The organism is Erwinia persicina NBRC 102418 (assembly GCF_001571305.1).
GTDB classification, from domain to species: Bacteria; Pseudomonadota; Gammaproteobacteria; order Enterobacterales; family Enterobacteriaceae; genus Erwinia; species Erwinia persicina.
In genome coordinates, this window is sequence record NZ_BCTN01000027.1 from 1 (window position 1) to 46,117 (window position 46,117).

General features: G+C 49.3%; 64 protein-coding genes and 1 pseudogene. 54 read left to right on the forward strand and 11 right to left on the reverse strand.

From position 1 onward, the window contains the following. Positions 1-121: isocitrate dehydrogenase (locus EPE01S_RS23995; RefSeq protein ID WP_072277414.1), on the forward strand; the 121-nt coding region annotated here is incomplete at its 5' end. Positions 122-244: 123 nt separating this feature from the next. On the opposite strand, the gene EPE01S_RS20485 is transcribed toward EPE01S_RS23995, so the two are convergent. Genes EPE01S_RS20485 through EPE01S_RS20505 form a run of 5 tightly spaced genes read right to left on the reverse strand, consistent with a single transcriptional unit; the run spans position 245 to position 3,404 of the window. Then, entirely contained in the window at positions 245-1,369 is a 1,125-nt protein-coding gene (locus EPE01S_RS20485; RefSeq protein ID WP_062748884.1) for a phage integrase Arm DNA-binding domain-containing protein, read from the reverse strand. Then, positions 1,353-1,595 carry an excisionase gene (locus EPE01S_RS20490; RefSeq protein WP_062748889.1) on the reverse strand — a complete coding sequence of 81 codons (243 nt, stop codon included), beginning with the start codon at positions 1,593-1,595 and terminating at the stop codon, positions 1,353-1,355. The genes EPE01S_RS20485 and EPE01S_RS20490 overlap by 17 nt, the downstream gene beginning before the upstream one ends. A gap of 48 nt (positions 1,596-1,643) precedes the next feature. Next, complete coding sequence (locus tag EPE01S_RS20495) at positions 1,644-1,982, reverse strand: hypothetical protein (RefSeq protein WP_062748892.1); 339 nt, start codon at positions 1,980-1,982, stop codon at positions 1,644-1,646. Between the two features lie 22 nt (positions 1,983-2,004). After that, positions 2,005-2,895, reverse strand: coding sequence for a tyrosine-type recombinase/integrase (locus EPE01S_RS20500; RefSeq protein ID WP_062748894.1), 891 nt, complete (start codon positions 2,893-2,895; stop codon positions 2,005-2,007). Between the two features lie 56 nt (positions 2,896-2,951). Continuing rightward, on the reverse strand, positions 2,952-3,404 hold the full coding sequence (locus EPE01S_RS20505; protein WP_157076042.1) for a hypothetical protein: 453 nt from the start codon (positions 3,402-3,404) through the stop codon (positions 2,952-2,954). A gap of 463 nt (positions 3,405-3,867) precedes the next feature. On the opposite strand from EPE01S_RS20505, the gene EPE01S_RS20510 reads away from it, so the two are divergent. Beyond that, the gene (locus tag EPE01S_RS20510; RefSeq protein WP_062748898.1) at positions 3,868-4,314 is read left to right on the forward strand and encodes an ECs1072 family phage-associated protein; all 447 of its coding nucleotides are present in this window, start codon (positions 3,868-3,870) and stop codon (positions 4,312-4,314) included. Positions 4,315-4,621: 307 nt separating this feature from the next. Here the strand turns inward: EPE01S_RS20510 and EPE01S_RS20515 are convergent, their stop codons facing one another. Further along, a complete protein-coding gene (locus tag EPE01S_RS20515) occupies positions 4,622-5,281 on the reverse strand; it encodes a LexA family protein (protein WP_062748992.1) in 660 nt (219 codons plus the stop codon). Positions 5,282-5,369: 88 nt separating this feature from the next. On the opposite strand from EPE01S_RS20515, the gene EPE01S_RS20520 reads away from it, so the two are divergent. The 14 genes from EPE01S_RS20520 to EPE01S_RS20580 all read left to right on the forward strand — a co-directional run bounded on the left by EPE01S_RS20520 (position 5,370) and on the right by EPE01S_RS20580 (position 14,321). Beyond that, on the forward strand, positions 5,370-5,609 hold the full coding sequence (locus EPE01S_RS20520) for a helix-turn-helix domain-containing protein (protein WP_062748989.1): 240 nt from the start codon (positions 5,370-5,372) through the stop codon (positions 5,607-5,609). A gap of 1 nt (position 5,610) precedes the next feature. Next, positions 5,611-6,144, forward strand: coding sequence for a YmfL family putative regulatory protein (locus EPE01S_RS20525; protein WP_062748900.1), 534 nt, complete (start codon positions 5,611-5,613; stop codon positions 6,142-6,144). 15 nt (positions 6,145-6,159) lie between these two features. After that, positions 6,160-6,369: a hypothetical protein gene (locus tag EPE01S_RS20530; RefSeq protein WP_062748902.1), complete on the forward strand. Its 210-nt coding sequence runs from the start codon at positions 6,160-6,162 to the stop codon at positions 6,367-6,369. Then, positions 6,362-6,538: a DUF4222 domain-containing protein gene (locus EPE01S_RS23075; RefSeq protein ID WP_072277500.1), complete on the forward strand. Its 177-nt coding sequence runs from the start codon at positions 6,362-6,364 to the stop codon at positions 6,536-6,538. The genes EPE01S_RS20530 and EPE01S_RS23075 overlap by 8 nt, the downstream gene beginning before the upstream one ends. Then, positions 6,535-7,554, forward strand: a complete 1,020-nt coding sequence (locus EPE01S_RS20535; RefSeq protein ID WP_062748904.1) for a conserved phage C-terminal domain-containing protein — start codon at positions 6,535-6,537, stop codon at positions 7,552-7,554. The genes EPE01S_RS23075 and EPE01S_RS20535 overlap by 4 nt, the downstream gene beginning before the upstream one ends. Then, positions 7,551-7,997, forward strand: a complete 447-nt coding sequence (locus EPE01S_RS20540; protein WP_062748906.1) for a PerC family transcriptional regulator — start codon at positions 7,551-7,553, stop codon at positions 7,995-7,997. Before EPE01S_RS20535 ends, EPE01S_RS20540 begins: the two co-directional genes overlap by 4 nt. Further along, entirely contained in the window at positions 7,957-9,399 is a 1,443-nt protein-coding gene (locus EPE01S_RS20545) for a ParB/RepB/Spo0J family partition protein (RefSeq protein ID WP_306304616.1), read from the forward strand. Before EPE01S_RS20540 ends, EPE01S_RS20545 begins: the two co-directional genes overlap by 41 nt. Then, positions 9,396-10,022 carry an MT-A70 family methyltransferase gene (locus EPE01S_RS20550; protein ID WP_062748911.1) on the forward strand — a complete coding sequence of 209 codons (627 nt, stop codon included), beginning with the start codon at positions 9,396-9,398 and terminating at the stop codon, positions 10,020-10,022. The genes EPE01S_RS20545 and EPE01S_RS20550 overlap by 4 nt, the downstream gene beginning before the upstream one ends. Then, positions 10,019-10,777 (forward strand): hypothetical protein, encoded by a 759-nt coding sequence (locus EPE01S_RS20555; protein ID WP_062748913.1) that lies wholly within the window; start codon positions 10,019-10,021, stop codon positions 10,775-10,777. The genes EPE01S_RS20550 and EPE01S_RS20555 overlap by 4 nt, the downstream gene beginning before the upstream one ends. 1 nt (position 10,778) lies before the next feature. Beyond that, on the forward strand, positions 10,779-11,147 hold the full coding sequence (locus tag EPE01S_RS20560; protein ID WP_062748915.1) for a RusA family crossover junction endodeoxyribonuclease: 369 nt from the start codon (positions 10,779-10,781) through the stop codon (positions 11,145-11,147). 24 nt (positions 11,148-11,171) lie between these two features. Next, positions 11,172-12,011: a putative phage abortive infection protein gene (locus EPE01S_RS20565; protein WP_062748917.1), complete on the forward strand. Its 840-nt coding sequence runs from the start codon at positions 11,172-11,174 to the stop codon at positions 12,009-12,011. 108 nt (positions 12,012-12,119) lie between these two features. Beyond that, positions 12,120-12,932 (forward strand): KilA-N domain-containing protein, encoded by an 813-nt coding sequence (locus EPE01S_RS20570; RefSeq protein WP_062748919.1) that lies wholly within the window; start codon positions 12,120-12,122, stop codon positions 12,930-12,932. Continuing rightward, the gene (locus EPE01S_RS20575; RefSeq protein WP_062748921.1) at positions 12,932-13,960 is read left to right on the forward strand and encodes a DUF968 domain-containing protein; all 1,029 of its coding nucleotides are present in this window, start codon (positions 12,932-12,934) and stop codon (positions 13,958-13,960) included. The genes EPE01S_RS20570 and EPE01S_RS20575 overlap by 1 nt, the downstream gene beginning before the upstream one ends. Then, the gene (locus EPE01S_RS20580) at positions 13,953-14,321 is read left to right on the forward strand and encodes an antiterminator Q family protein (protein WP_062748923.1); all 369 of its coding nucleotides are present in this window, start codon (positions 13,953-13,955) and stop codon (positions 14,319-14,321) included. The genes EPE01S_RS20575 and EPE01S_RS20580 overlap by 8 nt, the downstream gene beginning before the upstream one ends. Here the strand turns inward: EPE01S_RS20580 and EPE01S_RS23515 are convergent. Genes EPE01S_RS23515 through EPE01S_RS20590 form a run of 3 tightly spaced genes read right to left on the reverse strand, consistent with a single transcriptional unit; the run spans position 14,318 to position 15,873 of the window. Next, positions 14,318-14,731, reverse strand: a complete 414-nt coding sequence (locus EPE01S_RS23515; RefSeq protein WP_137268438.1) for a hypothetical protein — start codon at positions 14,729-14,731, stop codon at positions 14,318-14,320. The two genes, EPE01S_RS20580 and EPE01S_RS23515, sit on opposite strands and share 4 nt — an antisense overlap. After that, positions 14,728-14,979 (reverse strand): hypothetical protein, encoded by a 252-nt coding sequence (locus EPE01S_RS20585; protein ID WP_062748925.1) that lies wholly within the window; start codon positions 14,977-14,979, stop codon positions 14,728-14,730. Before EPE01S_RS20585 ends, EPE01S_RS23515 begins: the two co-directional genes overlap by 4 nt. After that, positions 14,980-15,873, reverse strand: coding sequence for an LAPAL motif-containing putative phage structural protein (locus EPE01S_RS20590; protein WP_062748927.1), 894 nt, complete (start codon positions 15,871-15,873; stop codon positions 14,980-14,982). A 273-nt stretch (positions 15,874-16,146) separates the two neighbouring features. Between EPE01S_RS20590 and EPE01S_RS20595 the strand changes: the two genes are divergently transcribed. From EPE01S_RS20595 to lysC, 4 genes are read left to right on the forward strand one after another with little or no spacing between them, the layout of a single operon-like run. Beyond that, positions 16,147-16,395 (forward strand): phage holin, encoded by a 249-nt coding sequence (locus EPE01S_RS20595; RefSeq protein WP_062748929.1) that lies wholly within the window; start codon positions 16,147-16,149, stop codon positions 16,393-16,395. A 2-nt stretch (positions 16,396-16,397) separates the two neighbouring features. Continuing rightward, positions 16,398-16,910, forward strand: a complete 513-nt coding sequence (locus EPE01S_RS20600; protein WP_062748930.1) for a lysozyme — start codon at positions 16,398-16,400, stop codon at positions 16,908-16,910. Continuing rightward, on the forward strand, positions 16,891-17,259 hold the full coding sequence (locus EPE01S_RS23520) for a DUF2570 domain-containing protein (protein WP_157076043.1): 369 nt from the start codon (positions 16,891-16,893) through the stop codon (positions 17,257-17,259). The genes EPE01S_RS20600 and EPE01S_RS23520 overlap by 20 nt, the downstream gene beginning before the upstream one ends. Further along, the gene (gene lysC / locus EPE01S_RS24200) at positions 17,198-17,407 is read left to right on the forward strand and encodes an Rz1-like lysis system protein LysC (RefSeq protein ID WP_062748994.1); all 210 of its coding nucleotides are present in this window, start codon (positions 17,198-17,200) and stop codon (positions 17,405-17,407) included. Before EPE01S_RS23520 ends, lysC begins: the two co-directional genes overlap by 62 nt. A 37-nt stretch (positions 17,408-17,444) precedes the next feature. Here lysC and EPE01S_RS20610 read toward each other — a convergent pair whose 3' ends face one another. Then, positions 17,445-17,885: a hypothetical protein gene (locus EPE01S_RS20610; RefSeq protein ID WP_062748931.1), complete on the reverse strand. Its 441-nt coding sequence runs from the start codon at positions 17,883-17,885 to the stop codon at positions 17,445-17,447. Between the two features lie 123 nt (positions 17,886-18,008). Here EPE01S_RS20610 and EPE01S_RS24245 point away from each other — a divergent pair. From EPE01S_RS24245 to EPE01S_RS20745, 32 genes and pseudogenes are all read left to right on the forward strand, one after another. After that, positions 18,009-18,122, forward strand: a pseudogene (locus EPE01S_RS24245) (hypothetical protein); the annotation flags it as partial. Positions 18,123-18,241: 119 nt separating this feature from the next. After that, the gene (locus EPE01S_RS20615; protein ID WP_062748933.1) at positions 18,242-18,553 is read left to right on the forward strand and encodes a hypothetical protein; all 312 of its coding nucleotides are present in this window, start codon (positions 18,242-18,244) and stop codon (positions 18,551-18,553) included. Positions 18,554-18,651: 98 nt separating this feature from the next. Then, positions 18,652-18,861 (forward strand): hypothetical protein, encoded by a 210-nt coding sequence (locus EPE01S_RS23525; RefSeq protein WP_157076044.1) that lies wholly within the window; start codon positions 18,652-18,654, stop codon positions 18,859-18,861. A 99-nt stretch (positions 18,862-18,960) separates the two neighbouring features. Continuing rightward, positions 18,961-20,418, forward strand: a complete 1,458-nt coding sequence (locus EPE01S_RS20620; RefSeq protein ID WP_062748935.1) for a glycosyltransferase family 2 protein — start codon at positions 18,961-18,963, stop codon at positions 20,416-20,418. Further along, the gene (locus tag EPE01S_RS20625; RefSeq protein WP_062748937.1) at positions 20,400-20,996 is read left to right on the forward strand and encodes a hypothetical protein; all 597 of its coding nucleotides are present in this window, start codon (positions 20,400-20,402) and stop codon (positions 20,994-20,996) included. The genes EPE01S_RS20620 and EPE01S_RS20625 overlap by 19 nt, the downstream gene beginning before the upstream one ends. Then, positions 20,989-21,186 carry a hypothetical protein gene (locus tag EPE01S_RS20630; RefSeq protein ID WP_062748939.1) on the forward strand — a complete coding sequence of 66 codons (198 nt, stop codon included), beginning with the start codon at positions 20,989-20,991 and terminating at the stop codon, positions 21,184-21,186. The genes EPE01S_RS20625 and EPE01S_RS20630 overlap by 8 nt, the downstream gene beginning before the upstream one ends. 93 nt (positions 21,187-21,279) lie before the next feature. After that, a complete protein-coding gene (locus EPE01S_RS20635) occupies positions 21,280-21,549 on the forward strand; it encodes an HNH endonuclease (protein WP_255210170.1) in 270 nt (89 codons plus the stop codon). A 171-nt stretch (positions 21,550-21,720) separates the two neighbouring features. Continuing rightward, positions 21,721-22,221: a terminase small subunit gene (locus EPE01S_RS20640; protein WP_062748943.1), complete on the forward strand. Its 501-nt coding sequence runs from the start codon at positions 21,721-21,723 to the stop codon at positions 22,219-22,221. A 2-nt stretch (positions 22,222-22,223) separates the two neighbouring features. Further along, positions 22,224-23,885, forward strand: a complete 1,662-nt coding sequence (locus tag EPE01S_RS20645; RefSeq protein ID WP_062748945.1) for a terminase large subunit — start codon at positions 22,224-22,226, stop codon at positions 23,883-23,885. 57 nt (positions 23,886-23,942) lie between these two features. Further along, entirely contained in the window at positions 23,943-25,880 is a 1,938-nt protein-coding gene (locus tag EPE01S_RS20650) for a phage major capsid protein (RefSeq protein WP_062748947.1), read from the forward strand. A gap of 209 nt (positions 25,881-26,089) precedes the next feature. Beyond that, complete coding sequence (locus tag EPE01S_RS20655; RefSeq protein ID WP_062748949.1) at positions 26,090-27,448, forward strand: phage portal protein; 1,359 nt, start codon at positions 26,090-26,092, stop codon at positions 27,446-27,448. Next, complete coding sequence (locus tag EPE01S_RS20660) at positions 27,441-28,430, forward strand: hypothetical protein (protein WP_062748951.1); 990 nt, start codon at positions 27,441-27,443, stop codon at positions 28,428-28,430. Before EPE01S_RS20655 ends, EPE01S_RS20660 begins: the two co-directional genes overlap by 8 nt. Next, complete coding sequence (locus tag EPE01S_RS20665) at positions 28,427-28,753, forward strand: head-tail connector protein (RefSeq protein WP_062748953.1); 327 nt, start codon at positions 28,427-28,429, stop codon at positions 28,751-28,753. Before EPE01S_RS20660 ends, EPE01S_RS20665 begins: the two co-directional genes overlap by 4 nt. A gap of 73 nt (positions 28,754-28,826) precedes the next feature. Continuing rightward, positions 28,827-29,033 carry a hypothetical protein gene (locus EPE01S_RS20670; protein ID WP_062748955.1) on the forward strand — a complete coding sequence of 69 codons (207 nt, stop codon included), beginning with the start codon at positions 28,827-28,829 and terminating at the stop codon, positions 29,031-29,033. 3 nt (positions 29,034-29,036) lie between these two features. Further along, positions 29,037-29,369, forward strand: a complete 333-nt coding sequence (locus EPE01S_RS20675) for a phage head closure protein (protein ID WP_062748956.1) — start codon at positions 29,037-29,039, stop codon at positions 29,367-29,369. Next, positions 29,362-29,847 carry an HK97-gp10 family putative phage morphogenesis protein gene (locus EPE01S_RS20680; protein ID WP_062748996.1) on the forward strand — a complete coding sequence of 162 codons (486 nt, stop codon included), beginning with the start codon at positions 29,362-29,364 and terminating at the stop codon, positions 29,845-29,847. The genes EPE01S_RS20675 and EPE01S_RS20680 overlap by 8 nt, the downstream gene beginning before the upstream one ends. Then, positions 29,844-30,209 (forward strand): DUF3168 domain-containing protein, encoded by a 366-nt coding sequence (locus tag EPE01S_RS20685; RefSeq protein ID WP_062748957.1) that lies wholly within the window; start codon positions 29,844-29,846, stop codon positions 30,207-30,209. The genes EPE01S_RS20680 and EPE01S_RS20685 overlap by 4 nt, the downstream gene beginning before the upstream one ends. A 56-nt stretch (positions 30,210-30,265) precedes the next feature. Next, positions 30,266-30,763 carry a phage tail tube protein gene (locus tag EPE01S_RS20690; protein ID WP_062748958.1) on the forward strand — a complete coding sequence of 166 codons (498 nt, stop codon included), beginning with the start codon at positions 30,266-30,268 and terminating at the stop codon, positions 30,761-30,763. 54 nt (positions 30,764-30,817) lie between these two features. Then, on the forward strand, positions 30,818-31,249 hold the full coding sequence (locus EPE01S_RS20695; protein ID WP_062748961.1) for a phage tail assembly chaperone family protein, TAC: 432 nt from the start codon (positions 30,818-30,820) through the stop codon (positions 31,247-31,249). Next, positions 31,246-31,464 carry a phage tail assembly protein T gene (locus tag EPE01S_RS24205; RefSeq protein ID WP_444542311.1) on the forward strand — a complete coding sequence of 73 codons (219 nt, stop codon included), beginning with the start codon at positions 31,246-31,248 and terminating at the stop codon, positions 31,462-31,464. Before EPE01S_RS20695 ends, EPE01S_RS24205 begins: the two co-directional genes overlap by 4 nt. 152 nt (positions 31,465-31,616) lie before the next feature. Continuing rightward, a complete protein-coding gene (locus tag EPE01S_RS20700; protein ID WP_306304617.1) occupies positions 31,617-32,747 on the forward strand; it encodes a hypothetical protein in 1,131 nt (376 codons plus the stop codon). A 54-nt stretch (positions 32,748-32,801) separates the two neighbouring features. Then, a complete protein-coding gene (locus EPE01S_RS20705; protein ID WP_072277503.1) occupies positions 32,802-35,312 on the forward strand; it encodes a phage tail tape measure protein in 2,511 nt (836 codons plus the stop codon). 21 nt (positions 35,313-35,333) lie between these two features. Continuing rightward, entirely contained in the window at positions 35,334-35,675 is a 342-nt protein-coding gene (locus tag EPE01S_RS20710) for a phage tail protein (protein WP_062748966.1), read from the forward strand. Between the two features lie 52 nt (positions 35,676-35,727). Next, positions 35,728-36,465, forward strand: a complete 738-nt coding sequence (locus tag EPE01S_RS20715; protein WP_062748968.1) for a phage minor tail protein L — start codon at positions 35,728-35,730, stop codon at positions 36,463-36,465. Between the two features lie 2 nt (positions 36,466-36,467). Next, on the forward strand, positions 36,468-37,187 hold the full coding sequence (locus tag EPE01S_RS20720) for a C40 family peptidase (RefSeq protein WP_062748970.1): 720 nt from the start codon (positions 36,468-36,470) through the stop codon (positions 37,185-37,187). Beyond that, entirely contained in the window at positions 37,180-37,785 is a 606-nt protein-coding gene (locus EPE01S_RS20725) for a tail assembly protein (RefSeq protein ID WP_062748972.1), read from the forward strand. The genes EPE01S_RS20720 and EPE01S_RS20725 overlap by 8 nt, the downstream gene beginning before the upstream one ends. 52 nt (positions 37,786-37,837) lie before the next feature. Next, positions 37,838-41,059: a TipJ family phage tail tip protein gene (locus EPE01S_RS20730; RefSeq protein WP_062748974.1), complete on the forward strand. Its 3,222-nt coding sequence runs from the start codon at positions 37,838-37,840 to the stop codon at positions 41,057-41,059. Then, the gene (locus EPE01S_RS23085) at positions 41,059-41,370 is read left to right on the forward strand and encodes a hypothetical protein (protein ID WP_072277504.1); all 312 of its coding nucleotides are present in this window, start codon (positions 41,059-41,061) and stop codon (positions 41,368-41,370) included. Before EPE01S_RS20730 ends, EPE01S_RS23085 begins: the two co-directional genes overlap by 1 nt. Then, on the forward strand, positions 41,370-42,035 hold the full coding sequence (locus tag EPE01S_RS20735; protein ID WP_062748976.1) for a hypothetical protein: 666 nt from the start codon (positions 41,370-41,372) through the stop codon (positions 42,033-42,035). Before EPE01S_RS23085 ends, EPE01S_RS20735 begins: the two co-directional genes overlap by 1 nt. 83 nt (positions 42,036-42,118) lie before the next feature. Further along, positions 42,119-42,352, forward strand: a complete 234-nt coding sequence (cor, locus tag EPE01S_RS23090) for a phage exclusion lipoprotein Cor (RefSeq protein WP_072277505.1) — start codon at positions 42,119-42,121, stop codon at positions 42,350-42,352. 60 nt (positions 42,353-42,412) lie between these two features. Continuing rightward, complete coding sequence (locus EPE01S_RS23740) at positions 42,413-43,645, forward strand: phage tail fiber protein (RefSeq protein WP_062748978.1); 1,233 nt, start codon at positions 42,413-42,415, stop codon at positions 43,643-43,645. An 88-nt stretch (positions 43,646-43,733) separates the two neighbouring features. After that, positions 43,734-44,123 carry a hypothetical protein gene (locus tag EPE01S_RS20745; RefSeq protein WP_062748980.1) on the forward strand — a complete coding sequence of 130 codons (390 nt, stop codon included), beginning with the start codon at positions 43,734-43,736 and terminating at the stop codon, positions 44,121-44,123. A 36-nt stretch (positions 44,124-44,159) separates the two neighbouring features. Here the strand turns inward: EPE01S_RS20745 and EPE01S_RS20750 are convergent, their stop codons facing one another. Beyond that, entirely contained in the window at positions 44,160-45,059 is a 900-nt protein-coding gene (locus EPE01S_RS20750; protein ID WP_062748982.1) for a P63C domain-containing protein, read from the reverse strand. 302 nt (positions 45,060-45,361) lie between these two features. On the opposite strand from EPE01S_RS20750, the gene EPE01S_RS20755 reads away from it, so the two are divergent. Then, positions 45,362-45,601, forward strand: coding sequence for a hypothetical protein (locus tag EPE01S_RS20755; protein ID WP_062748985.1), 240 nt, complete (start codon positions 45,362-45,364; stop codon positions 45,599-45,601). A gap of 1 nt (position 45,602) precedes the next feature. Further along, positions 45,603-45,926, forward strand: coding sequence for a S24/S26 family peptidase (locus EPE01S_RS20760; protein ID WP_062748987.1), 324 nt, complete (start codon positions 45,603-45,605; stop codon positions 45,924-45,926). Positions 45,927-46,117: the final 191 nt, after the last annotated feature.

Sequence of the window (46,117 nt, forward strand, 5' to 3'; positions counted from 1 at the left end):
GAAAGGCATGGAAGGCGCGATTGCTGCCAAAACCGTGACCTATGACTTTGAACGTCAGATGGACGGCGCTAAGTTGCTGAAAGCTTCAGAGTTTGGCGATGCGATGATCAAACATATGTAATCGCGTTAAGCGATAATAAAGCCAACACAGTTGTTAAAATTGTGTTGGCTTTCTGCTCTATCATTTTCTTCTGCAAAACCTCTGCAAAACTCTTCTGCAAAACTGTACGAATTACAATCAACTTTATACCGCGATAACTATCCACTCCTTCCCTCTGTCATCGTTATATTTATCTGTTTGAACCTGATTTTTGTGACCCAGCAACTGCTGTGTGTTAACCCCTTGCTCCCGGTAAATACGTTCAGCCAATGAGCGTTGTTCGTGAAATGTTGGTGCCGCCCCTGATTCCCATGTGATACCGCATTTTTTTCGTGCGTCACTGAAACCCGTGGTGATCGTATTGCTTTTTACAGCCTCACCGCGTTTGGCCTGCGCAGTTGTGTGGTGGTGATGGATAATATGCTTACTCAGTATCCTGTCACGGCATCGGGTTATAACTTGCTCTAACGTCATATCTAAAGCCTGGCAATAAAGCGCCATAGGAATAGCGACTTTTGCCCCTGTCTTTTCTTGCTGAACATGCAGGTATCCGTCCCAAACGTCTGAAAACTGCATTCTTGCTATGTCACCGAGCCGCTGTCCGGTTACCAGGGCAAGGAGCATTGAATTTTGTATATAGTTGGGCATGCTCGCGGCTGTGTCGTAAATTTGAGACCATTCATCAAAACTCAGCCTTTCACGCTGGACTTTATTTCGGGGCTGCTTCGTAGCCAGTGCCGGGTTGTATCCGGGAGGAACTTCCCCAGCATGCTGGGCTTCCTTATAAATATCGATGATGACCATGCGCACAACCTGTGCCATTCTGTTCTGGCCCCGCTCTTTATAACCATCCAGAAGCTCTGCAATATCGCGTACAGTGACCTCGCTTATTATTTTTAAGCCGCATGATGCGTTAAAGATACTGATCGGCGCTGATTTCTGTTTGAACGTGTTCAGCTTTATTTCACCTGCATTCAGGCGTTCTCTCTGTAACGTTTCATATATTTTCACCCACCCAGATACTGTAATTCCTTTCCCCGCCTTACGGCCGATCTCGTCTCTTGCCTTCAACAACTGATTCATCTGCTGCTCTGCTAACCTGGTATTGGCTTCAATAGCTATTGCCTTTGCAGCAACCTCGTCAGTTCCCAGCCCGTGAAACTTACCTGTCACCGGATGCTTGTAACGCCAGTACACTTTATTTGTTCTGGCGTCAGTGAAGCACGAAAGCCCTGGAGTATTGACGTTGTACTTACGTGGTCGTGCCATCTTCAAGTATCCTTTTCAGGCGCTCATCATCATTCTTTTTGATAACTGGTTGAACGGACATTCCGATAAATCGCGCCGTTCTGTCGACACGCCAGCACCTTCCCGCTTTAAAAGGCTGGGGATATATCATTCCATTTTTCACGTACTTTAAAAGTGAGGGCATGCTTGGGATTGGATCATCGAACTCCTCTTTCGCCCAATCATTTAACTTTATTGTTCTACTCATTAATGTCTCCGCAACCCGCTGCATCGGGTAGTTAAAGGCCGTGACATGTCACGGTGTTAATTTCAATTCATTCCAACCAAACCTAACCCAGCAGGCGACTTCTCCCTGTAGTATGCAACTCTGCACCGGTAGTTGATCACCACAGCGGCCACACCGTTTCTTACTGAGAGATTTAAACCGCGCCTTTGCCCTGGCATCGTCTTGGCGAATGAGAAGTGCGACATACTCAGTGAGTTCGTAAGGGTCACGACCAGGGCGACGGGCAACGCGGTTACGTTCCAGCATCGCCAGTTCCTGCGCATCCAGTACCAGTTCAACCTTCTGCTCACCGCTTGCAGTCTGCCGCGCCCGCTGCGCAGCTTTGCGCTCGGATGGTGTCTTTGCCAATTAACCTCCTCAACATAGCTGGCTACAGGATTAGCCGCTGGAATTCTCTACCACGGTCATCATTGTATTTGTCTGTCATTTTGGCCGACTTATGGCCCAGCAGGCGCTGAGTATTTATGGCCTGGTCGCGGTACAACCGTTCAGACAACGACCGTTGCTCATGAAACGACGGTGGAACCGTCCAGCGTTCGCGTGGAAATGCAATGTCGCGCGCGGTGCAGAATCCGTAACTCAGTGACCAGGGATTAATCCGCTTATTTCCCAGCAGGTAATCGTTGCCTGGGCACTGATCAAGTACATCACCCAGTGACATGCCGACCGCTTCGTTGTATAGATTGAGTGGCAGGGCAATTTTCATGCCTGTCTTTTGCTGCACCAGGAATAGATGATTGTCCTGCACATCGCTCCGGCGAAATGCTGATATATCTCCGCGACGCTGCGCTGAAACAAGCGCGAGCAGCATGGACAAATGCACGTATCGGCGGCAGTGTTCCTGTGCAGCTTTGTAAATAATCCGCCACTCTTCAAGAATAAGACGATCGCGCTGTACAGGAGTTGATGGTGTGCGCAGGTACATTGCCGGATTACTCTCTATCCAGTTGTTTAATATTGCTTCCCGGAAAATATCTTTAAGCAAAATACACACGCTTTTCGCAGCGCATGGCGTGCCGCGCTCGATGTATTGCTGCACGATACTCTGCAGATGATATGGCGTTATCGACCGGAGAGGTTGATCACCGAGGGTGAGGGATAACCTGCGTATCAATGCTATTTTGTTGCGCAGAGTTTTTGGCGCAAGCCTCCGGCCCTCCAGCCTCGACTGATAGACAGTCAGCCATGCAGATAACGGACGCCAGGAAGGGCGAGCCCAACCTACCAGAACTGAGGTCACACCAATTGCGAAATCCCTCACTTAGAATCTCCCTGCGTTGGCACTGTTTCGATTATTGATAAAGCGGATAAGAGTGCTCATTGGATGGTTTTTCCAATCATTTCAATATCCTTTCCGGCCACACGTTCGATCACTTCGGCAGAGAAATTACGCTGACCTCGAAGATTAAGAGCCAGAGAGATAGTTGTCTGAAGCAGATGAAGGTGGGCGTTCTGCTCAATCAGGTCAGCAAGCACATCAAACTGCACGTAACGCCCAGCAGGGCATTCACGCATGAAAGCCAGCTCATGATTCATCTGCATCTGATAATCCGGCTCATAGCGCGTTACGCTGCTCTTACATACGGCTGTGGCCAGAACGTTGCGAACGTCAAGACGAGTGGCCAGAGCACGAAGCAGCTGGCTGATATCAGGGAATGAGTGTTCAAGTTCACGTGCTTTGCTGTATGCCTCTTTAACGAGTTCCGGCGTTGTCAGAGTTCCAACTGTATGAGTCATCGAAATAACCTCTTCGCTGAATTCAGGTTGCACGAATCCCTAACCGTGATCGGTTATGTTTCGTTAGCCTGATGACTTTTATTAAATGGCTGGTGGATCACTGCATTGATCCACAGCCGTCTCCGCTGAGTGAGTGGTGACCGGTGCTGATCTCCGGCATAGGTGCGAAACGGCACTGCTTTACGTACTGGCCTCGCTGCATTTTGATAGCGCATCAGCCTGCACATTCACCACATCGGAAAGAGCATCGAACCATTTACATCTGGCGTCACAGTAAGAAAGTCGCTGTTCTTTGTGCGAGTCGCTATCGTCAAATGCTCTTTCCTGATGTGAAAAAGGACGGTCATACAAGGCGGGAACTTCTACCCTGGATGAGTAACCCTGCTGACCGTCAAGACTACACACAGCAATACTGACTACAGTGCCTAGGTAACTTCACCACTTCAGGCGGCGGTGGTATCTTGGTAGTTCTCACACAGCCAAGAAAGGTAAACTCATGTCAAACAAGCAAATTGGAGCGCTGTATCAAGCTCATAAACATCAAATCAGCAAACAAAGAAGCATTCCTGAAACAGGGATGGTAGATAGTGACGATCTGGACAAGGTCTCAAACAGAGCGGCCTTAATGGCCCTGCTCGACATTACCCTTGAAGAACACCGTGTAAAATATTCATCTACGCTAAACCCATTAAGAGGCAGGAAAGCTCTGACTCACTTAATTCTCACCAAATACAAATGGCCGATTGATACCATCAGTAAAATGAGTCTCTCTGATTCAATCCTTGCCATTCAAGACGAACTTTTTTCTCCAAATTCATCAGAATTATCTAAAGAGCACCTGAAAAATATTAATGCTCAATATTTTTGCCAGGTCTTTGAGGATATGCCAGAATCGGACTGGGACCCTGTCATTCACGAGTCATATCTATCGCTGCGCGATTAGTCAGGACCTCTATATGTGCATCTAACCCTGCGAGCGCTTGCTGCATGTTTTCCCGGTCTGCAAGCGCAGTTTTAAGAGAGCATGCCGCATCTACCTTGCCTTTCATCCAATGAAGAATCTCAGACTCCGAATACCCCTCAACAACTAGTCTGGGTTCGGGGGCGGACTTCGTATTCTCTGCCATCACAACCTCCCATCATTAAGTACTATACATTGCACCTGTTCCTTGTGGGTACATTATGTATCTTCAAGGTACATTGTCAAGCAAAAAAAATCCCGCCGAAGCGGGAATTTTCTCTAGTTGCAGTTATCTTCTTGGCTTACCTGAAAAAACCACAGTGCCGATTATGCTGCAATTGCCATTGATGCGAATGTATTGCTCGGGCCAGTCAGGATTGAGGGCTTTTAAATATTTCTGACTACCATCCTCTACAAGCCTCTTAAAGGTCGTCTCACCCGAGTCAGTCATAAGGGCTATCACATCATCGCCGTGAACAGGAGGGACCTCCGGATCAACGAAAATCATATCGCCGGGTTTGTACTCATGGATCATCGAATCACCTACGACCCTGAGTATGTATGTAAGTGGCCCACATGGTACGGGGCAGGGGAAATTTTCCAACAAACTTAAATCCGTCTCTGTGTAAGCCATCTCTGCCCAAGCACCGGCCTGAACCCATGATATGACTGGCACCCAACGAATTTCATGTTCAGGGGAATACACTTCCTTTCGGGTGTTGATAGAAGAACTATCGTGCTCTTGATCAAGCCAACCAGTAGGAAGCGAAAAACACTTTTCCATATGACGTGCCAGGTCATCACCGATATTTTTGGTAGGGTTTTTACCAATAATCCGGCTTATCTGGGTCGCCTCACGATCCATCAACGCAGCGAAAGAACTATTCCCGCCAGCGCCATCTCGCAGCTTCCGTGCATTGTCACGTCTGATTTCTTGAATTGTTTTCATACCCGAGATTAAAAAACATGTACCCAATCGGTACAAGTATCTTGCAGGTACATTTAATAAGTGCATAATGTATCTCGGAGGTACAAATATGAAAACTTACTGGGATACTTTATCCAAAAGCGAAAGGGCGACTCTCGCCAACAAAGTTAAAAGCACCACGGGCTATTTGCGCCTGGTCTTCAAAGGGCACAAGAAGGCCAGCTTCATCCTTGCTCAACGCATTGAGGAGGTAACCTGCGGGAGCGTCACCAAATCAGAGTTGCGGCCAGATATTTACGGAAAGTTTAGCGGTGATACTTCAGCCGCGTTACTACCAAATGGAGAGTGAAATGGTGGAATTACAGCAGATCGTGATTCAGGCATGTAAGGGCTACGAAGGTACGAACGCTCAGATAGCTGAACTAATGGGGTTGAAATACAGCGAGTTTAACAACCGTTTGCATATGAAGAACGGCACACGCTTCTTCGACATGGACCAGTTGGCGTACATGCAACACGTGGTGGGTTATCCGTTCCTGGCTGATTACTTCGCGTCACAGTTCGGAATGCTGGTGGTTGATAACCCGGTACCGGAAGAGATGGACAACGTTGAGCTTTTCACTATCCAGATGCGTGCAGAGATGGCCCGGGGTCATGTAGCGCAGTCGAAGCTGGAAGCAGAAGCAGACGGAATAATAGATAAACACGAACTGAAGAGCGTGGCAAAAAACGTTCTTAAATCAGTACGCTATACGATGCATGGGTTTATAGCCTGGGCAGCGTTGCATGGGATGCAGGTGGAAGCAGCGGATTTGATGATAAGTCGGAAGGTTGATGGCCAGGGGATTGCAGCCCCTGACCATCGGCGCTCAAGTCACTTTTAGCGGAGACATAAGCACATGAACACTTTACTAAAAAAAGCGGGTATACCGCAAATGCGTTGTAAGGCGATGACGGGAGGTAAGTCCCCGGCCTCGTTCTCGTATGAAGCAAGATTACCTGGCCAGATGGATTTCAACAACTACCAATACGTTCTGCCACGGGTAGACGTTGTGGCGTTCTGGCAGAAGTTGAACGATCTGGCACATACCGGAGGGGCTCGTGGATGAAGACAGCCAGAACCTCAAACGCAAATACCGTGATCACCGTGGCGTTATCGTCAGGGTTATTCGCTGGGACAAAGTTAACCAGCAGGTCATATACCTGCGCGAAGGCTATCAGCATGAGTGCATGCAGCCACTTGAGCGCTTCATTCAGAAATTCACGAGGGTGCTATGAGCGTTAAGTTATCCGCATACGTCTGGGATGGCTGCGCACTGTCCGGCATGAAGCTGACAGAGGTGGTCATCATGGCCCGTCTGGCTGACTGGTGCAACGACGAGGGAATTTGCTGGCCGAGCGTAGGGACTATTGCCCGTCAGATCGGCGCGGGTGAAAGCACTGTCCGTACGGCTATTGGCAAGCTTCAGAAAGAGGGCTGGTTAAGCCGCCGCCAGCGCCGTCAGGGGAACCGTAACGCATCCAATGTTTATCATCTGAACGTGGCAAAACTGCGTGAAGCGGCCAACAAAGTTCATGCGCCAGAATCTGACACCTCAAAATCTGACGCGTCGAAATCTGAGGCCTCAAATTCTGACCCATCGAATAACTGGCGTGAAACAGGTTTTCACCCGCCAGCATCTGGGGGCGATCCGTCAGTAAATTCAAAACAAGATCCATCAGATAAAAACACTTCTGTCCAACCGCCTTCAGCGGCAGGACGGGATGACAAATTTTCTGAAGAAATACACGTAACAGACCAGGCGATTCTGGTGCTGAAGCATCTGAATCAGGTGACCGGTGCAAAATACACAACGGCTAAAACCACTCTGGAGAATATCAGGGCGCGTCTGGTTGATGGTCACACCGTCGAAGAGCTGAAAACCGTTGTTGAGTTCATGGCTAATCGCTGGCTGGGCACTGAGTGGTCAAAGCACCTGACGCCACCAACGATTTTCCATCCGGCTAAATTCCCGGCGAACCTCCTTGGAGCGCAGGCATGGGAGAAATCAGGACGGGCAGCTGTGGCACAACGAGCGGATGCAGTGAACACGGTCGAACGTGACGATGCTTTCAAGCGGCTTGTGGCCAACCCTGGAAAACCCCGTAACCGCATCGAGGAACTTGCTAAACGCGCAGCTGGCAAGGCTGGTCTGGGGCGGATTAACGAATCGATCGCTCGTAATTCGTGGAAAAGCATCTGGACAGAAGCGGTGAAGAACGCGGCAGAAGAAAACCAGCAGGAGTCAGCATGAATATTCGGGAGATGGCTATCGAGTTTGTTCGCAATAACCCTGGCTGCACTTCAACGCAGATCGCTAACGGCGCAGGCATACCGAAACGCCTGATTCAGCCGCTGATGTCGGAACTGTACGTGGAAGAAATCGTTACACGCTATGCACTGAAAGCGCACCCGTTTTACTACCGCATGCCGCTGGAATCCGAGCGCGTCAGCCTGGGTGTGAAATACGACATGCATCGCGGTAGAGCCATTGAGCTTGAGGAAAGAGGCCTTTGGCGGCGTGCGGCACGCGAATGGTTGCTTGCTATGGATGCCACTAAAAACGATGAGGCCCGAGATAAAGCAGCAGCGCGACGTGAGCACTGCATAAGTCACGGTCAGGTTGGCATTTCATACGACACACCGGGCATCGGCGTTGTATCGGTACCTGAAATCGATCACTGGAGGGACTGGTGATGAAGAAATTGCGGGAACACTTCACCCGGCACGAAATTTTCTATCACAGCATTCAACTCGCAAGCGTAATGATTTTTCTTCTCTGTTTGGCCCTGGTATTGGAGATGGCAAGCAAATGACTTCACTTTCAGTAGTACACAAAAACCGCGATGAATCTGCAACTGATATCGTCCCACGCAAAACCTACTTCGCAGGGCTGAAAGAGTTCTATGTAGAGCCCGGCTATAACGTTCGCGACATCGATCAGGCGCATGTTGAAGAGTTCCGTGATGCTTTCATTCTTGGTGAAGAAGTCCCGGCACTGGTGGTTCAGGTCACAGAGCAGGGCTTAAAAATCATCGACGGCCACCATCGTTACTACGGTGCATTGCTGGCGACTGAAGCAGGCACTGAAGTGGCTCGTCTGGAATGCAAAGACGCCAAAGGCACAGAAGCTGATCGCATTGCACTGATGGTCACCAGTTCCCAAGGACGATCACTGCTGCCGTTGGAGCGTGCAGGTGCATATCAGCGCCTGATGAATCAGGGCTGGACCGAAGCCGAAATTGCGAAAAAAGTAAAACGTTCTGTGGCCGACATTGAGCATCACCTCCAGTTACTTGAAGTAGGCGATACGCTGATCGGTATGGTGCGTTCCGGGGAAGTGGCAGCAACAACGGCAGTATCATTGTCACGTGAACACGGTACTAAAGCTGGGGCAGTAGCAGAGGAGAAGATGGCTGAGGCTAAAGCCGCTGGCAAAAAGAAACTGACCAAAGCCGCTGCTATACCGCAGTTTAACGCAGCTAAGGCCCGCCGCCTGGTGGAACTGATGGCCGCATTCGAATTCAGTGATGATGGCTACATGGCACCGGATGAAATTTATCTGGAGGCAATGGGCATTCTGGCTGAGTACCGCGAGAAGCATGGTGTACCGGCACAGGCCAGCGCAGAGGGCGAAACGCTGGAAACAAAACTGCCACTTCTGAAAGAAGACATCATCAGCCATAGCGGTGTTGAGGCCTGGGCATGTGCTGCGGCCGCTTTCGGCGACAAAGCAGAGTTCACCTTCAGCGAATCGAAGTACGCGCACAGCTGGGCGTCGGACTCACTTGAGCAACCAGAGTTTGTTGTTGTCCCCGCTGACACTATCCGCAAGGCCGTTGAGCTGGTGGCCGCGTATTCCTCGACTGATGAACTGCGGACATTTGTTGATAAGCATTATGCAGATGAAGCGACACGGGAAGACATGTTCCAGCGCTTAAGTCAGGTATACGAAGAAAACCGCAACTTCGCCCCAACAGCGTCAGATTTCCTGAGATTGCTGAATTGCACGCTGAGTTCTACCTGGGCAAATGTCAGAGAGTTACGCGCAGCAGTAAAGTCGGCCATCAAAGAGCTATCACCAGAGGTGGCCGGATGAAGTACGGACTTATTTACGCTGATCCGCCGTGGCAGTACGGGAACACTATCAGTCGCGGCGCAGCTGGTAATCACTATGACACCATGACCATCACAGACCTGAAGAGGCTCCCCGTGTGGGAGCTGTCAGCCGATAATGCTGTTCTGGTGATGTGGTACACGGGGACGCATGACGAAGAGGCCAGGCAGCTTGCTGAGGCGTGGGGCTTTGACGTTCGCCAGATGTTCCTCTTCACCTGGGTTAAGTTCAATGGCAGGGCAGAGCAGCGCTTCAACGCGGCATTGGAAGAGCAGTCCATTCATGACTTCACCGACCTGCTGGACATGCTCAACGCTGAAACCCGCATGAACCCCGGGAATTACACCCGGGGCAACCAAGAATCAGCGCTGGTGGCTGTCCGGGGAACGGGACTGGAACGCGCCAGCAGATCGGTGAAGCAGGTGATCTATTCTTGCCAGGGTGAGCACAGCACTAAGCCGGCAGAGGCACGCTACCGACTGGAGCAGCTTTATGGTGATATACCGCGCATAGAGCTGTTCGCCCGCCGCCCGTCTGAGGGATGGGATATATGGGGCAACGAGTGTGACAGCAGCATTCACCTGGTACCGGGGAGGGTTGCATGATCCATTACCACGGCGGTCCTATCTATCCTGAGCAGTGCGCGGTAAGAGCCTGGTCAGCCCGGCACGCATTTATTTCTTATGCAAGACCCGAACAGATTGAACTGGCATCAGAACTAAGCCAGTCATTTTCACTGGATAACGGGGCATTCAGCACCTGGAAAAAAGCAGGGAAAAACTGTATCGACTGGTCCGGCTATTACGAATTCGTAGATAAGTGGAAGAATCATCCAGGAATGGATTTTGCCATTATCCCAGATGTTATTGATGGCGGCGAAGCTGAGAATGATTTCCTGTTGCATCAGTGGCCGCACGGCAAATTTTGTGGTGTCCCGGTATGGCACATGAACGAATCAGAGGATCGTTTTATTCGTCTCTGTAACGAATATCCACGGGTAGCAATTGGTTCCTGTGGTGAGTATGACGTTAAAAAGCCCCGAATGGCTGTAGCCCGTTTGAAAGACATTATGCGGCATGTTCTGGATGCGTACGGGCGGCCGATATGCAAACTTCACGGCTTACGTATGCTTAACCCTGATATTTTCACAAAAATTCCACTGGCATCAGCTGACAGCACGAACATCGCTCAGAACGTGGGTAAGGACAATAACTGGGCTAAAGGGAATTACCTCCCCGCGACTAAGGAAACCAGAGCTTATGTGATGGCTGAGCGCATCGAGTCCAATAACAGCACTGGCACGCTTCAATACGACCCTGTGAAAGATCGGGTGAGCATTCAACTGGCGATGGAGATTTAACTTGAAACTGACATTGCCTTTCCCACCAAGCGTAAATGGCTACTGGCGTTCTACATCTCGCGGCACGCTGATCAGTGAGCGAGGTCGCAAGTACCGGGTCAATGCTATAGCTGCCGTATATGAGCAACTGCGCCGCCGCCCGCAAGCGATCAAACACGATATTGATATCCACGTCATCTTGTACCCCCCAAACCGTGCCAGGCGCGATTTAGATAACTTCCAGAAGGCGCTATTCGATGCTGTGACGCATGCTGGCGTGTGGGCTGATGACAGTCAGATTAAACGGATGCTGGTGGAGTGGGGTGATGTCACATGTCACGGTAAAGTTGAGATATTTTTAAAGCACTACGATAAAATGCCGATTGTATAAAAAAGGGCTAAAAAGGGGGTTTGAGTGGGGACTGGCTTTAGAGTTTTACTAGTTAGTATTGGTATATGCATTTGCATTTTTTATTTTGATGCCGCTTATTTCTTAACATGGCCTTTTAAAGGCTGGCAACCTGACCGACTCGGTCAATTTGGAGATGCTTGGGGAGTACTCACATCTGTTTTTTCTGTTCTTGCTTTTTTTGGTGTGCTTTTTTCATTGAAGTCTCAAATGGAATCAGCCAAGCAAGCAGAAAAGTCAATGGAAAAACAGATCAGGAGCCTTGCCCTTCAAAACTTTGAAAGTAACTTGTTTCAGATGTTGAAAATGCATAGCAATATAATTAATGAAATAGATATAAGTCGATTCGATTCTTCTTCGGCCACTACGAGAAAAGTAGAGAGAGGTCGTGATGGTCTTCATGTTATCTATTTAAAGTTTAAGTCTAAGTATAGACTTTTATTGGCGAGCGATTATAAAAAAGAAGAGGATGTAAAAAAATTCATATCAAGGACATTTGAAGAAGTTTACAATGATCATCAGCAAGATTTAGGTCATTACTTTAGGTTTCTCTATAATATTTTCAGGTACTTGGATGAGGCTGATGTTGATGAAGATAAGAAGATTCTTTATTCTAAAATAATAAGAGCGCAAATTTCTAATTTTGAACTAATGCTTCTTTTTTACAGTTCTTTCTTCCCTCCTGGGGGTGGCTTTGTCAAGTATATTGTCAAGTATAGTTTGCTCGACAACATGCCATACAATGAGTTGGTTTACAAAAAACATGTGTGTTTGTTTAACTCGAAAGCCTTTGGGAATAGTGAGAGGTATGATGAGTTGATAAAAGAATGCGGTGTATATAATTAATATTTAATTGTTTTTATTGTTGATTTAAAATAAGGTAAATTGTATATTTGAATAGTCACTTGCTTACTCGAATTGCAGTCGGGTAAGCAATAATAAGCGGAGACAAGTATGAATCAGTTACTCGTAATTGATGGCGTTTCTGTACGCCAGGATAACTCAGGCCGCTATTGCCTGAACGATTTACACCGCGCATCTGGTGGAGAGGACAAGCATAAACCGGCTAACTTCTTCCGCCAGGACAACATCAAAGCGTTATGTGCGGAAATTGACCGTTGCTCAGATGTGAGCATCGGGTGTATTGAGTCCATTCGCGGTGGCCCTAATCAGGGGACATACGTCAGCAAAGAGCTGGTGTACGCATATGCGATGTGGATCAGCGCTATGTTCAACCTGAAAGTCATCAGAACCTTCGATGCTGCGATGACCGGACAAAGTAATATCCAGCGTTCTGACCAGGTACAGGCCGGGGTAATACTTCTTGAGTCAGCGGCGCGCACGCTAAACTTCTCAAATTCATCCAAGCTTGGCGCATATCAGAAGCTCCAGGAGTTCGCAGGTCTCCCAAACATGATGCCGTCATACGCGATTGATGCGCCCTCAGATAGCGTTGATGGATCCAGCCGACCGACACTCTCACTCACAGCTCTTATTCAGCAGAACCGCGTACAGCTCAGCGTCATTGAAGCATTCAGCCGCCTGGCAGCAGCTGGCATCGTAGAAAAGATATCCCGAGCAAGCAACTCACGCCGCGCGCGCAACGGCAGGAAAGAATTCTGGTCAGTAACGTCAAAAGGCCTGCTGTTCGGTAAGAACATCACCAGCCCTAACAGCCCACGCGAGACACAGCCTCACTTTTACATCACCAAATCCCAGGAACTGATTCGCATAATGGTTTCGGCCAGCAGTACAGCGGGGTGCTAATGAGAGCATTACTAAAGCCCTGCATCCAGCCCGACCTGGGCATTGTCCTGTTGCGCCCTGGCAGTGAGCTGATGTCGCTGTTCCGTTCGCGCCGGGTGCTCATCTGTACCGAGCCACATTACATGCACAGCCTGCCATCGGGGCAACTTGCAGAAGCAGAGCAACCACTACTTGATCACCCTGGCATGCTGACGTTCTTCACACATGAACGCGTTATCAGGGCTGCCGGTGGCATTAACGTACTGGAAGAACACCTGATGCGTGTTGCTGGTGGCTGTCAGTGGAGTGGGGACTGGCATTCATCAGATCATACAACTCTGCGTACGGGGAACGGTGCAGTACGGCTTTGCTATCACTGCGATAACAAACTAAGGGAAGTTGAACCCTCACCACCGATGCTGAATTTAGCGGCGCGTAATACCGCCCTGTGGGTAATCGACAGGGCGTGTTCTGCGTTCATGCTGCCGGAAGCACATCAGTTAACGTTACCTGAGCTGTGCTGGTGGGCCGCAACAAAGAGCGTCACCGATCTTATGCCCGAGAATGCAGCACGGCAGGTGCTGAAACTACCGGAAGAACAGCCTTTAGCCGGTACGCTCAAGGAGTCAAGAATCAAGCCAGAGCCATCAGCAGTTCGCATTCTGGAAGAGCAGGCAAAGCAGGTGCTGGAGATGGCAATCGACCCTGAAACGCCCGAGACATTCCTGCTGCGGCCAAAGCGACGCCGCTGGAGCAATGAAAAGTATACACAGTGGGTTAAGCAGCAGCCGTGCCTGTGCTGCGGGAAACAGGCAGACGACCCGCACCACCTGATCGGATACGGCCAGGGCGGTATGGGTACTAAAGCGCATGATCTATTCGTGTTGCCGCTATGCAGAGCGCATCACGATGAACTTCATGCGGATGCACGTGCGTTTGAGGCTAAGTACGGCACACAGCCGGAGCTGATCATTCGCACTCTCGACAGAGCCCTTTCACTCGGCGTCATTGCCACGGGCAAGAAAAATAGCGGAGACAAGAATGCGTGATATGAAATATATCCTGGAGTGCTGGGGAGGCTGGGCTGCGTCAGAAGGTGCTGGCGTTGACTATTCATCAATAGCCGCCGGGTTTAAAGGCTTGCTGCCAGCTGATTCAAATCAGCGGCCATCACTGACGGATCACGATGGCATCATCATCGACAGTTGCATAGCGAAGCTGAAGAAATTTAAGCCTGAAGAGTATGAGCTGGTGGTTGCCCACTATCGCTACAACATCTCACTTAGGACCATCGCACGCCGCCGTAATTGTTCAGACGGCACGGTCAGAAAAGAGATGCAGACAGCAGAAGGCTTTGTCGGTGGAGTGCTCTGCATGTTGGATATTGCTCTAGAAATGGAAGGCTATTAAACAGACCCGTTACTATTACTCTGCGGGGCTATGCTGTATTTGCCTGAGGCGTAGTCCTGTCGTAATGTTGCTAATTGCATTTTAGTAGCAGAGTATATTTTACGGGCTTTAGTTTTCGTATCGTCATCAGCGTAATCATCATCTATAACTGATTTTTGCTCTTTAAGATCACGGTTTAGGCCTGCTCGTAGACTTACCAGCGCATGAGGTTCCATCCATCTACAGTAGCAATATAATCCGATAAAAGAGAGTATTGAGCTGGCTATAGGAACACAAAGCGCTGCAACTTCTTGCATGTCACCATCAAGAAATCTTGTTAAACCCATCATAAGTGAGCCTAAACCGGCGGTGCTCACCACTCCATTTCTAATACTGGTCGATGAACTCTCTGAAACACCAGCATTACTCATTTGAACTCACCGCCAGCGTTTTCAAGCTGCTTAATGATTGGTGATTTTAGAGACAGATTTATAGTTTTTTCACTAACAAGCCGTCCTTCATGAAAGTGACGGATAATAAAAATCTGCTCTTTTTTGAATCTTCCAGCGATGTAAAAACCCAAAGCATAAAAAAACTTCCACGCGAAAGGTAGAAGGATAAAAACTCCTACCCACATCGCGAAAGTATAAATTGTACCCAATGCTTCGGATTCGCTCACTCAGAGAATTTTCCTATCTGCTGTAACACGATGCCTAACTACTCGTGAGATTACGTACTCTGTGCGCTGAGAGCGCGCAGTCGTTTTAGTTATGATTGACAGAGACACCTCAAACATATCCCCTTTGGTGAAACTCTTCTCGCTATCTCTTACGCGAGCCATAAATCCTTCATCCTCCATTTTCACAGAGCATTCCTTGCCATCGTATACCATTTTCCAACCGCGATTAGAATCAAAATTTATCTGATTGAGAATAACGTTAGTGATTTTGGTTTCAACTTTTTCATCCGATAAAGATGCTCTTGGAAGTGGGGTAAACTCTTGTACTTCATCACCTTCTACGCTAAACACTGGTTCGTTCATTCCTTCAATTTCTATCTGGAAAGAAGGAGCCCGCTCGTCATTTAATGGTTGTGTGATGACTTCATTCATTGCTTTACGTATCACTGGATCAGACACGAGTCGTGCCACAGTGGTGTCCACTACAACCTGTTCATCTTCAAGCACAATCGTCGACTGGCCTGATCCTGCGACAGTATTGATATTCAATATGCGCTTATCTTTAAGTCTACGCGCAATACCTAATGCTGTACCTCCGACGACAGTTGCTGATGCGGCACTAATGCCTAGATATTTCATTACTTCCAGCGCACCTGAACTTTTAATCAACAAAGCGAACTCTATCACTAAAGAACCCGCTTTAGCGGGGGCGGTCACTTCGAGTTCAAGTGTGCTCTCTCTGTTAATAATGTCGTCCGCACGATTTACCATTTTGGCAAACTCAACGATTGACATGCCTAAGTCATAAGCATTCATCTTATGATTATCAATGTCAGAACCTTCAGCTGCACCATAGTGAACCGAAAACTTTGTATACTCTTGCTGGTCAGTCAATTTAACATTCCTTTGGAAAAGTTATTGATTTTAATCGATTAATTTAATTTTCTGAAAAGTGCGGTGCTGACGCTCTGGTTGAAGATATTTTTTTATTAATTCTTCTGAAGAATACAAAAATGTTTATGCGTACGCAATGAACTTGTTAACGTGATAAGAGTGGTCACTTCGACATAACGCTTACATCATAAGATTCCATCCTCGGCACCCGCCGGGGCTTTTTTTATCCATTTATTCCTCACACACAGCACCACGGCGCAGCCGGAGGTGAGCATGAGTATCGATATGAGCAAAGTAGCCAGTGGCGTCGTTTATGGCGCATCAGCGGGGACGGTTGCCAACAGCATCCTTACTCGTTACAGCCCTGACGAATGGAGCGCCATTGGCATCATAGGCGGTCTGGTTATCGCTGCTCTGGGTTTAGTGGTGACAGCCTTTTTCAAATGGCGAGATCACAAAGCTTTAAAGCGGGCGCTCGAAACGAAAGGGTATGCAGCAGCACTTAACTTCAATAAGGAGTAATCATGGCTATCTCAACTGCACTGCGTAACAAGCTCATTGCTGCCGCAGGCGGTGGAGCGATGATGATTGCAACAGTATTCCTTGGAGGCAGAGACGGTGTAGAGGGAAGGGTATACACCCCGTATAAGGACATTGTTGGCGTCTGGACTGTCTGCGACGGCCACACGGGGTTAGATATTGTGAAGGGTAAAACCTACACATACCGGGAATGTGACCAACTGCTTTGGAAGGACCTTCAGCCAGTAAAGAAAGTGGTTGATGGAAAAGTTAAAGTCCCACTCAGCGAGTTTAAGCGGGCAGCGCTTTACAGCTTCACGTTTAACGTTGGGACCGATGCTTTCTCAAAGTCCACTTTGCTTAAAAAGCTTAATTCAGGTGACCACGTTGGTGCGTGTGATGAAATGCGTCGCTGGGTTTATGCCGGTGGTATGAAGTGGAAAGGGTTGCTAAACCGCCGGGATATGGAGCGTTCACTTTGCCTTGCGGAGAATGCTGATGACCTGGCTATTAAGTAACTGGCGTTTTGTACTCGTTGCTGGGCTGATTTTGTTGTGCGTTGGCATGGCTAAGTTAGCCAGTGGCTATTACGAACGCGCAGTAAATGCAGAGCATAGCCTCGCATCATCTGAAGCAATCACCAGGAATGCTACAGCCGCCATTAACCTGATGTACGACATCACTAAGGCGGCGAACGCCGAACGCCAGTCACTACAGGAGAAGGGTGAAACACATGTGGTCTACATTCGCGAAGCGGTTAAGGGCGACGAATGCGCTGTTCGTGATATTCCTGCTGCCGCTGCTGATGATCTCCGGTTGTACGCGGACAGTGTACGTGCAGGTACCTCAGCCAAAGCTAAGCCCTGACCTGACGGCACCAACACCAATACCGGCTATACCAGCCCAGATGCGCTGGCAGGACAGTTTAGAGCTGAACGTTAGTCTGATTACGGCGATCGGACAGTGCAACATCGACAAGGCCGCTATCCGCGCGTTCGAAGAGGATCGCAATTAGCTAGATAATATTAAAATTAACCTACCGCTGCGGAAAATCATTTATCGTAATAAAACTTGATGAAGTTACGCTTCAGTCTTTGCGTCAAAGTGCCTCTGTTGATTGTCTCTAAGGCAAGATCGATTGCGGGTACACCTAAAATCTTGTATTTAGCGTTAACTGGGCGCGTTTTCCATTCTTGTTTTTTTTCTTCAAGATATAAAGCAGAGAATGGATAATATCTTGTCAAGTATCTGAGTTCATAGATTGCGGCTATCTGAATCTCAATATAAGGAGAGACATTTTTCCCATCCTTATCTAAGGATTCATCGACCTGAATTTTTCTGATTACGTTATGTAGTCGCTCAAACTCTGCCTTTTCCCTTTCCCTTGAGCGGTTTAGGATAAAAATTATCACTGTCCAAGTGAAGGTAATAGCTCCACCGAAGATTGAAAATAAAGCGACGTATGGTAAGGATGCGTGCAACAGAACATTCATGGGTATCTGTATTCCTTAGAAGATAGCGAACTTTATAATGATTGTGAGTTATCGGCACCATTTGATATTTCATTAATATAACCGGAGTAAAAATGCCAGCCTGCCCCCACCTACCGAGCCTGCCGTTACCGCAGTTGTCGCATGACCACGACCAATGCCAACGGCTACTGTGACGAGCACAAAGGCGAAGTATGGGCAGCATACAAATCCAGTAGGTTGAAGGTGATGATACTTTAGGTGCTGATCTACCATGTCAGTTCTGCTGACAGTGCAAAGAAGAACCGTTAGCTGTAAGCATCACAAGGCCCATTTGCGAGTGGGCCTGATGATAAATCACTCAACAAAAGGTAAAGACGATGGGAGATGATTATCGTAAAGACCTACAGCTATGGTTCGGACTTAGTTACGCATCTTTCTGTGTGATGCCTCGCGTGTTCATGGAAGCAATGCCGGAAGAGTGGCAGGAGAAAATGTCCGAGTTGCTGTTTGAATATGATGACCGTATCGACACTTCAGCCTGCGGAGTTCACAGTTGCTTCGTTACCGTTAAAGACAAGCACAACCGCTTTATGAAGATGCCTGAAGAGCTGGTCAACTACCGCCATCCCCGCAAAGAGTTCATTTTGAGCTTTCTTAAACCGGTAGACAATTCCTCCGACAAAGGATAACGCTTAGCAACGCTGTGAAGCTGTAATCATAAATTTTTCTTCAATAGGATTAATCTTGGGGGTATTCTGTGTCCTCACTTAAGAAAAAAGGAGGATGTATGAATAGTTGGTTTTATTGTGTTGAGGTTTACAAAAATGGTGATTTTACTTACAAACAATCGGGTATATATCCAGAATTTCCCAATTCGGCATTAGTAGAATTAACAGGAAGTAATAGCCCAAGAGAAGCTTATCAATCCATAATTCACTCACACCAGATGCTTGACCCAGAAATCGTGGTCGTCGTAACAGCGTTTAACCAAGTTTAAATCAGCGCGGCGATGAATGTATTCTTAACAGCCTTTGCCTTGGTGGACAGAATTCACGTTTTATAACCTCCTTCGGGAGGTTTTTTTATTGAGGTAAATATGGAAGTGGTGATCAACGGCGTAGCTTACGCCCCGGTTACAAAGCAAAGCTCAAGCATCGGGATAGCTATCACCACACATAACAGGCAGGCGGTGCTGGATAAAGCGCTGGAACATCAGCTGCGTTATCTTCCGGCCGGTGCGCTAGTGGTTGTGATTGATGACGGTTCGTCAAAGCCCGTTATGGTGCCTGATTATGTCCGGCTGATTCGCTGTGACATGTCACGCGGCATTGTCGCATCGAAGAACGACAGCCTTGAGGCTCTCATTGATGCCGGATGCGAACATCTGTTTTTGTGGGACGATGACGCATGGCCTATAGCTGGTGGATGGGAACGGCCTTACATCGACTCACCCGAGCCGCACCTCTCTTACCAGTTCCTTGACCTGGTTGGTCCACGAAAACTTAACGATCTCACCGTGCTGTACCAGGACGATAAGCACATCGCTTACACCGGGCAGCGCGGCGTGATGCTTTACTACCACCGCTCAGCAATTGAGAAGGTCGGTGGCTTCGACCCGATTTACGGTCGTGGCATGTATGAACACTCTGACCTTGCGCTGCGCATCCATAACGCCGGGTTAACAAGCTGGGCCTTTGCTGATGTAGCTGGCTCAGAAAAGCTGATTTATTCCCTGGACGAGCATGAAGCGGTGGACCGCTCTGTACCGAAGCCAGACCGCGAAGCACTGGTTAAGCGCAACGTGGCGATTCACAACGAGCGCCGCGAAAGTGGTTATGCCGGATATGCGGGCTATCGCAGCCAGCGTAACGTGGTTATCACTACGCTACTGACAAGCCAGCCTGACCCACAGCGTGGCACTAAGCTAACAGCTTCACCTGACCTGCTGAGTAAGTGGGCTGCATCAATTAAAGGTGCTGATGCTGAAGTGCTGGCTGACGAGCTGCCGACCGCACCGAACGAGGCGACCATTCACCGGGTGCCTGATGTGGCGATGAATGTCTACTTCCGGCGCTGGCTGCATATTTACCAGTACCTGCGTGACCATCCTGAATACCGGTTCGTCTGGTGTACCGATGGCACGGACGTTGAGATGCTGCGCGAACCATGGGCAGAGATGGAGACTGGCCGAATCTATGTCGGCTCGGAGCCAAAGACCTATGCTGACGCATGGGCTGCTACCAATCACCCGGAGCGGCCCTACGCTGAGTTCATTGCAGCACATCGCAATGACCTGATGCTTAACGCTGGCCTGCTCGGTGGTACGCGTGAGGATGTAATGGCATACGCGCATGCGATCATCCGTATCTGGTACCGCACCGAGTCAAACCGGTTCTGGGGCAAAGAGAAAGGTAAGCCATGCGTGGGCGATATGATCGCGTTCGGCATCGTGGGTTATCAGCAGCGCGACAAGCTGGTTACCGGCCCACGTATCAATACAGTGTTCAAGACCAACGGCACAGGCAAGGAGTTCGCATGGTGGCAGCACAAATAAAGATTGTGGTTGTCGGTCACCACTCACGCCGCGATATGGCCAAGCGCCTGGCTGAACAACTGGACGCTCACCTTTTGATTGATGAAGAGGGCAATGGAGCTAACTGGAATCACCGCCGCGCAATCGAGTGGGCAGGCCAGCAGGATTGCAGGGTGGTTGTCATCGAAGATGATGCGCAGCCTGTTGCTGGCTTCCAGTCACTGGCTCAGGAATGGGTGGATAAATTTCCTGATAACATTTGCTCGTTCTATCTCGGCACCGGGAGACCACCACAATACCAGATGCAGATAGCCGCCAGCCTGATTGAAGCTGATAAGAAGCAGGGCGATTACATCACGATGGACAGGCTAATACACGGCGTATGCTATAGCCCACCACAAAGCGGCATCAGCACAATCCTGAAGAACTGGAACCGGACAAAGGCCGCTGACTATGCCGTTGGCGATGCTCTTGGCCGCAAGGTCATCTATCCGTGCTACTCACTGGTGGATCATGCAGATGGTCTGCCGGTTGAGCGGCACCCCGACAACACCCCGCGCATTGAACGCCGCAGGGCATGGAGGATCAACCATGGGTAAGAAGTTTCAGATAGCAAAGGTTTATAAATCGGGGTGTTTCAAAGGTTACGGCATTGCCGTAGATGGCGATTTAATAGAGTGTCAGTTGTCAACGGTGATCGACACTGACCCTACGACCATTCCAACATTAACGGCGACATTCCGCATCACAGAGGAAGAAGCCGAGAACCCAATAAGAATTGAGGTATGACGCTATACCAACCTTAATCGACCAATCATGTCGATTGTCTCATCAGGTAATGTAATGGCCAGACTAAAAACAATGAAGCCCCGGCTTTCAGTGATGAACGCAAGCAGGCTAAAGCCGTTGACCGTAGCGGATACCCGTATAACAGGCTGGAAGCTTCAGGAGCGGCGCAAGAGGTTATGGAAGACTAACCCCTTCTGTGCTGATTGCGGACGCCTGACAGAGTACCCACATGGGTTCGAGCTGGATCACAAGGTCGCACTCTTCAAGGGTGGTGAAGACACTGACGACAACTGCCAAATACTTTGTTGTGGAGCGGAAGGGTGTCACCGCAAGAAGACCAAAGCCGACATGACAGGAAAATGAGAGTGGTTATCATTAACAATGAAAAATAGTTTCACCTGCAATCATTTCGATGTGAATGATATCAATTATCATTTGAGAGTGGGGGGGTAGTCCAAAAGTTTCAGGACGATCCCCTACGAAACCGCCCCCCCTCTCACGCACAGAAAATATCTCCCTTTGGAGGGTATAAACATGTTAACAGCCCAGAAGCGAAAATTCGCTCTGGCGCTGATTTCCGGTATGTCAAAAAAAGATGCGGCAATAAAGGCTGGATATTCTGAGAAATCCGCACGTTCCAAGGGTTCGCAGCTTGCTAAAGACCCGGAAGTCATCGCTTTTATTGCCCGTAAATCGAAAGAAAAAATCGAAGTCGATGACCTGCCAACTCATGGAAAAAAAGTTAATACCCCAGCGGTAAACACTAAGGCCGAAACTGAATCAGAACCGATTCCGAAAATCGTCATCGACGCTGATAAATATGATGATCCGCTGGAGTTTCTGAAGTCGGTTATGAATGACGACGGAGAAGACATCAATACTCGCAAAGATGCCGCCAAGGCCATGCTTCCATATCTTCACGCTAAAAAAGGTGAGGGCGGCAAAAAAGATGCCAAGCAGGCTGCAGCACAGGCAGTCGCCAGCAAGTTTATGGGCATGGCTCCGCCTCAGCTCATTGTGAATAACGGGAGATAGAAATGCCGGAATGGTCCACTGCTTGTATTGACTGGGCTGACAGGCTGGTAAACCGGCAGTCAATCATCCCGCCGCCTATTTTCACAGATTCCGGTCAGCATGCGCTCTCCATATTCAAAGAGCTCAAGGTTACTGACCTGCCGGGCAAGCCCACTTTCGGGGAATGCTCAGAACAATGGGTATTTGATTTCGTCCTGGCAATATTTGGTGGTTATGACCAGCGCACTGGAAAACAGCTTATCCGTGAATACGGCCTGCTGATTAGCAAGAAGAACACCAAGTCGACAATTGCGGCCGGGATTATGCTGACGGCTCTGATTATCTGCTGGCGCGCTGACGAGGAGCATTTGATTCTGGCACCAACCAAAGAAGTTGCCGACAACTGCTTCAAGCCAGCGGCTAGCATGGTGCGTGAAGATGAAGAACTTTCAGCGCTGTTTCATGTCCAGGACCACATTCGCACGATCACGCACCGCGTCAACCGCAACAGCCTGAAGGTGGTAGCCGCAGACAGCGATACAGTATCGGGTAAAAAAGCGGGTCGCATCTTGGTTGAAGAGTTGTGGCTTTTCGGTAAAAACGCCAAAGCTGATGCAATGTTCATTGAGGCACTGGGTGGACAGGTATCACGAGATGAGGGATGGGTTATTTACCTCACCACGCAGAGCGATGAGCCCCCTGCTGGCGTATTCAAAAAGAAACTGGATTACTGGCGCAACGTCCGGGACGGAGTGATAAAAGACGGGAAAACGCTCGGCATCCTTTACGAGTTCCCGCCGGATATGGTTGAAAATGACGGATTCCGCAATCCTGATAATTTTTACATTACCAATCCAAATATGGGCCGCTCCGTCAGTAAAGAATGGCTGGATGATGAGTACCTGAAGCGCTCACAGGAAGATGAGGGCAGTCTGCGTAAGTTTCTTGCCAAGCATCTGAACGTTGAGATCGGCATGAACCTTCGCAACGACCGCTGGGCTGGGGCCGAGTTCTGGGAGGTGCAGGCGGACCCGGCAGTAACTTTCAAACAGATTCTTGCGCGGTGCGAGGTAATTACCGTTGGCATTGATGGTGGCGGTCTTGACGATCTGCTTGGGCTGTCCATCACCGGGCGGGATAGCAAAACCCGCGACTGGCTCACCTGGTCCCATGCCTGGTGCCACGTTAAGGCTCTGGAACGTCGCAAAAGCGAAGAAAGCAAGCTGAGGGATTTTGAGAAGCAGGGCGATCTGACAATCGTTAAAAAGGTTGGCGATGACGCCGATGAAGTGGCGATGTACGTATCGCAGATTTATGAGGCCGGACTGCTGGATAAAGTAGGCATGGACCCGGCAGGCATCGGAGTGCTGCTGGACACGCTGATCGATGCTGGCATACCTCAGGATTCAGTTGTTGGCGTCAGCCAGGGATGGAGACTCGGCGGTGCCTGTAAGACGACCGAGCGCAAACTTGCCGAAGGCGCACTCAGGCATGCACCTCAGCCTCTGATGAACTGGTGCGTGGGTAATGCAAAAGTCGTCATCAGTGGCAATGCTCCACTGGTAACAAAGGGGGCCAGCGGGATCGGTAAGATTGACCCGTTAATGGCACTTTTTAACGCCATCTATCTGATGGCACTGAACCCGTCAGCAACCAAAAAAGATTACAGCGTGTTTTTCATTTAGAAATTCCGCTCTCAACGACCCGCTCAGGCGGGTTTTTTCGTTTCTGGAGAAAGGGAAATGAAGAATCAGCACGCCGTCAGCCTTCTTAAGGTTAAGGCGGTCAACGAGGATACGCGGGAAATCACGGGTATTGCGACAACGCCTTCACCGGATCGCTATGGCGACATAGTGATGCCCGAGGGGGCAAAGTTTCAATTACCCATCCCGCTGCTCTGGCAGCACGACCATCAGTCTCCTGTCGGGCAGGTCACCAGCGCGAAGGTGACGGCAGAAGGAATCGAAATTAAAGCCACCCTGGCAAAGGCGGACTCACCGAGCCAGCTTGCCGCCAGGCTTGAAGAGGCATGGCAGAGCATCCGTCTTGGCCTTGTTAAGGGATTGTCGATTGGCTTTCGGCCAATTGAATACGCCTATATCGATGAGGGCGGCATCCGATATACCAGCTGGGAGTGGTACGAACTCTCCGTTGTAACGGTGCCGGCCAATGCCGAAGGCACCATACAGACCGTTAAATCTATCGACGAGAGACTGCGTGCCGCGTCAGGCAAATCGCAAATCGCGTCGAAAACCGAAAAATCTGCTGGCGCTACAGCACAAAAAAACTCTCAGACTAAAGGATTCAAAATGAACATTTCCGAGCAGATTAAAACTTTCGAAACCAAGCGCGCTACCCTCGATGCAGAGCGTCAGTCGGTTATGTCGAAGTCTTTCGATGAAGGCCGCACGCTTGATGCGGAAGAAGAAGAAAAATATGACGAGGTGAGCGCTGAAATTAAATCCGTTGATGCTCACCTGGCACGCCTGCGTGACATGGAATCGACTAAAGCCTCGACGGCTCAACCGGTTCAGAAAGCAGCGGGTGGTACGGTGGTAAACACCACCGACAATCGCGCTCCTGCGGTGATCCACGTTGAAAAACCGCTGGAAAAGGGGATTGCGTTTGCACGCTTCACTAAATCTCTGGCCGCAGCTAATGGTAGCCGTTCAGAGGCGCTGGAAATTGCGAAGCGCCAGTATCCGCGTGACGCAAAGCTGCATCACGTACTTAAGTCGGCAGTAGGGGCGGGTACGACCACCGACCCGAAGTGGGCTGGTAGCCTGGTTGAATATCAGGAATATGCAGAAGATTTTATTGAGTTTCTGCGCCCAAAAACAATTATCGGCCAGTTTGGCCAGGGCAGCATTCCTCAACTGCGCAAAGTACCATTTAATATTCGTATCCATGCTCAAACATCTGGCGGCTCTGCAAATTGGGTGGGTCAGGGTAAAGCCAAGCCACTTACCCGTTTTGACTTCGAATCGGTAACATTCGGTTTCTCCAAGGTAGCGACAATTGCGGTTATCACTGATGAGCTTATCCGTTTCTCAAATCCAGCGGCAGATGCCATGGTTCGTGACCAACTGGCAGAAGCTGTAATTGCTCGTCTGGACCAGGATTTTGTTAACCCATCCAAAGCCGCGGTTCAGGATGTATCACCAGCATCAATTACCAACGGCGCAACTCAGATTCCTAGCTCAGGCGATCCGGATACTGATAGCACCAATGCGTTCCAGGTATTCATCAACGCTGATCTTCAGCCTACTGGTGGGGTCTGGCTAATGTCCAGCACGACTGCTCTGGCATTGTCAAAACGTAAAAATCCATTGGGACAGAAGGAATATCCGGACATGAATATGTTCGGTGGTACTTTTGAAGGCCTTCCGGCTATCGTATCTCAATACGTAGGTAATCTTCTGGTGCTGGTGAACGCTCCGGATATTTACCTTGCTGATGATGGTGGTGTTGCGGTTGATATGTCTCGCGAGGCCTCCCTTGAAATGGAGAGCGAGCCGACCGGAGATAGCGTCACACCAAACCCAACAGAAATGGTGTCCATGTTCCAGACAAATAGCGTGGCAATCCGCGCCGAACGCTGGATTAACTGGAAGCGACGCCGTACCGCAGCAGTCGCCGTTATCACTGGCGTTAACTACGGCGCAAGCGCTGGTAGCTAAAAGGAGATGCGGGGAGAAATCCCCGCTCTTGGCTTATGAAACAGGTTCGTTATTTAAAAAACACTCACGATGCACATGCAGGTGAGAAACGCTTTCTGCGTGACGATCACGCGGAGGTTCTCCGCTTAACCGGCTATGTCGAATTTATTGATACGGTCGAGAAGAAGGCAAAGAGCCAGAAAAAGAATTAAGCCCGGGAGAAGCTGCCAATGTTCGGTTTCCGCAAAAAGCCAAAGCAGGAAAAGGCGCTTCAGGCTGCAAATAATGGCAGCTGGCGCAGAATTTTTGAGTCATTTACGGGGGCGTGGCAGAGAAACATTGAGGTGGACACCACAACAGTGCTGGCATATCACGCAGTTTTCTCCTGTATTTCACTCATCTCAGCAGACATTGCCAAAATGCCTCTGCAGCTGAAAAAGAAGCTGGGTAGCGGGATATGGGCCGATCACGCTGACCCCATGATTTCACCGCTACTGAGGAAGCCAAATAGCTTCCAGACACGCATGCAGTTTGTAGAGTGCTGGATGAACTCAAAGCTTTCTGATGGAAATACGTATGTCCTGAAACTGCGTGATGTTAGTGGAGAGGTCAGGCAGTTGCGCGTTCTTGACCCCAACAAGGTCACCCCCTACGTCACCGACGATGGGGAGATTTTCTATCAGGTGCGTCCTGATAACGTTCACGGGATTGAGCAGCAAGTGATGGTACCCGCGCGTGAAATTATCCATGACCGCTTCAACTGCTTTTTCCATCCACTCTGTGGGCTATCGCCTATTTATGCGTGTGGTTTAACAGCCATGCAGGGGGATGCCATCCTCACCAACTCCGCCAACCATTTTAAAAATGGTGGAAAGCCAGGTGGGGTTATCAAGGTCCCCGGAGCAGTTGATGGTGAGAAGGCGCGGGAAATTAAGCAGAACTGGGACGAGGGTTATTCCGGTGCTAATGCGGGGAAAACAGCCCTGCTTGCAGATGGTGCCGACTTTGTCACTATAGCCATGACTGCCGTTGATGCACAGATGGTTGAGCAGCTCAAGCTGACCGCTGAAATCATCTGCGCCACATTCCATGTGCCGATTTACAAGGTAAACACGGCCTCCACGCCGTCCTTTAACAATATTGAGGCTCTCGACCAGGGTTACTACTCACAGTGTCTCCAGACCCACATTGAGGGCATTGAGCTTCTGCTGGATGAGGCCTTAGACCTTGACGCCCAGACCGGTGTGGAGTTCGACCTGAATACACTGATCCGCATGGACACTGAAGGGCGTTATAAAACCTACAGCGAAGGCATCGGTGCTGGTTTCCTCACCCCAAATCAGGCACGCAAAAGCGAAAATATGCCGCCAGTTGAAGGGGGCGATACGCCGTACCTGCAGCAGCAAAACTATGCGCTGTCCGCCCTGGCTAAAAGGGATGCCAGCGACGACCCGTTCGGAAGTAAGTCTAAATCTGAACCGGCCACTAATCCGCTACCACCCATTGACGATGAAAGCAGCAAGGCTCTATCCGAGCAGGAGCATTTCATGGTCAAAGCAATGCTGAAAGGGATGCTAAACCATGAATGAACGTGACATATCACTGCTGAAGGCTGTCAGTGAGGTAGTAAAAGAGCAGCTTGCAGCTCTGAAAAAAAGTCATGAAGCAGCCATGGCGGGGCAGGCAGCTGAAATTAAATCGCTGAAAGGCATTATTGAGAAGTTACAGCATTCAGCGCCGGACGAAGAGGCCATAGCCAAGTCCGTACTGGCACTGATTGAGGTTCCTGCTGCGCCGGAGCTGCCGGACATTGAGCAGATGGTCAAGGATGCCGTTACTGAAATTCCGGTGCCTGAAGCGCCAGTTCTGCCGGATATCGATGCAATGATTCAGAAGTCTTTCGCAGCAATTCAGCTGCCAGAACCCGCCCCGCTGCCGGACATTGAGCAGATGGTGAAGGATGCCGTTGCTGAAATTCCGGTGCCTGAAGCGCCAGTGTTACCTGATATCGATGCAATGATTCAGAAGTCTGTCGCAGCAATTCAGTTGCCAGAACCCGCCCCGCTGCCGGACATTGAGCAGATGGTGAAGGATGCTGTTTTACAGCTCCCCCAGCCTAAAGATGGCACGGATGGAGAAGACGGTAAAGATGCGCTCCAGCTTGAAATCGCTCCTGAGATTAACGCTGAAAAATCTTATCCGCGCGGTACCTATGCCATCCATCTTGGCGGCCTGTGGCGTTCGTATCAGAAAACAACTGGCATGAACGGATGGGAGTGCCTTGTTGATGGTATTAGTGAAATCGATATCTCTCAGTCGGAAGAGCGGAGTTTCACTGTCAGCGCCATTAAATCCAGCGGCGAAAAGACAGAGAAAACCTTCAGCGTTCCGGTGATGATTTATCGCGACATTTTCAGCGAAGGTGAGAAATATCTGCCGGGTGACAGTGTTACCTGGGGCGGTTCTGTCTGGTATTGCCATGAAGAGACGGTGGATAAGCCCGGCGAATCAGGCTCAAAAGGCTGGAAGCTGGCCGTTAAACGCGGCCGTGATGCGAGGGTAAAACCGTGATTGAACTCATCAGCCTCGAAAGGGCTAAAGATCACCTTCGTATTGATGACGATTATGGGGACCAGGACCTTTCCTTAAAAATACAGGGTGCCAGTGCCGTGCTTCTCAGTTACATCCAGGGCAGCAGGGATAAAGTCGTCGAGGCATCCGGTGCCCTCATAGATGGTGAACCTCTCGTTCGCATGCAAAGCGCGACTCTGGTTTTGCTCGGCTATCTCGACAGAAACAGGGGGGGAGAAGAAGAGGAGAAATTAAAGAAAGGTGATTTGCCTTTAGCGGTGACGATGCTTATTTATGATCTTCGACGACCAACTATTGTATAGGGTTTTCAGCAAATGGCATGTGAAGGCTGTAAGCGCCGCCGTGAGTGGCTGAAAAACTGGATGAGGATTGCCCATGAACGAGCAACAGGTAAACGCTCTGCTGGAAGCGATGCAGAAGCAGACACAGGCGCAAAACGAGCAGACAGTGGCGCTAAACCGTCTGGCTGAGTCGAATGAATCCCTTGCAGCAGTTCTTTACCAGACGTTTGCTGAAGAAATTGAAGTCAATTCACCGGATTTTCCGATGCCAACGTATTTGAGCGGTAAGGTCAGGGGGTAGCCTATGCAGGCAGGAAAATTACGCCACCGGATCACGCTGCAGCACAAAGTTAGCGTCCAGGATCAGTTAACAGGCGCAGTCAATACTGAGTGGCGAGACCTGAAGAAGGTATGGGCTGATGTAGCCCCTTTATCTGCACGTGAATTTATCGCGGCACAGGCAACACAGGCTGAAATCACTACCCGAATCACTATCCGGTACCTCTTCGGGCTGACGAACGCCAACCGAATCGTATTCCGTGACCGGATTTATAACATCGAAGGTGTTTTGCCTGATTCTGTGAGCGGTCGGGAATACCTGACTTTACCGTGTTCAGAGGGTGTTAATGATGGCTGATGGTGTGAGCTTCAAGCTGACTGGCATCGATACTCTTCTGGGACGGCTCGACACCCTAAGTGACGACCTGAGAAACAAAGGCGGTCGTGCTGCGCTTCGTAAAGCGGGCAACGTCATTGTTGCCAGAGCGAAAGCGAATGCTGCCAGAATCGACGATCCCGGTACGGGCCGAAGTATTGCTGACAACATCGCGCAGCGTTGGGATGGCAGGCGGTTTAAGCGCACAGGTGACCTCGCATTCCGGGTCGGCGTGATGTACGGCGCGAAACTTAAAAACCATCCCTCACTCAGCAAGAATTCACCAACGCCACACTGGCGTCTGATCGAGTTTGGCACCGAGAACATGAGAGCCCAACCGATCATGAGGCCAGCCGGGGAGTCAAGCGTCAATGAGGTTGTGGCCACGTTCGTCAGTGAGTATGACAGAGCCCTTGACCGGGCTATTGCAAGAGCCAAAAAGAAAGCGGGGGGCGGATGATTGCACCAATTTTTACTACCTGTGCAGCGAGTGCTGATGTCCGAGCTCTGCTGGGCGACACCACGTTAAGGCTGTACCCGTTCGGGAAGAATCCTGAAACTCCCACATATCCCTACGCAGTATGGCAAAACATCACCGGCGAACCAGAGAATTATCTGGGCACGCGCCCGGATGCTGACAGTTACACGCTGCAGGTGGATATCTATGCCAGCACCGACAGTGAAGTGATCGCCGTGGCGCGCGCGTTGCGTGATGCGATAGAACCCCGCGCTTACATCACCCGATGGGGTGATCAGGAGCAGGACAGTGAAACCAAACGGTACCGCTATTCATTCGATGTCGACTGGATAGTGTTGCGATAACAAAAACCTTAACAACAGACCCGCTTCGGCGGGTTTTTTATTACCTGGAGAAAACTATGTCAGTCGTGACACAAGGTACTCAACTCTATGTTCTCGCAAATGGCGTGGTCAGAGAGGTCGAATGCATCACCGCGTTCTCACCTGGCGGTAACCCCGCCGATCAGATTGAAGACACATGTCTGAGTGAGCGAAGCACGCGCACTTACAAAAAAGGGCTTCGAACCCCGGCACAGGCATCTGCAACGCTCAACGCTGATCCGGCTAATGCCAGCCACCTGATGCTCAGTAACCTCGCTGAATCCTCCGATCAGGATGATTTGACCTTTGCTATTGGCTGGGCAGATGGGGAGGACGAGCCAACTGTTGGTGCTGCTGGCGCACCTGGCGCAGTTGATGGCCTGATCCTGCCGGATACGCGTACCTGGTATGTCTTCAAAGGCTACGTTGCTGACTTCCCGTTTGACTTCCAGGCCAACACGGTTGTGCAGACGACCGCCACCATTCAGCGCTCAGGTGCTGGCGTGTGGATCCCGAAGGCTGGCGCAGGCAGCTAAACAAAAGCCATGGGCGTGACATGTCACGCTCTTATTTTCCCCAAAGGATGAAAAATGAAATTAACTCTCGAATCACTGAAGAAAGCTGGCGCATTCACCGGGCGTCCGGTGGAAAAAGAAATCACATGGAAGCAGGGCGAAGAAGAATTCAGCGCTACTGTGTTCATCCGTCCACTTGGTTATCACACCGCAACGTCTGATGTACTGGCCCATGTTGGCAAGGTAGACGGTGTGGCCGGACGCATTGCCGCCAGCGTCTGTGACGAATCCGGCCGTCCGGTATTCACACCGCAGGACATCACCGGTGAAGCTGACGCCGATCGCGGTGCGCTTGATGGACAGTTGACCATTGCTCTTCTGGTTGCAATCCAGGAGGTAAATGATTTGGGAAAGACTACCAACTCAGCACCGAAGATGAGTTCTGGTGTGAACTCGTCCTCAACGGCATTGGTGGAAGAACCATTGCTGATGCCAGAGAAAACCTGAGTTTCAGGGAGTATCAAATCTGGGCTAAGTACCGCGCCGCTTACGGAAACCTGAACCCGATGATGCGAACTGAGTGGGGCGCTGCGCTGGTAGCCAGCATGCTGGCCAACGTAAACCGTGGACAGAATGACCCACCGTATAAAATCACTGACTTCGCCCCTCACATGCAGAAAGAAGCTATAAGCTTGAAAGAAGCTATGAGCAACTGGACCTAGCATGTTATCGCATGTACCACATGCTGGGATTACTATGCGATAAGGACAAGATAATTATCGTTAATCTTCAATAAAACTCTTTCTCCGGTTTTTCTTCTTTCCATTTGATTAGTTTCCCTTTAGGATTATTCCTAAAATTATCAGTAGGGGTTATGGAAATGAAAAAAACTATATTAGCTTGTGTTATTACAACTGTATTGTTGGCAGGTTGTGGCCCTAAGTCATTGAGTCCAGAAGAGAAAAAAGAAGTAGATAACCTTTCTTTGGAACTTAAAAAAACCGACGAAGAAATATCGTACTCTAAAGAGCAGGAAAGCACCTATTCAGGTGGCCTTATTAGGTCCTTAGTAATTGCTAAAATTCAAGTTTTGGAAACTAATAGGGCGCTCATTCAACAGAGAATAAATGCTATTGAGTCTGGTGCAAAAATAGACATCTCAATCAAAGGAACAAAACCTAATCATGAATTTGCTGATTCGATCAGTAAAGAAATCACATCATTAAAAAAAGAAATTTCAGATTCTAAAAGCGAAGCGTCTCAGTATAGCGGTGGCTTAATTTTGGCACTAAAAATTTCAGCGATCGCTACAAAAGAGCAAACGCTCGCTATGCTTGAGCAAAAATATTTATCAGCAAAATACGGACTGGCAGAGGTGAATAATATCTCTTTGCAAACTCCGAATTCCTCACAAACATCAACGGCAGCTAAGAAGGAAGAACCCAGCCTTCCCCCGGGGGATGGACCATTTGGTTTAGAAGAGGGGCTTAGCAAGATAAATATTGAACAAATGATAGGGCAGCCTTTAGTACTGGTAGAAGGAACAAAAAATCTTTACCTGGCACAATCTATGCCTAAAGAGAGTGATTCATTTGAGAAATATGCTTTGCTAATTTCCCCTAAAGTAGGCTTGTGCCAGATTAGAGCCCTCGGTCGTGATATAGCTACCGACAGTTTTGGCATCGCATTGCAAGGTAAGTTCAACGATCTTAAAGAGTTGCTTAATTCTATATACGGGCCTGGAAAGACTTCTGATTTCTTATTGACTGGTTCTATATGGAAAGAACCTCAAGACTGGATGATGTCTTTAAATAAGAAAGAGAGAGCGCTTACCTCCGAATGGTCACAGAGAAGCGACGCTATGATTAAGAGTAAATTAATCGAGATAGGCATGGAGGCAAGAGCCCCCAGTAGCCAGAACGGTTATATCTTCCTGCAATACACTTTTAATAACAACTCGGCATGTGAATCTGAGTTAGAGAATGAGAAGAAAAGTGCATTGTAATTAAAATTGTAATAATAACCCGCTTAGGCGGGTTTTTTTTTGCATGGAGAAAATATGGCTTCCAAGTCCCTAGGTACCCTCACCCTTGATCTTGTAGCAAAAGTTGGTGGGTTTGTTTCGGGCATGGACAGGGCAGAAAGAGCATCAGCCAAATGGAGTAAGCAGGTTCAGGAAGACGCGCAAAAGACCTCGGTTGCACTTGCTGGTATTGGCGCAGCTGCTGCGGCTACAGCTGCTGCTGCCGGTGTTGCCGGATTTAATCTTCTGAAGTCTACTTCACAGCAGATAGCATCAACTGACCAGTGGGCAAAATCCCTGAAAATGTCTACCCAAGAATTGCTGGCCTGGCAGTTCGCCGCTGAACGTGCAGGTGTGGCTGGCGACAACATGGCCGACATTTTCAAAGACCTGAGCGATAAGATCGGTGACGCGGTTCTGAATAAATCCGGCGAAGCAGTAGATGCTTTGAATGCTCTTGGTTTGTCTGCTGAAAAATTATCAAAGGTTTCACCAGATAAGCAGATGCTGGCTATCGGGGATGCGCTTGGAAAAATCAGCTCAAACGCTGCAAAAGTTACCATCCTTGAAAGCCTCGGTAATGACCTGTCTAAACTGCTGCCGCTGTTCGACAACAACAACGAAAAACTGCAAAAGTTTATCAGTATCGCAAAAGATTATGGTGTTGCGCCTGATCCGGCAACTATCGATGACCTTGTTAAGGTAAATGATATCTTCCTGGATATGGAGGCGCAGGTTAAAGGCCTCAAGATGGAGATTGCCGGGGGACTGGCCAAGGCTGATCTTTCTCCGCTCCAGTCATCACTTGATGAAGTAAGGGAGGTGCTGACAGACCCCGCAGTATTGCAGGGGATTGTGACCCTTGTGGGGGGAGTAGCTGAGTTAGCCGCCTGGCTTATTAAAGCGGCAGCGGCAGCTGGTGAACTGGCTACAAAATCAAACAGCAGGATGGCTGCTCTCGGCGGTAATATTGATACATCCAATCCTGAACAGGTACAGGAAAGGATTAATTGGCTTGAGAAAAATCAGAGCGGCCGCTCAACAGGAATGTATGGTTCCAGTCAGTCAATGATCGGATGGTTAACTGGCAAGGATGACAGTATAAAAGCTGTCAATTCCGAGCTGGACACACTTTATCAACAGCGTGAAAAACTGAGCAAGCAAAAGCCGATAAAAATAGCTGACACGGTTAATAGTGGTTCAGTTGATAGCCTGATGAACTTCGCGCTTCCTGCTGGTGGTACCAATGGTAAAAGCACAGTCAAACCTGATGCTAACGCTAAAAAACTTGAATCCGCATTTAAAGCTTCAGAAACCAGTTACCTCCGCCAGATAGCTCTCATAGATACGACGGGGAAAAAAGTTAATGAAGTGACTGAGCTTCAAAAACTTCAGTTCGATCTGGCTGATGGGAAGCTAAGTGGAATTAATTCCTCACAACAGAAAAGACTTGAGCAACTGGCGCAGGAGGTGGACAGCCTGAATGAAGTTAAAAAAGCCAACCTTGAAAACGCCAAAGTGGCAGAGCTGGTTGCTAACCTCAACGCCCAAAACCAGAATGCTCGTGAGGATTTGGGTATTGATACCAGCAGTGCTGGTATGGGAGATAGGGCACGTGACCGGTCCCGTGAAATGCTTTCAATCCAGAGGGGATTCATTGAGCAACAGCGACAGCTCCAGCAGGAATATGCCAAAACTGGTGATAAATCCCTTTATGACAAACAGACAGATGCACTAAATAGCGCGATGAAAGAGCGCATAAGCATTCAGGAAGACTATTACAAAAGCGTCGATGCGATGCAGTCGGACTGGATGAGCGGTATGAGTGATGGTCTGGCGAACTGGCTTGATGATTCATCCAATTATTCAGCATCAGCAGCGAGCGCTGTGAGTAATGGCCTTGGTAGCGCTCTGGATAATGTCGCGGATATGCTGATAGGAAATAAAGCCAGCTGGAAGGACTGGATGACTTCAGTGCTATCGATGATTGTGAAAATCGGTCTTCAGATGGCAGCTGTAAATCTTATCAGTGGCATAGTCAGTTCAGTAGGCGGCGCTGCAGGGGGCGCTGCGGCAGGCGGGGCGGCAGCAGGTGCAGGGTCTACCGGGGCAATGGGAATGAGCACCGGTTATCAGGCGTATGTGGGAGGTTTCGACGGTGGAGGATTCACCGGGCAGGGTGGCAAATTTGAACCTGCTGGCGTTGTCCACAAGGGCGAATTCGTTTTCACCAAAGAAGCCACCGAGCGGATTGGCGTTGAAAACCTTTATGACATGATGCGCGGATATGCAACAGGGGGCCTCGTCGGTTCAATGGGCTCCGGTGGTAATACTACTCCAGCAATAAACCGCAACCCGGCTAATGGGCCAAGCATTTCAGTCAGTGTGCCGATCACCATCGAGGGAGGTGGTGCTGGTGAAACAAGCACGGCAAATACCACTGATGCCGCCAAGCAGTTGGAAGGCATGATGAAAAAAACCATCAATGACTGGGCACGCATGCAAATGTCGCCCGGTGGACTGCTGTATGGCAGGAGACAAGGGTGAAAATTAACGGTCGGGTGGGCTATGGCAATTGACGAATTTGGATGGTGCGTAAGAACGGGTGCCACCGAAGAACTGACGGTTTCTACTATGGAGGCTCAGTTCGGAGACGGCTACAAGCAAGTCGCCGGAACCGGTATCAACGATGCCCGAGAGTCGTGGCCAGTAACCTGCAGCGGCAGTAAGGCAGAGATGGCCACAGTCAGAGCATTTCTGAAGTCACACGTCACAGTGTCGTGCTGGTGGGTTAATCCATGGGGTGAGCGAAAGCTTTACCGGGTTAAACCGGACTCTATCCGGCCTAACTTCATCAACGGAAATTTTGTTGAAATCGCGTTTACCTTTGAACAGGCATTTGCGCCGTGATAAGTCAGGAAAATTAACAGGGCTGCATGCGCCCTTTTTTAATGGGTGAAATATGCCTTTTTTACAGGATATACAGCAACTGGAGCCGGGGAGCCTTGTGCAGCTGATTGAGGTCGATGGCACCGATTTTGGCATGGATACTGTCCTCAGGTTTCATGCTTACAACCTCCCTACGGACGGGTGGAAATCTTTCGCCGGGGAAAACCTTCCGTCGATAATCTGGCAGGGAAACGAATACGATCCCCACCCCTACCAACTTTCCGGGATGGAGATGAGCAGCGCAGGCGCACAGCCAACGCCAAAGCTTTCAGTCAGCAATGTGGGGAATTTCGTCTCAGCACTTTGCCTGCAGTTTGACGACCTGGTGAAAGCCAGAGTGAAAATCCACACCACGATGGCTAAATATCTCGATGCGGCTAACTGGATTCAGGGAAACCCTAACGCGAACCCCCAGGATGAACGCGTCCAGCTTTTCCTGGTCAATGCCAAAACTGCAGAGACGCGTTCCGTTGTTGAGTTCGAACTGTGCTCACCCTTTGACATTCAGAGCCTGCAGCTTCCATCCCGGCAGATTACGCCAGTATGCACGTGGTGCATACGCGGCTGGTACCGCACCGGAACGGGGTGCGACTACGCCGGGACCCGGTATTTCACCAAAGACGGATCGCCAACTAGTGACCCGTCAAAAGACGAGTGCGGTGGGCGCATGGCTGATTGCAAGGCGCGGTTCGGTGAAGATAAGCCACTATCGTTCGGGGGCTTCCCTGCCGCTAATTTACAGGGGAAATAGCGATGCGAGAAAAATTACTGGCCGCCATACGTGAACACGTTGCCTCGGAATACCCGAAAGAGGCTTGCGGTCTAATTATCCAGTCAGGCCGGAACCAGACATACATAGCTTGCAGGAACATCGCAGACGACCCGACCCAGGACTTCACACTGTCACCGGATGATAAGCGTGCTGCGGAGGCGAAGGGCGATATTCTGATGGTTATTCATTCACACCCGGATGTGCCGCAGCTTATCCCGACAGAGTTTGACCGGGTGCAGTGCGATTATTCAGGCATTGAATGGGGGATCATGTCATGGCCAGACGGTGACTTCTGCACTATCAGCCCTCGCGGAGAGCGTGAATTAATTGGCCGGCAGTGGGTTCTTGGATATGCCGACTGCTGGACACTCATAATGGATTATTACCGTCAGGAACACGGCATCGTGCTAAATAACTGGTCGGTTGATTACGAGTGGTGGCATGACGGCAAAGAAAGCCGCTACGACGACAACTGGCAGGCTGAAGGCTTCGTGCAGGTAGAACCTGAAGATATGCGGGAGGGGGATATGATTATGATGCGCGTGCAGTCACCTGTAACGAATCATGCGGCGATTTATGTCGGTGATAACCTCATGCTACACCACAACTCAGAAAGCCTTTCCACGCGTGTGCCGTATGGTGATTACTGGCGCAACCGAACCGTGCGCATTGTGCGCCGCAGGGAGCTGATGAATGCTTAAAACGATGCGGTTAAAAGGCGTCATGGCGAAGAATTTCGGAGCTGTGCACCGCTACCACGTTGCAGACCTGCGCGAACTGATCCGCGCCATGTGCTCACAGGTGCCGGGTTTCAAAAAATATGTGTCTAACGCCCATCTCAACGGGGTGCGCTTCGCCTTCTTCAGCGGTAAAGAGAATATCGGCCTCCAGGAGTTCGATATGTCTTCTGCTTCCACTGAGTTTTGTATGGAGCCGATTATTGAAGGGTCGAAGCGTGGCGGCGTGCTTCAGATAGTGATCGGTGCAGTAGCTCTGGTAGCAGCTTACTTCACTGCTGGAGCATCATTTACTGTGCTGGGCGTGACAGCTTCGACAGTGACAACGGCGCTTACCGGCCTCGGCATCAGCATGGCGCTGGGCGGTGTTATTCAGATGCTTACCCCGCAGCCCAATTACAACATTGGGGCATCGTCCAGCACAGATAACAAACCTAACTATGCATTCGGGTCCCCTGTAAACACGGTTGCGATGGGATATCCGGTGCCTGTCCTGTATGGCCAGAGGGAAATCGGTGGCGCGATTATCAGCGCAGGCAGCTTTACCAGCGACCAGCAGTAATAACAATCAGGCAGACAAGCCACCTACGGGTGGCTTTTTTTATGGGTGAAATATGCGACTTCTTGACGGCGAAATGATTTATCAGGGAAGCAAGGGCGGCGGTGGAAGTCCACGTACTCCAACCGAACAAGCCGATGACCTGCTTTCCGTAGCAAAGCTAAAACTTTTGCTGGCCATCTCAGAGGGCGAAATTCAGGGCGATCTGACTGCACAACAAATTTTCCTCAACGATACCCAACTTGCTAACGATGATGGAACCTATAACTTCACTGGCGTGGTGTGGGATTACCGCAAGGGCACTCAGGATCAGGCCTATATTCAGGGTATGCCAGAGGTCGATAACGAGCTGGCTGTAGGCGTGACGGTAACGCAGCCCGTTCCCTGGACTCGCCAGTACACTAATCTGTCCCTTGATGCCGTGCGCATCAAACTGAGCCTGCCTGTCCAGTACCAGTACAAAGACAATGGCGACATGGTGGGCGCAGTCACGCAGTATGCTATCGACCTGTCGACGGATGGCGGTTCATGGGTGCAGGTGGTTGATGGGCGATTTAACGGGAAAACCACGTCAGAGTATCAGCGGGACCATCGAATTGACTTACCGAAAGCGACGGCTGGATGGGCAATCCGGGTACGTCGTATTACTGCAGACTCCACTTCGTCCCGCCTGGTAAATGCCTTTAAAGTATTTTCATTCGCTGAAGTTATCGACAGCAAACTACGTTACCCAAATACCGCGCTGCTTTATGTGGAAGTTGATGCGTCACAGTTTAATGGTCAGGCACCCAAGATCACCTGCAAGCCAAAAGGCAAGCTGGTACGCGTGCCGACGAATTACGAACCGACTAGCAGGACATACAGTGGCACCTGGCAGGGTGATTTTAAATACGCTTACACCAATAATCCGGCATGGGTTTTTTACGATCTGGTGCTGGACAAAATATGCGGCATGGGCACGCGCGTAGATGCTTCCATGATTGACAGGTGGGAGCTGTACTCGATCGCAAAGTACTGCGATCAAATGGTGCCAAACGGGGCTGGCGGCACGGAGCCGCGCTTTACCTGTAACGTCTTCATCCAGAGCCAGCAAGATGCTTATACCGTCCTGAAGGACATCGCGGCTATTTTTCGCGGCATCACGTTCTGGGGTAACAGTCAGATTTTCGTGAACGCCGATGTGCCACAAGTTGATTCCAACGGCAACGTGGACGTGGACTTTGTGTACCACGCGGCTAACGTGGTCGATGGATTATTCACGTATGCCGGGGGCAGCTATAAAAACCGATATTCGTCATGCCAGACAAGCTACTCAGACCCGGCCAACCACTACTCCGACACCGTTGAAAGCGTTTACGATTCCGAGCTTGTAGCCCGGTATGGCGTCAGGGAATTAACATTAACGGCAATAGGCTGCATATCACAGAGCGAAGCACACAGGCGCGGACGCTGGGCTCTGCTGTCAAATGCCAAAGATGGGACAGTATCATTTGGTGTCGGGCTGGATGGCTATATACCCGTACCTGCTGAGATTATCGGCGTGGCCGATCCGTTCCGCAGTGGTAAGCAAAACGGCGGTCGCATCAGCGCAGTAAATGGCCGGAGCGTGACGCTCGACCGAGTAATTGATTATGCAGCCGGTGATCGGCTGGTAGTTAACCTTCCAGACGGGACAGCGCAGACACGCACCATTGCTAACGTCAGCAGTGATAAAAAAACGGTGACAGTGGCAACCAGTTTTCGTATGACCCCGGCAGCAGGCGCTGTATGGGCCATCGATAGCGATAATCTCGCTATCCAGTATTTTCGCATTACATCAATTTCATCTAATGATGACGGAACGTTTACTGTCGCGGGTGTACAGCATGATCCGAATAAGTACCGCTATATTGACGATGGCGTGCGCATTGAACCGGCACCGATCACCGTTACGCCAATCAGCGTTCTGAAAGCGCCGTCCAACATCAAGATCAGTGAAGTCAGCTTTGTTGAGCAGGGCCTTTCTGTCTCCTCGATGCAGGTCACATGGGATCGTGTTGAGGGTGCTATCAGCTACGTGGCACAGTGGCGAAAAGACAAAGGCGACTGGGTCAACGTCAGCCAGACCAGCGCTCAGGGCTTCAGCATCAACGGAATTTACACGGGCGTTTATGATGTTCGCGTCCGTGCTGTCAATGCTGTTGAGGTTTCTTCTCCATGGGGGTTTTCCGACTCAACGCCGCTAACAGGAAAAGTCGGTAAACCGGGCACGCCTGTAAGCCTGTTCGCCACTAATAACGTTGTGTGGAATATCGATGTTACATGGGCATTCCCCGCTGGCTCCGGCGACACCGCATACACAGAACTTCAGGTGGCAACTACTGCAGATGGACAGAACCCTCAGCTACTGAGCTTTATTCCTTACCCTGGCGTCAGCTATCAGCACGGGCCTATGCCTGCAGGAGTTCGCCGCTGGTACCGGGCGCGGCTGGTGGACAAAATCGGCAACGTGGGAGGCTGGACGGCATTTGTGGGCGGCGCAACAAACGTTAACGCGAATGACTTGATCGGTGACGTTGTTGAGGATTTCCTCACGTCACCAGATGGACAGGCGCTACTGGACCCGCTACAGACCGATCCTGAAGCCATTCTTAAAGATATCCTGGCAGTGTACGACACTGTTAATCAGCAGTGGGCTCAGTTTGGAGAAAACCGCGCTGGCATAATTCAGGCCACCAAAGTTGCTACCGATGCGCAGTCTTCTGTTGCCGATTTAGCAACGGTGGTAACTGCAAATTACAATGATCAGCAGGCAGCAATTGAGCAGAAGATGACAGCTTATGCTGACGTCGATAACCCTTCCGCAATTTATTCACTGAAAGTTGGCATTAAGTATAACGGTACGAATTACGATGCTGGCCTTTCTGTTGCTGCAACTGTTAACGGAACGAGCGTTGATACGCGTGTTGCCGTAAATGCCAATCAGTTCGTTGTCATGAGTGGGGCTGCAGGGAATTATTATTCCCCGTTCATCATTAAAGACGGTCAGGTACTGATTAACCAGGCGTTCATTGGCACGGCATGGATTGGGCGCGGCAATATCACTGATGTTCTGCAATCAGATAACTACGTTGCTGGTCAGTCTGGACTTTCAATCAACTTTAAACTGGGAACTTTCGAGAACTACGGTTATAACCCAGGTGAAGGAAAAATGAAGCAGACGAACCAGACAATTAGTGTAGCTGATGCTCGCGGTGTCCTGCGCGTCCAGATTGGGCGCATTACGGGAGTGTTTTAATGGCAAACTGGGGCATTGCAACATGGGACGGTAATGGAACTGATAACAATACAGGGCTAGTGCGCATACTGGTGCTGGGTACTGCAACCCTTACAGACGGGCAGACCACAGGCTCCTGGTCTTACAGCGTTCCTTCCGGAATGAGAATAGATTATCTTTTCCAAAACACCTCGGCTGCAGGAACTACAAACCGTCGCCGTTTTACTGTAAATGGCAGCACCATATCAATTTCAGCTGCAGGTGCAGATTACTCGGCAGGAACCGAGCCCCGTTCTGCTGGGCGTGTGATTTTTTACTTGAGGAAAATATAATGGCTGACTACGGTGCTTATCTCACAGACCAGCAAGGTAACCCCTATTATATACTCGATACTATGCCGTTGTGCCTTATAAGTAAGCAGTCTTTCACTCGAACAGCATCAAATGGTGTTATCGATATCCACGATAACGATTCAGTATTCAGGATGGTTTTTTGTCGTAGTAACATCGCCAGAGTCAGCTTCTATTATGCGCTGAATACCACTACTGGGAAGTACGCAATATTTAGCTCAGGCCCTGGCACGTACACGATTGATGTATATGTTTTCGGGTATCAGTATCAAACACCGCCGACATTTGGTATCGCTATATGGGACGCAGCTGGGCGTTGCGTAATGACAAATGAAACTAAAGTTATGCGGGGAGTGGAGGTAGTAGGAAACCAGACTGTCGAGAGCAATTCCGGGTACAATGTCAACACTACTCTGGCTGGCGACTGGGCAGTTGCGCCAGATGTTATGGGGTACTTTACGGGGGTAATAAACCAGGGGGGGCAGGTATATCCGGTCAGGGCCGTGGCTTACACATCCGCGTGCAAATCAGGGAGCAACACAGTAATAAAGTCAGAGTTTGTAGGTGACTCAGGTAGTGGGGCAAGCAATGTGCAATTTGTAAATCATCGCAACACGATAAAAGCAATAAACGTAAGTATGTATTAATTCGATCGAAACGATCGAAAACTCCCATCATGATAAATAATAAAATTGATTAGTCTGTATGAAACTTATTTAGAGGTTTCATAATGTTTAAATCAACGCTCCTTCTTTGTCTATTTTTGTTGTCCGGTTGCAGCGGCATCCTTGAAAAGCAAGAGCCTGTTTGTGAAGGTGTTGCATTACTTTCTGGTAAAGAAACCACCGTACAAATCTATGCTGTACGTAAGCAGCAAAGCCAGACCCAATATAAAGCCGGTTATCCATTTAACTGGCAGTGGATAAGTAAGAATAATTTTACCCGAACGACATGCGATAAATAATTCGCACATACATCACTGAACCCGGCCACTGCGCCGGGTTTTTTATTGCCGGAGAAAACCATGCCAGCAGGCACTATTGCACTAACGAATAATTCAGCCACTGTGGGTGGCACCGGATCCGCGTTCACTACAGAGCTGAAAGCGGGTGACTTCATCGGTGTTACTGTCGGCGGTGCGCCATACACAATGATTGTTGCGTCGATCGCTTCAAACACGCAGCTCACAATTGCGCAGGCGTACAATGGGCCAACCGCCAGCGGCTTGGCATGGTATGCAGTCCCAGCATCTTTGATGCACGCAATCACCCAGCAGACGCTGAATGACATGGCATCAAATCTGCGCGGCATGACGCTGCAGATGGATAACTGGCAGAAGATTTATAGTGACGCGGCCTCAGTTACTGTGCAGCGCCCTGACCGCAGCACGTTCACCGGCCCGAGCTGGGGCTATATGTCTTCGCAGTACTCGAACAAAGCTGATAAAACAGAGCTGGATGCTTTTGCAAAAAAAGGAGAAAATAGTGATATCACGAAACTGAATGGCTTAACGATACCTTTAGAATCTTCAGGCCTTTATCGTGATAATGAAGTGGGAGTGCATCAGCGCTCAGGAACATTTTCATACAGCGGTGCACCGAATGCTCAGGCGGCGATCGGTTTGGCTCAAAATGGCTGTGGCTTCCAGTCGATTTATACTAATGCCAGACGCGCTCAGTTGTACATGAACACATCAGGTGCAGTTTGGGCAAGATTTTCAACTACTACTGCAGCAGTTGACACCTCAACGCCATGGTCGACAATGTGGTCAACCGTTAACACGACTATTGATACTAATAATTGTATCAAGCGAGCATCACCCATCGCCCGCCTTACCAATGATGTAAGCCAGATGCAGCCAGATTTTGCGGTAGATAATCAGCATATCATCGCTGGCCTTGCATCGGTAAATGCTGAAGCAGAAGGTGTGAGCGCAGAAAAATTAGCGACGGGGGTTTATCGTATTACCGGCTCTCTCGGTCTCGCCGTGGAAGGATGGACGATAGAGGGGCCTCAAGACAATAACGGGAACCGGCTTTGCTTTATTGAAAATGAAATGGATGGTGACGCACTTATCATTCGAGTGTCTTCACGCCGCTTCGACATCAACACGGCGATGATCATCGCTAATGAGCCAATGGACATTCCGTCAGGCCGCTGGATAGACCTCCGTTTACAGATGCCGGATGATTCTGCCTGGAACATCAAAATGAAAGAGAGGGAGCTTGCCACAGGAGAACAAGCGTTTACTCGTTGAATTTGCCACCAGACAAGCTTCCTATGATACATGCGCTAAAAATCATCACTTTTGATAGTATTGAAAGACTAATTATAAGGAGATTCATATGCTCAGATTCATCACTGCTTTTTCACTATTTCTGGCTTTCTCTTCATCAGCCGCATGTTGGATTGTTGAGGATGTACGCGGCTCGTCATACGCTGATCGCAATCAATATCAGAGGGAGGATGATGGATTTAAAGGGAAGTTCACAATATTGGTGACCGGACAGGCTGCAACAGTACTTTATGACGGTGCTGATGCTGGTGGTATGTCATACCGTCCACTAACAGAGAACGTAGTGGTCGGGCTTTCATCTGAACCTGGTAAACATGCGATGGAAACATGGGTTATCCAGCAAGATGGGACTGTACTTTTGACCAAAACTATTTCTGGATTTCCCGGCTTTGACTCGGCAAAGGCAATGGTTGGTCATGTGTCTGGTCACTGCGAATAGGTAATTAAACCCGGCGCGGGGGCCGGGTTTAATTATTCAGTCAATTATATTGTTCATTTCATCAAAAAGGTAAGGTGCAATTGATATATCTTTCTGTTTCTGCGATGCTTTTTTGAATTTATCAATATTCGGACAAGTTTCCATTAAACCTTGCACCCTGCCTATCTGATGGATGAGAATATTCCTTCCATTATCATTAAGCCATTGGTGAAATCGGGCTCTTCTTTTTCCATCTTCCTTGATGTTCAGATTATCCAATTCTTTCTTTAGGTAACCATGCTCAATTGGGTCATAAACGTATTTATTTATGAACTTTCCGTAGTACTGAGGTCGTTTCCTTGATGAGGTGGATTCATTAGAATATAGACGATCTAGCTCTGCAAAAAAAGAGTCGGGAAATGTAAGCATCCATTTTTGTAGCCCTTCAGAAATGTATTTTGAGAGAAGGAGTCTCAAGGCGTCATGTTTACGATCATGTTGATACCCAGTAGCTTCATCTACCAAGGCATCGATACCTACCATTGCGAAAGCTGAGAGAAGAATTTCAGCTTGAATTGCTAGTTTCTCTTGACTCTGAAGTAATAAGTCTTTCCTTCTTGCATCCAAATATATTTGGCACATTCTAGGAAGAAGGGTAGCTGCATAGCCTTGTTTTTTTTTCGTACCGTCGATGTAAGTTATTAACTTGGTCCGGTCAATAACATCTTGAGTAATCAAGGATTCTAAGTTCTTTGCGGCAAGAAAAGGGGGGATTTTGGTCCCATCAATTTCTAACCTTCCATTCATTCCTTTTCTGGAGCGGCCGAAGGCATTGAATATTGATGTCGCTGACAAAACCCTAGTACCATCTTCAAGAACAGCACAGTCAAGCGTCGCGTCACCAATAGGTAAAGAACCTTGGTAGATCGCTTTAAGTAAAACCTCTTCATCTGACATAAATTATCCTTCTCAAGTCAAAGTATCGTGCGTCCATCGCCCACCACCCCTTGGACGCTACAAACACAAGCGCCCCCGAACCTATCTTCCCGCCACAGGGCTTTGCCATATGATAACCTGGGCTAATGAGTTAGAAATTATGGTGATTTAATCAGCCTGGACGGATGATCAGGTTATATGACCAAGGATGTGATAAATCTCATCATAAATCATCGGCCTGACAATTTTCCCGTCTCGGCAGGTTGATCATTTTCGTTACCCGATCAAATAATACTGTATATCCAAACAGTATTGAGGTGAGTATGGGCAGAAGAGACGACATCCCAGCGGCTTTCAGGATGAGTATCAAAGTTGCAGAAAACGGGCGGCGTACAGTGACGACAGCGGATTTCGTGGCCGCGCTGGCGCTCGTTAACTACGACTGGTCGCTCGCCGAAGCTAACCGCTGGATAGAGCACTATCAATCCTCGTTCCGCGATGTCTCTACGGAAGAGGGTGAGCGGCGCACATTCCACCTGAGCAATCCGAACGGCGGGGGCTGACATGGGATTCCCTTCACCGGCGAAAGACTACATCGAGCCCCGGCTCGACCTTAACGAAATATTCATTCTCCATCCGGCCGCGACGACGCTTGTGCAGTATGACGGCATTACATATATCGTCGATGCTGCTTTAACGCCACGGGATGGAGACACGCTGTGTTATGAGATATTCGGAGAGCAGGGGATAGGAAAGTTAATGGGGGGCTGCATAGTAACGCCTGATGGGGAATGCATCGAAGGGGAGGTGCTTAATGATGTCGTAGTGATGGGTAAGGTCACGACTGCTATTACTCCGCTTTACGATTGTGGGAGGCCCACGATTTAGATATGGCCAGCAAACCGATGTGTTTATGGACAGCCTTATGTGGTTATTTCTTAGAAAATTATTCTGCAAAACTATTTTTAACTTGATGTTATATATATTATTTTTTACAAGAAAAAATAATGGGAAAACCCCAGCAATGGGATTGTTTATGACTTAAAAATCATATGATTACAGCATTTTATTCATGCTAC

Coding starts and splice junctions, on each gene's coding strand:
- EPE01S_RS20595 (WP_062748929.1), top strand. CDS start 16,147: ATGAGTATCGATATGAGCAAAGTAGCCAGTGGCGTCGTTTATGGCGCA.
- EPE01S_RS20570 (WP_062748919.1), top strand. CDS start 12,120: ATGAATCAGTTACTCGTAATTGATGGCGTTTCTGTACGCCAGGATAAC.
- EPE01S_RS20755 (WP_062748985.1), top strand. CDS start 45,362: ATGGGCAGAAGAGACGACATCCCAGCGGCTTTCAGGATGAGTATCAAA.
- EPE01S_RS20600 (WP_062748930.1), top strand. CDS start 16,398: ATGGCTATCTCAACTGCACTGCGTAACAAGCTCATTGCTGCCGCAGGC.
- EPE01S_RS20555 (WP_062748913.1), top strand. CDS start 10,019: ATGATCCATTACCACGGCGGTCCTATCTATCCTGAGCAGTGCGCGGTA.
- EPE01S_RS20750 (WP_062748982.1), bottom strand. CDS start 45,059: ATGTCAGATGAAGAGGTTTTACTTAAAGCGATCTACCAAGGTTCTTTA.
- EPE01S_RS20630 (WP_062748939.1), top strand. CDS start 20,989: ATGGGTAAGAAGTTTCAGATAGCAAAGGTTTATAAATCGGGGTGTTTC.
- EPE01S_RS20525 (WP_062748900.1), top strand. CDS start 5,611: ATGGTGGAATTACAGCAGATCGTGATTCAGGCATGTAAGGGCTACGAA.
- EPE01S_RS20535 (WP_062748904.1), top strand. CDS start 6,535: ATGAGCGTTAAGTTATCCGCATACGTCTGGGATGGCTGCGCACTGTCC.
- EPE01S_RS20700 (WP_306304617.1), top strand. CDS start 31,617: ATGGAAATGAAAAAAACTATATTAGCTTGTGTTATTACAACTGTATTG.
- cor (WP_072277505.1), top strand. CDS start 42,119: ATGTTTAAATCAACGCTCCTTCTTTGTCTATTTTTGTTGTCCGGTTGC.
- EPE01S_RS20655 (WP_062748949.1), top strand. CDS start 26,090: ATGTTCGGTTTCCGCAAAAAGCCAAAGCAGGAAAAGGCGCTTCAGGCT.
- EPE01S_RS20685 (WP_062748957.1), top strand. CDS start 29,844: ATGATTGCACCAATTTTTACTACCTGTGCAGCGAGTGCTGATGTCCGA.
- EPE01S_RS20675 (WP_062748956.1), top strand. CDS start 29,037: ATGCAGGCAGGAAAATTACGCCACCGGATCACGCTGCAGCACAAAGTT.
- EPE01S_RS20645 (WP_062748945.1), top strand. CDS start 22,224: ATGCCGGAATGGTCCACTGCTTGTATTGACTGGGCTGACAGGCTGGTA.
- EPE01S_RS23515 (WP_137268438.1), bottom strand. CDS start 14,731: ATGAGTAATGCTGGTGTTTCAGAGAGTTCATCGACCAGTATTAGAAAT.
- EPE01S_RS20695 (WP_062748961.1), top strand. CDS start 30,818: ATGAAATTAACTCTCGAATCACTGAAGAAAGCTGGCGCATTCACCGGG.
- EPE01S_RS20620 (WP_062748935.1), top strand. CDS start 18,961: ATGGAAGTGGTGATCAACGGCGTAGCTTACGCCCCGGTTACAAAGCAA.
- EPE01S_RS20650 (WP_062748947.1), top strand. CDS start 23,943: ATGAAGAATCAGCACGCCGTCAGCCTTCTTAAGGTTAAGGCGGTCAAC.
- EPE01S_RS20670 (WP_062748955.1), top strand. CDS start 28,827: ATGAACGAGCAACAGGTAAACGCTCTGCTGGAAGCGATGCAGAAGCAG.
- EPE01S_RS20680 (WP_062748996.1), top strand. CDS start 29,362: ATGGCTGATGGTGTGAGCTTCAAGCTGACTGGCATCGATACTCTTCTG.
- EPE01S_RS23520 (WP_157076043.1), top strand. CDS start 16,891: ATGACCTGGCTATTAAGTAACTGGCGTTTTGTACTCGTTGCTGGGCTG.
- EPE01S_RS20530 (WP_062748902.1), top strand. CDS start 6,160: ATGAACACTTTACTAAAAAAAGCGGGTATACCGCAAATGCGTTGTAAG.
- EPE01S_RS20710 (WP_062748966.1), top strand. CDS start 35,334: ATGGCAATTGACGAATTTGGATGGTGCGTAAGAACGGGTGCCACCGAA.
- EPE01S_RS20640 (WP_062748943.1), top strand. CDS start 21,721: ATGTTAACAGCCCAGAAGCGAAAATTCGCTCTGGCGCTGATTTCCGGT.
- EPE01S_RS20730 (WP_062748974.1), top strand. CDS start 37,838: ATGCGACTTCTTGACGGCGAAATGATTTATCAGGGAAGCAAGGGCGGC.
- EPE01S_RS20540 (WP_062748906.1), top strand. CDS start 7,551: ATGAATATTCGGGAGATGGCTATCGAGTTTGTTCGCAATAACCCTGGC.
- EPE01S_RS23085 (WP_072277504.1), top strand. CDS start 41,059: ATGGCAAACTGGGGCATTGCAACATGGGACGGTAATGGAACTGATAAC.
- EPE01S_RS20735 (WP_062748976.1), top strand. CDS start 41,370: ATGGCTGACTACGGTGCTTATCTCACAGACCAGCAAGGTAACCCCTAT.
- EPE01S_RS20610 (WP_062748931.1), bottom strand. CDS start 17,885: ATGAATGTTCTGTTGCACGCATCCTTACCATACGTCGCTTTATTTTCA.
- EPE01S_RS20580 (WP_062748923.1), top strand. CDS start 13,953: ATGCGTGATATGAAATATATCCTGGAGTGCTGGGGAGGCTGGGCTGCG.
- EPE01S_RS20615 (WP_062748933.1), top strand. CDS start 18,242: ATGGGAGATGATTATCGTAAAGACCTACAGCTATGGTTCGGACTTAGT.
- EPE01S_RS20520 (WP_062748989.1), top strand. CDS start 5,370: ATGAAAACTTACTGGGATACTTTATCCAAAAGCGAAAGGGCGACTCTC.
- EPE01S_RS23740 (WP_062748978.1), top strand. CDS start 42,413: ATGCCAGCAGGCACTATTGCACTAACGAATAATTCAGCCACTGTGGGT.
- EPE01S_RS20510 (WP_062748898.1), top strand. CDS start 3,868: ATGTCAAACAAGCAAATTGGAGCGCTGTATCAAGCTCATAAACATCAA.
- EPE01S_RS20575 (WP_062748921.1), top strand. CDS start 12,932: ATGAGAGCATTACTAAAGCCCTGCATCCAGCCCGACCTGGGCATTGTC.
- EPE01S_RS20660 (WP_062748951.1), top strand. CDS start 27,441: ATGAATGAACGTGACATATCACTGCTGAAGGCTGTCAGTGAGGTAGTA.
- EPE01S_RS20760 (WP_062748987.1), top strand. CDS start 45,603: ATGGGATTCCCTTCACCGGCGAAAGACTACATCGAGCCCCGGCTCGAC.
- EPE01S_RS20745 (WP_062748980.1), top strand. CDS start 43,734: ATGCTCAGATTCATCACTGCTTTTTCACTATTTCTGGCTTTCTCTTCA.
- EPE01S_RS20625 (WP_062748937.1), top strand. CDS start 20,400: ATGGTGGCAGCACAAATAAAGATTGTGGTTGTCGGTCACCACTCACGC.
- EPE01S_RS20720 (WP_062748970.1), top strand. CDS start 36,468: ATGCGAGAAAAATTACTGGCCGCCATACGTGAACACGTTGCCTCGGAA.
- lysC (WP_062748994.1), top strand. CDS start 17,198: ATGATCTCCGGTTGTACGCGGACAGTGTACGTGCAGGTACCTCAGCCA.
- EPE01S_RS20515 (WP_062748992.1), bottom strand. CDS start 5,281: ATGAAAACAATTCAAGAAATCAGACGTGACAATGCACGGAAGCTGCGA.
- EPE01S_RS20705 (WP_072277503.1), top strand. CDS start 32,802: ATGGCTTCCAAGTCCCTAGGTACCCTCACCCTTGATCTTGTAGCAAAA.
- EPE01S_RS20715 (WP_062748968.1), top strand. CDS start 35,728: ATGCCTTTTTTACAGGATATACAGCAACTGGAGCCGGGGAGCCTTGTG.
- EPE01S_RS20690 (WP_062748958.1), top strand. CDS start 30,266: ATGTCAGTCGTGACACAAGGTACTCAACTCTATGTTCTCGCAAATGGC.
- EPE01S_RS20725 (WP_062748972.1), top strand. CDS start 37,180: ATGCTTAAAACGATGCGGTTAAAAGGCGTCATGGCGAAGAATTTCGGA.
- EPE01S_RS20485 (WP_062748884.1), bottom strand. CDS start 1,369: ATGGCACGACCACGTAAGTACAACGTCAATACTCCAGGGCTTTCGTGC.
- EPE01S_RS20550 (WP_062748911.1), top strand. CDS start 9,396: ATGAAGTACGGACTTATTTACGCTGATCCGCCGTGGCAGTACGGGAAC.
- EPE01S_RS20490 (WP_062748889.1), bottom strand. CDS start 1,595: ATGAGTAGAACAATAAAGTTAAATGATTGGGCGAAAGAGGAGTTCGAT.
- EPE01S_RS23525 (WP_157076044.1), top strand. CDS start 18,652: ATGAATAGTTGGTTTTATTGTGTTGAGGTTTACAAAAATGGTGATTTT.
- EPE01S_RS20635 (WP_255210170.1), top strand. CDS start 21,280: ATGAACGCAAGCAGGCTAAAGCCGTTGACCGTAGCGGATACCCGTATA.